General features: G+C 68.3%; 59 protein-coding genes and 3 pseudogenes (1 of these 62 running past the window's edge). 31 read left to right on the plus strand and 31 right to left on the minus strand.

Going from position 1 to position 54392, the window contains the following annotated elements; translation table 11 throughout:
• Positions 1-137: 137 nt before the first annotated feature.
• Entirely contained in the window at positions 138-1148 is a 1011-nt protein-coding gene (locus tag ACTMTF_RS33690) for an AraC family transcriptional regulator (RefSeq protein ID WP_441114299.1), read from the plus strand.
• Here ACTMTF_RS33690 and ACTMTF_RS33695 read toward each other — a convergent pair.
• The 6 genes from ACTMTF_RS33695 to ACTMTF_RS33720 form a co-directional block, all read right to left on the minus strand.
• Complete coding sequence (locus ACTMTF_RS33695; protein WP_441114300.1) at positions 1145-2668, minus strand: nitrilase-related carbon-nitrogen hydrolase; 1524 nt, start codon at positions 2666-2668, stop codon at positions 1145-1147. The two genes, ACTMTF_RS33690 and ACTMTF_RS33695, sit on opposite strands and share 4 nt — an antisense overlap.
• Positions 2669-2825: 157 nt before the next feature.
• Positions 2826-4421: an ABC transporter substrate-binding protein gene (locus ACTMTF_RS33700; protein WP_441114301.1), complete on the minus strand. Its 1596-nt coding sequence runs from the start codon at positions 4419-4421 to the stop codon at positions 2826-2828.
• A gap of 160 nt (positions 4422-4581) precedes the next feature.
• Entirely contained in the window at positions 4582-5598 is a 1017-nt protein-coding gene (locus ACTMTF_RS33705) for an ABC transporter permease (RefSeq protein ID WP_441114302.1), read from the minus strand.
• Positions 5595-6554: an ABC transporter permease gene (locus tag ACTMTF_RS33710; RefSeq protein WP_441114303.1), complete on the minus strand. Its 960-nt coding sequence runs from the start codon at positions 6552-6554 to the stop codon at positions 5595-5597. Before ACTMTF_RS33710 ends, ACTMTF_RS33705 begins: the two co-directional genes overlap by 4 nt.
• Positions 6551-7564, minus strand: coding sequence for an ABC transporter ATP-binding protein (locus tag ACTMTF_RS33715; RefSeq protein WP_441114304.1), 1014 nt, complete (start codon positions 7562-7564; stop codon positions 6551-6553). Before ACTMTF_RS33715 ends, ACTMTF_RS33710 begins: the two co-directional genes overlap by 4 nt.
• Before the next feature lie 4 nt (positions 7565-7568).
• Positions 7569-8597, minus strand: coding sequence for an ABC transporter ATP-binding protein (locus ACTMTF_RS33720; protein ID WP_441114305.1), 1029 nt, complete (start codon positions 8595-8597; stop codon positions 7569-7571).
• A gap of 21 nt (positions 8598-8618) precedes the next feature.
• On the opposite strand from ACTMTF_RS33720, the gene ACTMTF_RS33725 reads away from it, so the two are divergent.
• Positions 8619-8789 carry a hypothetical protein gene (locus ACTMTF_RS33725; RefSeq protein WP_397011069.1) on the plus strand — a complete coding sequence of 57 codons (171 nt, stop codon included), beginning with the start codon at positions 8619-8621 and terminating at the stop codon, positions 8787-8789.
• 159 nt (positions 8790-8948) lie between these two features.
• Here the strand turns inward: ACTMTF_RS33725 and ACTMTF_RS33730 are convergent, their stop codons facing one another.
• Together ACTMTF_RS33730 and ACTMTF_RS33735 are read right to left on the minus strand one after the other, a co-directional pair.
• On the minus strand, positions 8949-9953 hold the full coding sequence (locus ACTMTF_RS33730) for an amidohydrolase family protein (protein WP_441114306.1): 1005 nt from the start codon (positions 9951-9953) through the stop codon (positions 8949-8951).
• A 36-nt stretch (positions 9954-9989) separates the two neighbouring features.
• Positions 9990-11105 carry a zinc-binding dehydrogenase gene (locus ACTMTF_RS33735; RefSeq protein ID WP_397011073.1) on the minus strand — a complete coding sequence of 372 codons (1116 nt, stop codon included), beginning with the start codon at positions 11103-11105 and terminating at the stop codon, positions 9990-9992.
• Between the two features lie 366 nt (positions 11106-11471).
• Between ACTMTF_RS33735 and ACTMTF_RS33740 the strand changes: the two genes are divergently transcribed.
• Together ACTMTF_RS33740 and ACTMTF_RS33745 are read left to right on the plus strand one after the other, a co-directional pair.
• The gene (locus ACTMTF_RS33740) at positions 11472-12761 is read left to right on the plus strand and encodes a phenylacetate--CoA ligase family protein (protein WP_441114307.1); all 1290 of its coding nucleotides are present in this window, start codon (positions 11472-11474) and stop codon (positions 12759-12761) included.
• Positions 12762-12797: 36 nt separating this feature from the next.
• Positions 12798-13637, plus strand: coding sequence for an SDR family NAD(P)-dependent oxidoreductase (locus tag ACTMTF_RS33745; protein WP_441114308.1), 840 nt, complete (start codon positions 12798-12800; stop codon positions 13635-13637).
• A gap of 56 nt (positions 13638-13693) precedes the next feature.
• Here the strand turns inward: ACTMTF_RS33745 and ACTMTF_RS33750 are convergent, their stop codons facing one another.
• Positions 13694-14578, minus strand: coding sequence for an IclR family transcriptional regulator (locus ACTMTF_RS33750; protein ID WP_441114309.1), 885 nt, complete (start codon positions 14576-14578; stop codon positions 13694-13696).
• A 335-nt stretch (positions 14579-14913) separates the two neighbouring features.
• On the opposite strand from ACTMTF_RS33750, the gene ACTMTF_RS33755 reads away from it, so the two are divergent.
• The 6 genes from ACTMTF_RS33755 (at position 14914) to ACTMTF_RS33780 (ending at position 20105) form a co-directional block, all read left to right on the plus strand.
• The gene (locus ACTMTF_RS33755; protein ID WP_397011081.1) at positions 14914-15138 is read left to right on the plus strand and encodes a hypothetical protein; all 225 of its coding nucleotides are present in this window, start codon (positions 14914-14916) and stop codon (positions 15136-15138) included.
• 31 nt (positions 15139-15169) lie between these two features.
• Complete coding sequence (locus ACTMTF_RS33760; protein ID WP_397011083.1) at positions 15170-15709, plus strand: UGSC family (seleno)protein; 540 nt, start codon at positions 15170-15172, stop codon at positions 15707-15709.
• Positions 15706-16803: a hypothetical protein gene (locus tag ACTMTF_RS33765; RefSeq protein ID WP_441114310.1), complete on the plus strand. Its 1098-nt coding sequence runs from the start codon at positions 15706-15708 to the stop codon at positions 16801-16803. Before ACTMTF_RS33760 ends, ACTMTF_RS33765 begins: the two co-directional genes overlap by 4 nt.
• 5 nt (positions 16804-16808) lie before the next feature.
• Entirely contained in the window at positions 16809-17648 is an 840-nt protein-coding gene (locus ACTMTF_RS33770; RefSeq protein ID WP_441114311.1) for an SDR family NAD(P)-dependent oxidoreductase, read from the plus strand.
• 151 nt (positions 17649-17799) lie between these two features.
• Positions 17800-19119 (plus strand): MFS transporter, encoded by a 1320-nt coding sequence (locus ACTMTF_RS33775; protein WP_441114312.1) that lies wholly within the window; start codon positions 17800-17802, stop codon positions 19117-19119.
• Between the two features lie 110 nt (positions 19120-19229).
• Complete coding sequence (locus ACTMTF_RS33780) at positions 19230-20105, plus strand: amidohydrolase family protein (protein ID WP_441114313.1); 876 nt, start codon at positions 19230-19232, stop codon at positions 20103-20105.
• Between the two features lie 43 nt (positions 20106-20148).
• Here ACTMTF_RS33780 and ACTMTF_RS33785 read toward each other — a convergent pair whose 3' ends face one another.
• Entirely contained in the window at positions 20149-20850 is a 702-nt protein-coding gene (locus ACTMTF_RS33785; protein WP_441114314.1) for a TetR/AcrR family transcriptional regulator, read from the minus strand.
• A gap of 93 nt (positions 20851-20943) precedes the next feature.
• Between ACTMTF_RS33785 and ACTMTF_RS33790 the strand changes: the two genes are divergently transcribed.
• Entirely contained in the window at positions 20944-22011 is a 1068-nt protein-coding gene (locus tag ACTMTF_RS33790; RefSeq protein WP_441114315.1) for a Kelch repeat-containing protein, read from the plus strand.
• Between the two features lie 25 nt (positions 22012-22036).
• Here ACTMTF_RS33790 and ACTMTF_RS33795 read toward each other — a convergent pair whose 3' ends face one another.
• Positions 22037-23005, minus strand: coding sequence for a GlxA family transcriptional regulator (locus ACTMTF_RS33795; RefSeq protein WP_441114316.1), 969 nt, complete (start codon positions 23003-23005; stop codon positions 22037-22039).
• A gap of 121 nt (positions 23006-23126) precedes the next feature.
• Here ACTMTF_RS33795 and ACTMTF_RS33800 point away from each other — a divergent pair, with 121 nt between their 5' ends.
• From ACTMTF_RS33800 to ACTMTF_RS33810, 3 genes are all read left to right on the plus strand, one after another.
• Positions 23127-23765 (plus strand): HD domain-containing protein, encoded by a 639-nt coding sequence (locus ACTMTF_RS33800; RefSeq protein WP_441114317.1) that lies wholly within the window; start codon positions 23127-23129, stop codon positions 23763-23765.
• A gap of 27 nt (positions 23766-23792) precedes the next feature.
• Positions 23793-24779 (plus strand): AraC family transcriptional regulator, encoded by a 987-nt coding sequence (locus ACTMTF_RS33805; RefSeq protein WP_441114318.1) that lies wholly within the window; start codon positions 23793-23795, stop codon positions 24777-24779.
• A 66-nt stretch (positions 24780-24845) separates the two neighbouring features.
• On the plus strand, positions 24846-25874 hold the full coding sequence (locus ACTMTF_RS33810) for an aldo/keto reductase (RefSeq protein WP_441114319.1): 1029 nt from the start codon (positions 24846-24848) through the stop codon (positions 25872-25874).
• A gap of 79 nt (positions 25875-25953) precedes the next feature.
• Here ACTMTF_RS33810 and ACTMTF_RS33815 read toward each other — a convergent pair whose 3' ends face one another.
• From ACTMTF_RS33815 to ACTMTF_RS33825, 3 genes are all read right to left on the minus strand, one after another.
• Positions 25954-27180 carry a family 16 glycosylhydrolase gene (locus ACTMTF_RS33815; protein ID WP_397011103.1) on the minus strand — a complete coding sequence of 409 codons (1227 nt, stop codon included), beginning with the start codon at positions 27178-27180 and terminating at the stop codon, positions 25954-25956.
• 110 nt (positions 27181-27290) lie between these two features.
• Positions 27291-27887, minus strand: coding sequence for a pyridoxamine 5'-phosphate oxidase family protein (locus ACTMTF_RS33820; RefSeq protein WP_441114320.1), 597 nt, complete (start codon positions 27885-27887; stop codon positions 27291-27293).
• Between the two features lie 209 nt (positions 27888-28096).
• A complete protein-coding gene (locus ACTMTF_RS33825; protein WP_441114321.1) occupies positions 28097-28612 on the minus strand; it encodes a GNAT family N-acetyltransferase in 516 nt (171 codons plus the stop codon).
• 10 nt (positions 28613-28622) lie between these two features.
• Between ACTMTF_RS33825 and ACTMTF_RS33830 the strand changes: the two are divergent.
• Positions 28623-28925 (plus strand): annotated as a pseudogene (locus ACTMTF_RS33830) (hypothetical protein); the annotation flags it as partial.
• Positions 28926-28983: 58 nt separating this feature from the next.
• Positions 28984-29571, plus strand: coding sequence for a hypothetical protein (locus ACTMTF_RS33835; protein WP_441114463.1), 588 nt, complete (start codon positions 28984-28986; stop codon positions 29569-29571).
• Here ACTMTF_RS33835 and ACTMTF_RS33840 read toward each other — a convergent pair.
• Both ACTMTF_RS33840 and ACTMTF_RS33845 read right to left on the minus strand, forming a co-directional pair.
• The gene (locus ACTMTF_RS33840; protein ID WP_441114322.1) at positions 29517-29837 is read right to left on the minus strand and encodes a DUF5713 family protein; all 321 of its coding nucleotides are present in this window, start codon (positions 29835-29837) and stop codon (positions 29517-29519) included. The two genes, ACTMTF_RS33835 and ACTMTF_RS33840, sit on opposite strands and share 55 nt — an antisense overlap.
• A 69-nt stretch (positions 29838-29906) precedes the next feature.
• A complete protein-coding gene (locus ACTMTF_RS33845; RefSeq protein WP_441114323.1) occupies positions 29907-30761 on the minus strand; it encodes an SDR family oxidoreductase in 855 nt (284 codons plus the stop codon).
• A gap of 135 nt (positions 30762-30896) precedes the next feature.
• On the opposite strand from ACTMTF_RS33845, the gene ACTMTF_RS33850 reads away from it, so the two are divergent.
• Positions 30897-31745 carry a LysR family transcriptional regulator gene (locus tag ACTMTF_RS33850; RefSeq protein ID WP_441114324.1) on the plus strand — a complete coding sequence of 283 codons (849 nt, stop codon included), beginning with the start codon at positions 30897-30899 and terminating at the stop codon, positions 31743-31745.
• Between the two features lie 12 nt (positions 31746-31757).
• Here ACTMTF_RS33850 and ACTMTF_RS33855 read toward each other — a convergent pair whose 3' ends face one another.
• Complete coding sequence (locus ACTMTF_RS33855; protein WP_441114325.1) at positions 31758-32264, minus strand: class F sortase; 507 nt, start codon at positions 32262-32264, stop codon at positions 31758-31760.
• A gap of 334 nt (positions 32265-32598) precedes the next feature.
• Here ACTMTF_RS33855 and ACTMTF_RS33860 point away from each other — a divergent pair, with 334 nt between their 5' ends.
• The 3 genes and pseudogenes from ACTMTF_RS33860 to ACTMTF_RS33870 all read left to right on the plus strand — a co-directional run.
• Positions 32599-33657 carry a glycosyltransferase family 2 protein gene (locus tag ACTMTF_RS33860; RefSeq protein ID WP_441114326.1) on the plus strand — a complete coding sequence of 353 codons (1059 nt, stop codon included), beginning with the start codon at positions 32599-32601 and terminating at the stop codon, positions 33655-33657.
• A complete protein-coding gene (locus tag ACTMTF_RS33865; RefSeq protein ID WP_397011117.1) occupies positions 33658-33822 on the plus strand; it encodes a hypothetical protein in 165 nt (54 codons plus the stop codon).
• Between the two features lie 80 nt (positions 33823-33902).
• Positions 33903-34217, plus strand: a pseudogene (locus tag ACTMTF_RS33870) (FAD-dependent monooxygenase); the annotation flags it as partial.
• On the opposite strand, the gene ACTMTF_RS33875 reads toward ACTMTF_RS33870, so the two are convergent.
• Both ACTMTF_RS33875 and ACTMTF_RS33880 read right to left on the minus strand, forming a co-directional pair.
• The gene (locus ACTMTF_RS33875) at positions 34107-34724 is read right to left on the minus strand and encodes an SET domain-containing protein (protein WP_441114327.1); all 618 of its coding nucleotides are present in this window, start codon (positions 34722-34724) and stop codon (positions 34107-34109) included. The pseudogene ACTMTF_RS33870 and the gene ACTMTF_RS33875 overlap by 111 nt on opposite strands.
• A 34-nt stretch (positions 34725-34758) precedes the next feature.
• A complete protein-coding gene (locus ACTMTF_RS33880) occupies positions 34759-35469 on the minus strand; it encodes a hypothetical protein (RefSeq protein WP_441114328.1) in 711 nt (236 codons plus the stop codon).
• A gap of 123 nt (positions 35470-35592) precedes the next feature.
• Between ACTMTF_RS33880 and ACTMTF_RS33885 the strand changes: the two genes are divergently transcribed.
• Positions 35593-36111, plus strand: coding sequence for a hypothetical protein (locus ACTMTF_RS33885; RefSeq protein ID WP_441114329.1), 519 nt, complete (start codon positions 35593-35595; stop codon positions 36109-36111).
• A gap of 32 nt (positions 36112-36143) precedes the next feature.
• Here the strand turns inward: ACTMTF_RS33885 and ACTMTF_RS33890 are convergent, their stop codons facing one another.
• A complete protein-coding gene (locus ACTMTF_RS33890; RefSeq protein ID WP_441114330.1) occupies positions 36144-37295 on the minus strand; it encodes an epoxide hydrolase family protein in 1152 nt (383 codons plus the stop codon).
• Between the two features lie 64 nt (positions 37296-37359).
• Positions 37360-37839 (minus strand): MarR family winged helix-turn-helix transcriptional regulator, encoded by a 480-nt coding sequence (locus tag ACTMTF_RS33895; RefSeq protein ID WP_441114331.1) that lies wholly within the window; start codon positions 37837-37839, stop codon positions 37360-37362.
• Between the two features lie 83 nt (positions 37840-37922).
• Here ACTMTF_RS33895 and ACTMTF_RS33900 point away from each other — a divergent pair, with 83 nt between their 5' ends.
• Positions 37923-38798 (plus strand): alpha/beta fold hydrolase, encoded by an 876-nt coding sequence (locus tag ACTMTF_RS33900; RefSeq protein WP_441114332.1) that lies wholly within the window; start codon positions 37923-37925, stop codon positions 38796-38798.
• Between the two features lie 232 nt (positions 38799-39030).
• Here the strand turns inward: ACTMTF_RS33900 and ACTMTF_RS33905 are convergent, their stop codons facing one another.
• The gene (locus ACTMTF_RS33905) at positions 39031-39267 is read right to left on the minus strand and encodes a hypothetical protein (RefSeq protein ID WP_441114333.1); all 237 of its coding nucleotides are present in this window, start codon (positions 39265-39267) and stop codon (positions 39031-39033) included.
• A 62-nt stretch (positions 39268-39329) separates the two neighbouring features.
• A complete protein-coding gene (locus ACTMTF_RS33910; protein ID WP_441114334.1) occupies positions 39330-40463 on the minus strand; it encodes a serine hydrolase domain-containing protein in 1134 nt (377 codons plus the stop codon).
• Between the two features lie 106 nt (positions 40464-40569).
• On the opposite strand from ACTMTF_RS33910, the gene ACTMTF_RS33915 reads away from it, so the two are divergent.
• From ACTMTF_RS33915 to ACTMTF_RS33925, 3 genes are all read left to right on the plus strand, one after another.
• The gene (locus ACTMTF_RS33915; protein WP_441114335.1) at positions 40570-41157 is read left to right on the plus strand and encodes a PadR family transcriptional regulator; all 588 of its coding nucleotides are present in this window, start codon (positions 40570-40572) and stop codon (positions 41155-41157) included.
• A gap of 70 nt (positions 41158-41227) precedes the next feature.
• Positions 41228-41845: a hypothetical protein gene (locus ACTMTF_RS33920; protein WP_441114336.1), complete on the plus strand. Its 618-nt coding sequence runs from the start codon at positions 41228-41230 to the stop codon at positions 41843-41845.
• Positions 41846-41921: 76 nt separating this feature from the next.
• On the plus strand, positions 41922-42659 hold the full coding sequence (locus ACTMTF_RS33925; RefSeq protein WP_441114337.1) for a cadmium resistance transporter: 738 nt from the start codon (positions 41922-41924) through the stop codon (positions 42657-42659).
• A 293-nt stretch (positions 42660-42952) separates the two neighbouring features.
• On the opposite strand, the gene ACTMTF_RS33930 is transcribed toward ACTMTF_RS33925, so the two are convergent.
• The 8 genes and pseudogenes from ACTMTF_RS33930 to ACTMTF_RS33965 all read right to left on the minus strand — a co-directional run bounded on the left by ACTMTF_RS33930 (position 42953) and on the right by ACTMTF_RS33965 (position 49940).
• The gene (locus ACTMTF_RS33930) at positions 42953-43324 is read right to left on the minus strand and encodes a hypothetical protein (protein WP_441114338.1); all 372 of its coding nucleotides are present in this window, start codon (positions 43322-43324) and stop codon (positions 42953-42955) included.
• Between the two features lie 250 nt (positions 43325-43574).
• Positions 43575-43746: pseudogene (locus ACTMTF_RS33935) on the minus strand (transposase); the annotation flags it as partial.
• A 300-nt stretch (positions 43747-44046) separates the two neighbouring features.
• On the minus strand, positions 44047-44604 hold the full coding sequence (locus ACTMTF_RS33940; RefSeq protein ID WP_441114339.1) for a DUF6461 domain-containing protein: 558 nt from the start codon (positions 44602-44604) through the stop codon (positions 44047-44049).
• A 464-nt stretch (positions 44605-45068) separates the two neighbouring features.
• Entirely contained in the window at positions 45069-46226 is a 1158-nt protein-coding gene (locus ACTMTF_RS33945) for a DUF4041 domain-containing protein (RefSeq protein ID WP_441114340.1), read from the minus strand.
• Positions 46227-47041: 815 nt separating this feature from the next.
• The gene (locus ACTMTF_RS33950) at positions 47042-47638 is read right to left on the minus strand and encodes a hypothetical protein (RefSeq protein WP_441114341.1); all 597 of its coding nucleotides are present in this window, start codon (positions 47636-47638) and stop codon (positions 47042-47044) included.
• A gap of 409 nt (positions 47639-48047) precedes the next feature.
• Positions 48048-48635, minus strand: coding sequence for a hypothetical protein (locus ACTMTF_RS33955; protein ID WP_441114342.1), 588 nt, complete (start codon positions 48633-48635; stop codon positions 48048-48050).
• 229 nt (positions 48636-48864) lie between these two features.
• Positions 48865-49689, minus strand: coding sequence for an inositol monophosphatase family protein (locus ACTMTF_RS33960; protein WP_441114343.1), 825 nt, complete (start codon positions 49687-49689; stop codon positions 48865-48867).
• Positions 49686-49940 (minus strand): DUF5919 domain-containing protein, encoded by a 255-nt coding sequence (locus ACTMTF_RS33965; RefSeq protein ID WP_441114344.1) that lies wholly within the window; start codon positions 49938-49940, stop codon positions 49686-49688. The genes ACTMTF_RS33960 and ACTMTF_RS33965 overlap by 4 nt, the downstream gene beginning before the upstream one ends.
• Before the next feature lie 133 nt (positions 49941-50073).
• Between ACTMTF_RS33965 and ACTMTF_RS33970 the strand changes: the two genes are divergently transcribed.
• The 6 genes from ACTMTF_RS33970 to ACTMTF_RS33995 all read left to right on the plus strand — a co-directional run.
• Entirely contained in the window at positions 50074-50334 is a 261-nt protein-coding gene (locus tag ACTMTF_RS33970; protein ID WP_441114345.1) for a CopG family transcriptional regulator, read from the plus strand.
• A gap of 152 nt (positions 50335-50486) precedes the next feature.
• Complete coding sequence (locus ACTMTF_RS33975) at positions 50487-50744, plus strand: type II toxin-antitoxin system VapC family toxin (RefSeq protein WP_441114346.1); 258 nt, start codon at positions 50487-50489, stop codon at positions 50742-50744.
• A 550-nt stretch (positions 50745-51294) separates the two neighbouring features.
• Complete coding sequence (locus ACTMTF_RS33980) at positions 51295-51783, plus strand: hypothetical protein (RefSeq protein ID WP_441114347.1); 489 nt, start codon at positions 51295-51297, stop codon at positions 51781-51783.
• A gap of 156 nt (positions 51784-51939) precedes the next feature.
• Complete coding sequence (locus ACTMTF_RS33985) at positions 51940-52128, plus strand: hypothetical protein (protein ID WP_441114348.1); 189 nt, start codon at positions 51940-51942, stop codon at positions 52126-52128.
• A 238-nt stretch (positions 52129-52366) separates the two neighbouring features.
• Positions 52367-53419 (plus strand): Shedu anti-phage system protein SduA domain-containing protein, encoded by a 1053-nt coding sequence (locus ACTMTF_RS33990; protein WP_441114349.1) that lies wholly within the window; start codon positions 52367-52369, stop codon positions 53417-53419.
• A 462-nt stretch (positions 53420-53881) separates the two neighbouring features.
• A protein-coding gene (locus tag ACTMTF_RS33995) for a DUF6461 domain-containing protein (RefSeq protein ID WP_441114350.1) crosses the window boundary here: on the plus strand, positions 53882-54392 show its 5' portion. It continues 71 nt past the right edge of the window; only the first 511 of its 582 coding nucleotides appear in the window; its start codon is at positions 53882-53884; its stop codon lies beyond the right edge, outside the window.

Below are 54392 nucleotides of genomic sequence, written 5' to 3' on the forward strand. Positions count from 1 at the left end.
GATCGGCAAGGTCTACACCTACACCTGCTGGGCCGGCAAGTTCGACAACTGCGGCAAGAAGTACCGCATCTACTAGTCAGGCGTGCCGCGAGAGGACGGGCGTCTGCTAGCGTCGCCAGCACGGCAAGGAGTGCTTTATGTCCGAGTGCGGCGTTGCGATCCAGTTCGTCCGATCGGCCATCGTCTCCACGGAGACAGCGGGGACCGACGTCCGGCGCGAGATGCGCGACCTGCCGCTGTGGCCCGAGCTGACCAGTCCCGGCGTGACCCGGCTCGGCTGCGAGCAGACGGTCGCGGTGATGCGGGTCCTGGTGCGGCTCACCGGCGACGAGTTGCTCCGCCTCGGGCCCCGGCCGGTGCCCCAGGGCACCTTCCGCATGATCTCGCTGGGCCTGATCCACGCGCCTGACCTGCGGGCCGCGCTCGACCGGCTGGTCACGTTCGCGTCGATCACCACCGGCTACACACGCAGCCGCCTCGTGGTCGACGGCGACACCTGCCGGATCGAGATCGCCGCCGAGCCGGCCGACGAGGTGCGGCCACTCGCCGTCGAGCTCATGCTCACCTTCGTCCATCGCTTCTCGGCCTGGCTGGTGGGACAGCGGCTCCCGCTGACGGGGCTGGACATGCCCTTCGCCGAGCCCGACTACAGCGCCGAGTACACGTCGATCTTCGGCAGGCAGCCGTCCTTCGACGCGCCGGTGGCGTCGATCAGCTTCCCCGCCCGGCTGCTGAGCGCCCCGGTCGTGCGGGAGGAGCCGGAGCTGATCAGCTACATCAGCAGGTCGCCGAGCGACCTGATCAACCAGCGCGACTACGGCACGACGACCGCCGACCGGGTGCGCAAGGTGCTCGAACGCGGCGACCTGACCCACAGGGAGCGGGCCGACCAGGTGGCGGCCCGGCTGTCGATCAGCGTCCAGCACATGCGCCGCCTCCTGCGGCAGGAGGGCACCTCGTTCCAGCACGTGCGGGAGGAGGTGCTCCGCGACCTCGCCGTGGACGGCCTGCGGCACGGCAGGGAGTCCATCGACGAGATCTCGTACCGGCTCGGGTTCTCCGAGCCCAGCGCGTTCCGGCGGGCCTTCACGCGCTGGGTCGGCAGCCCGCCGGGCGAGTACCGACACTCCCTGACGAGCGGGGGCTAGCCGCTCCGGCGGGCGCCCCGCTCGCGCACCGCCAGGCCGATCGCGACGACGGTCCCGGCCATGCACAGCCAGGCGAACGTGTCACCGATCACGCGGTAGACGGTGGCGGCGCCGCGCGTGGGCACATCGGAGTACACGACGTGCTGGTCCGTGCCCCCGTGATCGTGTGCGGCGAGCGTCCGGCCCTGCTGGTCGAACGCGCCCGACACGCCGAACTCCCCCTGCCGGATCATCGCGTACCCGTTCTCGATCGAGCGCGACTGCGCCTTCTGGCTGTGCACCGGGCCGATCTCGGCCCAGTCGCGGGCGGGCACGATCATGATGTCGGCGTCCACCCGCATCAGCTCGGGGAAGTCGGCGTCGAAGCAGATCACCGTGGCCAGCCGTCCGTACGGTGTCCGCGCGACCGGCACCACGCCGTCGCCTCCTGGGTAGAACTCCAGGCCGGGGATCGGGTGCGTCTTGTTGTAGACCCACACCTGCTCGCCGGACGGGTCGAAGAGGTAGACGCGGTTGGCCGAGTACGGCGCCTGCGGCAGGTAGAGGTTCACGGCGGCCTGGAGGTAGATCCGGCTCTCCCTGGCGACGGCGGCGACCTGGCCGAGGAACGCCGGCTCGTCGGCGAGCAGCACGTTGGCCGCCTGCTCCGACCACATCACGATCTTCGCGCCCGCCTGCGCGGCCTCCCGGGTGCGGGTCAGCACATTGGCGTTGACCTTGCCGAAGGCCGCCCGCACCGCCGCCTGGTCCCGTTCCGCCATCTGCTGCGGGGTGACGTCCGCGCCGATCGCGCCGCGCAGCTCGCTGGTGACGGAGGTGTCCGGGCTGATGCCCGCGACCCGCACCCGGTCGCCGTCCGGCGCGAAGAACGCCAGCCGGGCCCCGCCCGCCAGCAGCAGCGCCAGGAGCACGGCGGCGAAGGAGCCGACCACCCTGCCCGCCCTGCGCGGGTTCGCCCAGAAGTGGTTCACGACCGTGGCGAACCAGCCGATGAGGAATCCCACGCCGTAGGGGCCGGTCACGGCCACCACCTGCAGCAACGCGAGACTGCCGTGCTGGGTCGCGGCCGGCACGCCGAACGCGGTGCCGAACGGGCTGATGAGCGTCATCGCGAACTCGCAGGCCGCGAGCGCCGCCGGGAACAGCAGCAGGCCCACCAGCGTGCGCGCCCCCGGCGTGACCAGCCGGTCCGCCACGTAGGGCAGCACGGTCAGGGTGCCCAGCCCGATGATCCCCACCACCGTGATCGGCGTCATCGGCACGGCGGTCTCGACCATCCAGAACACGCCCGCCAGCGCGGAGGCCACCCACACCAGCAGCAGTCCGCTGACCGCCGGGCCGGTCCTGACGAACCTCAGCAGGAAGACGGGCGACAGCCAGGCCGCCACTGCGATGTCGAAGCGGCCGTGCACGGCGAACAGCCAGAGCACCGTGCCCACGCCCAGCCACGCCCAGCGCCACCTGTCCCCGTCCGGCGCCGCCGGCGTCACGCTCGGTGGAGCGACCGTCTGTGTGTCCATCTCGACCTTCCCTGCCGTCGATGCTTCCAGTCGGACGCTAACGGCGGCGTGACCTGGGAGGCTGTGACCCGGACTCTCCTGTTCCATGACCGAGGCGCGCACGACGAACGGCGGCCACCGGGAGGACCCCGGTGGCCGCCGCTTCGGACTGGATGGCCTACGACTCGTTCAGCCACATGTCCGCGAGTCGCTTGCCCTGGTAGATCGGGCTCTCGTACAGACCCTGCACGCGGGCGTTGGTGATGCCGTAGTCGAACTTCTGGATCGGGTAGAGCACCTGGACGATCTCGGTCTCCATCCGCGTCTGCATCGTGCGGTAGATCTCGTTGCGCTTGTCCTCGTCCTGCTCGGCGCGCGACTCCGCGAGCAGCTTGTACAGCTCGGGGTCGTCGATCGAGGTGTAGTTCTCCAGCGAGTCCTTCTCGAAGTCACGCCACACCTGGTCGGGCAGGTGCACGCCGCGCAGCGCCTTGGCCATCGGGAAGTCGTGGCTACGGCGCCGGTCGATGCCCGTGGCCGGGTCGACCATCTCGAGCTCCATCTTGATGCCGACCTTGGCCAGGTCCTCCTGCATCCACTGCGCCTCGCGGACGTCCTCGTCGTCGACGCGCTGCACCATGAGCTTCGTCTCGAACCCGTTCGGCAGGCCCGCCTCCGCCAGCAGCTTCTTGGCGTTCTCGGGGTCGTACGGCCGGAGCTTCAGGACTTCGTCGCGGGTCAGCGCCGCGGCGCTGGTGTCAGGCCGCACCAGTGAGGTCAGGTTGAACTTGCCGCGGATGTTCTCGCCCATCCCGACCCAGTCGATGGCCTGCGCGACGGCCTGCCTCACCTTCAGGTCGTCGAACGGCTCGACCTTGGGGTTGATGAAGAAGCTGACCGGGGCGCCGGGCGTCTCGGCGACCTTGAGGCCCTGCTCGGCGAGCTGCTTGGCCACGTTCTGGTCGCTGGTGGTGCCGAAGTCCAGGCGGCCGCTGCGCAGCGCGGCGGTGACGGCCGCGACGTCCGACATGATCGGGCGCTTGATCACGTCCACGTACGGCTTGCCCTTGACGTAGTAGTCAGGGTTCTTCTTGAACACCCACTCCACGTCGGGAGTGTGCTTGTCGAGCATGAACGGGCCGGTCCCGATCGCCTGGGTGGCCAGGTCGAACTTGCCCTCGACGCCCTCCCTGGGAAGGATCATGTTGAAGTGGTAGGCGAGGTAGTCCAGCATCGGAGCGTACGGCTCCTTCAGCTTGAACACGACCGTGTGGTCGTCCGTCGCCTTGATGCTGGTGACCGGCTCGATCATCCACTGGTGCACCCGTGTCGCCTTCTTCAGGGCCTCGAAGGTGGCCACCACGTCGTCGGCGACGAACGCGCGCCCGTTCACCGGCGCGATGTTGTGCCAGCGCACGTCCTTGCGCAGCTTGAAGGTGTAGGTCTTGCCGTCCTCGGAGACCTCCCAGGACTCGGCGAGATCGGGCACCAGCTCCCACGTCTTCACGTCGGGCCCGGTCTTGATGTCCAGCAGCTTGCCGTAGACGGATCCCGAAAGGAGCGTGTTCAACGTCGGGTCACTGCTGATCAGCGGGTTCAGCCCGTTGGTGATCTCCGAGGGGAGGTGGAGCACGGCCGTGCCGCCCGGCTTGGGGGCGCCGACCGGAGCCGCCGCACCCTTGTCGGTGCTGCCCCCGGTGTCGCCACCGCCGCCACAACCGGTCAGGGCCAGCGCCGCGACGAGTGCTGCTGCCAGCAGCGGACGGCGCTTCACGCTGACTCCCGGACGGAAATCGCCACGGGGTGGATCGCCTTGGTCAAGGCGGTCAGTCCCTTCCCTGAGCTTCTCATGCTCCTGCCTCCAATAGATCAGCGCTTCAGCGCGGGGGGTCCGGGGGCACGGCCGGGAATCGGCCTACCGGGTATGTCAGTGACTAGTTCTTCTCAGTGGCGCGGGACAGGCTCGGGGCCAGGCGGGACAGCATGCGCCGGCCCCACCACAGCCCGGTGACCCGGTCGACGACCCGCCGCTGCAGGCGTGGGTCGAGATGGTCACGCAGCGCGTCGCCGAGCAGGTTGAAGCTGAAGACGGCGATGGACAGCGCGATGGAGGGGACGATGATCAGCCAGGGGGCGCGTTCGACATAGCGCACCCCTTCGGAGAGCATCAGGCCCCAGGACGGGGTGGGCGGCGGCGCGCCGATGCCGAGGAAGCTCAGCGCCGACTCCGCGATGATCACGCCGGCGAAGATCAGGCTGCCCAGGGTCAGCACCGAGGCCAGCAGGTTGGGCAGCACATGGAGAGCCAGGATGCGTGGCGCGTGCGCGCCGGTCGCCCTGGCGGCCTCGACGTAGGGCTCCTGGCGGACCCGCAGCGTCTCGGCGCGGGCGATCCGGTTGAACGAGGGTGTGATCACCACGGTCAGCGCGATGATCGTGTTGCGCACCGACGGCCCGAGGATCACCGCGATGAACAGCAGCAGCACGATGCCGGGGACGGCCTGCACGGCGTCCATCAGCCGCTGCACCACCACGTCCAGGGCGCGGCCGAAGTAGCCCGAGATCACGCCGATCGTGGTGCCCAGCACCAGGCTGACGCTCGTGGTCACGACACCGATGATCAACGACGTCTGGGCGCCGTAGATGGTCCGGCTCAGCACGTCGCGGCCGAGGTCGTCGGTGCCGAACAGGTACGTGCCGGACGGCGGCTCCAGGATGTCCCGGCGGAACTGCTCCACCGGATCGTACGGGGCCACCAGGGGCGCGAACACCGCCACGAACACGAAGAAGCAGATCAGCAGCAACGCGGCGGCGCCCAGCGGCTGGGAGCGCACGAACGTGCGCAGGGCCTTGAGCACCTGCCGCACGCCGACCCGGCGCGGCGGCCGGGGCGGCTTCGGCGCGGATCGCACGGCCGGCGCCTCATCCGTCAATGTCTGCTTCTGGGTCACGACAGCGCCTTCCCGGAGCGGATCCGCGGATCGACCAGCGCGTACAGCAGGTCGATCAGAATGATCGTGATGATGAACAGGCCGGCGTAGAAGATCGTGCAGGCCACCACCACCGGATAGTCCCGGTCGAGCACCGCCTGGTAGATGAGCTGTCCGGTGCCGGGGAGCGAGAACATCCGCTCGATGATCACCGTGCCGCCGAGCACGGTGGCCAGCTCCAGCCCGAGCAGCGTGAGCACCGCGATCGTCGAGTTGCGCAGCGCGTGCTTGGCGATCACGACCCGCTCACGGACGCCCTTGGCGCGCACGGTGCGGATGTAGTCAGACCCCAGCGACTCCAGCATCGACGACCGGGTCAGCCGGGCCACCGAGGCCATGCCCCCGGTGCCGAGCGCGATGACCGGGATCGCGATCTGCTGGGCCCAGCTGACGAAGTCCTCGCCCGGCCCGGTGTAGACGATCGGCGGCGACCACGCGAACCAGATCGCGAGCCCCGTCAGCACCAGCAGGGCGACCACGAAGTTCGGCACCGACAGGAAGGCCACCGCGAACAGCCGCAGGGCGCCGTCCACCATGGAGCCCCTGGTCGCCGCGGCGATGACGCCGACCACGAGCCCGAGCACCGCGCCGAGCAGCATCGCCATCAGGCCGAGCTGCACGGTCACCGGGATCCTGGCCAGGAACAGGTCGACCACGGACTCCCCGCTGTAGAACGACGTGCCCAGGTCTCCCTGCACGGCGTTGCCGAGCCAGGTCCACAACTGCACCCAGACCGGGTCGTCCAGCCCGAACTCCGCGCGCAGCGCGTCGGCTTCCGCCTTGCTCACCCCGGTGTCCTGCAACTGCAGGCTCACCGCGTCGCCGGGGACCAGCCGCATGATCACGAACACGAACACCGTGACCAGGAACATGACCACCGCGCCGAACCCCAGCCTGCGCAGGGTGTAGCCGATCATCGCTCGCTCACTTCCCGTTCGGCGTCGAACAGGTGGCAGGCCACCGTGCGGCCGGTCGAAATTCGGTGCATGGTGGGCGCGTCCTCTCGGCACCGCTGCATCGCTTGCGGACAACGGGGGTGGAACCGGCACCCCGGCGGGGGGTTGCTCGGGCTGGCGGGCTCGCCCCGCGGGATCGAGCGGCGACCACGGCCGTCGGCCAGCTCGGGCGCGAACTCGGGCACGGCGGAGACGAGCATCTTGGTGTACGGGTGCCGCGGGTCGGCGAACAGCTCGTCGCCGTCGCCCCGCTCCACGATCTCGCCGAGGTACATGACGCAGACCTCGTCGGCCATGTACCGCACGACGTTGAGATCGTGCGCGATGAACAGGTAGGACAGCCCGAGGTCGGCTTGCAGCTCCTTGAGCAGGTTCAGCACCTGGGCCTGCACCGACACGTCGAGCGCGGAGACGGCCTCGTCGCAGACGATCAGGTCCGGGTCGGTGGCGAGCGCCCGCGCGATGCCGAGGCGCTGTGCCTGCCCGCCGGAGAACTGGTGGGAGAACTTGTACAGGTCGCCCGAGCTGAGACCGACCCGCTCCAGCAGCTCGACCACCCGGTCGGCCTTGTCCTTGCCCTTGGCGATCCCGTGCACGGTGAGCGGCTCGCCGACCGCGCTCAGCACCCGCATCCGGGGGTTCAGCGAACCGAGCGGGTCCTGGAACACGATCTGCATCCGCCGCCGCAGCGCCCGCATCTCGCCCCGCGAGGCGCGCAGCAGGTCGACGCCGTCGAAGCTCACCTCGCCGGAGGTGGGGTCGAGCAGCCGCAGGGCCAGCCGGGCGACGGTGGACTTCCCGGAGCCGGACTCCCCCACCAGCCCCACGGTGCGTCCGCGCGGGATCTTCAGCGAGACGCCGTTGACCGCCTGCACCACGGTCCGCCGCGACCGGAACTGCTTGACCAGGTCACGCGCCTCGAACAGCGGGGTCGCCTGCTCGTCCGAGACCTCGGCAGACGCCACTGACACTTCGCTACCCGACACGGTGCACCTCTTCGACGGTCGCCGCGGACGAGTCCGAGGGCTCGGTGTCATGCGTCCAGCACCGGCTCGCCCGCGTCTCTCCCAGCTGGTACAGCCGGGGCGCGTCCACCGAGCACCGGTCGTGCACCGAGGGGCAGCGAGGGTGGAACCGGCATCCCGAGGGCACCGCCGCCGGTGTCGGCACATTGCCCGCGATGGCCGGCATCGGCTTGTCCCGCGGCGTCGCCGGCGTCGGAATCGAATCGATCAAAGCCTTGGTGTACGGGTTCCGCGGGTCGCGTAGCACGTCCTCCACCGGTCCGTGCTCCACCACCTGCCCCGCGTACATGACCACGACACGGTCGGCCATCTCGGCCACCACCGCCATGTCGTGGGTGATGAGCAGCAACGCCGTGCCGTGGTCGCGCTGCATGGTGCGCAGCAGCTCCAGGATCTGTGCCTCGACCGTCACGTCCAGCGCCGTCGTGGGCTCGTCGGCGATGAGCAGCGCCGGCTCACAGGTCAGCGCGATCGCCACCATCACCCGCTGCTGCTGGCCGCCGGAGAGCTCGTGCGGATAGGCCCGCACCCGCCGTTCCGGGTCCGGCAGCCCAACCTCCCGCAGCAACTCGACGGCACGAACCCGGGCGGCGCGACGCGACATCGGCCGATGCACGCGCAGCGCCTCGATCAGTTGGTCACCGATCGTGAACAGCGGGTCCAGCGAGCTCATCGGGTTCTGGAAGATCATCGCGATCTCGGCGCCGCGCAGCTTCCGCAGCTTCTCCCGATCGGCCCCGACGAGCTCGTCGCCGCGCAGCAGCACCGAGCCCGACGAGATCTTGCCCGAGCCGAGCAGTCCGAGCAGCGCGAGCGACGACACGCTCTTCCCGGAGCCGGACTCGCCCACCACCGCGACCGTCTCACCGGCCGAGACCGTGAACGACACACCGGCGACGGCGTTCACCGGGCCGGTAGGAGTGGGAAATTGGACGTATAGATCATTCACTTCGAGCAGCGGTGGGGACGGCACCGTCATCGCTCCTTCGTCATCGGGGAGTTGCTGGGGAAGGCGGTCCGCCTGTTCCAGGCCGGCATGGGTGCGAGGAACGAGTGCGCGTTCATCGCCGTGTTCGGCGGCGATCTGACGACCAGCCCGCCGAGCTCGTGCGCGTACCGGGCCGGTGGGCCCGGCGGCGCGCGGCGTATCGCCGCACCTCATCGGGTGTGATTCCTGTCACGCCACTATGCGCTGCGGGTATGGGGGCCGCCATATCCCTTTCGCCCTGCGAAAAGCTTTCGGAGGGCCGTCATCTGGTTGTTGCGGGGCTGTGATGGTGGATCCCCCTCGGTGCGGGTGCCCGCCGCGCCAAGGGGGATGTCGCAGGGGCTAGCCGGGCGGGTCGATGCCCAGGTAGCGGTAGGCGTTGTGCCAGGTGATGTCGGTCAGCACGGCCTCGGGCAGGTCGAGGGAGCGCAGCGTACGGCCTGCCGGTTCCTCGCGCTCCATGGCCGGGTAGTCGGAGCCGACCAGCAGGCGGTCGTGGCCGAGCAGGTCGATCAGGTACGTCAGGGCGCGCCGGTCGAAGACCATCGAGTCGTAGTAGAAGCGACGGGCGTAGTCCAGCGGTGACGGGCCTTCGGTGTGGGCGATGGCCTTGTCCGGGATCGGCGGCTCCTCGTTCCAGGTGCCGCCCCAGAAGTACTGCGCGCGCGGCACCATGAGCGGGAATCCGCCTGCCGCGTGGCTGAAGGAGATGCGCAGGTTGGGGCACTTCTCCGCGGTGCCGCCGGTGATCATCGAAGCCGCGGCGAGCGCGCCTTCGAGGCCCACGACGTACGTGCCCATCGCCGAGCGGGGCAGCCGGTCGGTCGGGGACGGCAGGGCGTGCACGAAGATCGGCATGTCCAGCCGCTCGGCCTCGACGAAGAACGGCAGGAAGCGCTCGTCGCCGATGGAGACGCCCGCGATGTTCGAGGCGATCTCCACGCCGATCAGGCCCGACTCACGCATCGCCGCCAGTTCGGCGGTCGCCGCTTCGGGGTCCTGCATGGGCACGATGCCGAAGCCGATGAGCCGCTTGGGGTCGGTGGCGCACAGCGTCGTGGTGAACTCGTTGACGTGCCGCGCCAGCGACAGGCCGTCGGCGGCCGGCAGGTCGTAGCGCAGCAGCGGCGGCATCGGGGTGATCACCTCGGTGGTCACCCCGGAGGCGTCCAGCGCCTCGATCCGGCGCTCGGCGTTGAAGAACACGTCCCGGGCGCGGAACCGCGAGGCGCCGAACAGGTGCAGGCGAGCGGTGTCGCCGTCGATCGGCTCCATGCGCGGGAAACACTCGGGGGCGTCTTCCGGATAGTCATGGGGAAGCAGGTGGGCGTGGGCGTCGACAAGCATTTCGAACCTCCCGGGTCGATGCTCAGGAGATGGGCCTCAGGAGTTGGGGTGGACGGAGACGTGCACGCCGGCCTCGCCCGGCACGTCGCCGCCGAGGACCTCGATCGCGCGAGCGGTGTCGTCCAGCCCGAAGGAGTGGGTGTGCAGCTTCTCCAGGGGGTAGCGGCGTGACTCGATGATGCCGATCGCCGCCTTGTAGGCGCGGCTGTCCACACCGAACGCGCCGACGACCGTCAGCCCGCGGTTGATGATCAGGTCGGTGCGCAGCGGGATCTCCCGCTGGCCCTTGAGCCCGGCCAGCACCACCCGGCCGCTGTGCCGGGTGGACAGCAGGGCGTCGGTGATCGGCCCGCCGGCCATCGGGGTGAGCTCCAGCGCGACGTCGGCCATCTCGCCGCCGGTGATCTCGCGGACCCGCTCGACGGTGTCCTCGGCCTGCTCGCCGTCGACCACGAGGGTGTGGTCGGCGCCGAACTCGCGGGCCAGGGCGAGCTTGTGCGCGTCCGCCTCCAGACCGGTGACGATGATCGTGCCGGCGCCCGCCGCCCGCGCCGCGATGACCGCGCCCAGGCCGCGCTGCCCGGCGCCGAGGACCAGCACGGTGTCGCCGAGCCCGATCTCGCCCAGGTGCACGCCCCAGCGGACGCCGGCGCCCAGCGGGTTGAACATCGAGGCGACCTCGGCCGGCAGCGTCCGGTCGATGGGGTGCAGGATCGTGTTGGGGGACAGGTACATCAGCTCGGCGAACCCGCCCCACAGCGACGGGGCCACGTCGGTGGCCGCCACGCCGTGCCCCGGCTGCCGGTTGGGGCACGCCTGATAGCGGCCGGCCAGGCACGTCTTACAGGCGTGGCACGGGATGATGACCTCCACGGCCACCCGGTCGCCGGGCTTGACGCCCCACCGGGCCGCGGCCCGCTCCCCGACCTCCTCGATGATGCCCATCGGCTCGTGGCCGGGCACGAACGGCTTGGGGTCCTCCCGGGCCATCGACCCGATGTGCCCCCTGTAGATCTCGACGTCACTGCCGCAGATGCCGTTGGCCTCGACACGCATCAGGCCGTCATCGGGGCCGATCTCCGGCCGGGGGAACTCGCGTATCTCGATCTTGTGAGGGGCGACCTGGACAGCCGCACGTACCGTGTCTGCCATGAAAAGGCGGGCCTCTCTCCTGGTGGTGGCCGTGCGCCGGGGCGGCGGCGGCACGCCATGTCTCGCTTGGCTGCCAGGATGTCGGCGAGGTCAGACGAATGCGACGAGGATTTCACTCAGCGGAAACCAATCACCGCGCCGTGTCCTGTACGTGACCGCCGGGAGCCCTTCCACCGGGCGGCGGCGCACGGCATTTGCTTTCCGCGACGCGAAAGTCAGCTGGTCTGTCAGCCGGGCCGCTGGGCATAGTGAAGCACCGCAGCTAACCGCCATGAGGCACGGCCTCGGGAGTCTCCTTATGCGCTGCGGCCGCCATCATGGCCGCTTCCGAGCATTGGCAACCCCATTCCCCCGGAAGGACAATACGTGATCACACCCGGCTTCGTCGCGGCTGAGGACCGTAACGCCGTCACCGCGATGCTCCGCACGCAGCTCGCCGGGCTGCCCGCGCGTTCTCCCTTCTACGCCGGCCTGTTCGCCGAGCACGGGACCGATCCGACGGCACTGGTGTCCTTGGACGACATGCGCAAACTGCCCTTCACGGACAAGCAGATGCTGCGCGACTCCCAGGCGGCCACGCCGCCGCTCGGTGGCCACGCGGGCGTGGACATGGTCGACGTGATCCGCGTCCACGCCTCCACCGGCACCACCGGCAAGCCCAGCTGGGTGGGAGTGACCCGGCGCGACTCCGACGCGTGGACCGAGATGGTCTCCCGGGCCTTCATGACCATGGGCGCGACCCGCGAGGACATCGTGCTGCACGGCGCGGGCCTGACGCTGTTCGTGGGCGGGCTGCCGATCCGCGACGCGCTGGAGCGCATCGGCTGCACGATGGTCCCGGTCGGCACCGGAGCGTCGGAGAAGGCCGTACAGGCGCTGGAGAGCCTCGGCGTCACCGCGCTGCACGCCACCCCCTCCTACATCCGCTACCTGGCCGAGTACGTGCGCAAGCTGGGGCGCGACCCCCGGGAGTTCGGCATCCGCAAGATCTTCGTCGGCGGGGAGCCCGGCGGCGGCGAGCCCGCCTTCCAGCGGCACATGCAGGAGGCCTGGGGCGCGCAGGTCACCGAGGGCCTCGGCAACGCGGACATGGCGCCGGTGCTGTTCGCCGAGCCTCCGGGCGCCGGCGGCATGCGCTTCACCGGTGGCCGGCACGTGCTGGTGGAGCTGATCGACCCGGAGACGGGCGAGCCGCTCGTGCCCGAGCCGGGCGTCTCCGGCGAGCTCGTCTACACCTCGGTGGACCGTGAGTGCTGCCCGCTCGTCCGCTTCCGCACCCGCGACCGGGTGCTCGTCACCGGGCTCGCCGACGACGGCGCACCGCTCATCCGCTGCGTGGGGCGTACTGACGACATGCTGATCCTGCGGGGCGTGAACGTGTTCCCCACGGCGATCCGCGATCTGGTGCAGACGCTGCACCCGCGTACCAACGGCGTGGTGCAGATCGTGCTGCCGAGCCCCGGCCCGAGCGTGGAGCCGCCGCTGCGGGTGGAGGTCGAGGTCGGCGAGGAGCCCGGCGACCAGGACGGGCTGCGTCACGAGATCGAGGACCTGATCCGGGCCAGGCTGACGGTCCGCGCCTCGGTCGCCATCGTCCCGCCCGGCTCTCTGGAGCGCAGCGAGATGAAGTCCCGCCTGACCCGAATCTCCAGCTGACCTCACTTGTACCGCTACACCAGGATGGAGCAGGTAATGTCCGACGACCCGATGATCGATCCCTTCGCCGAAGCAGGCCCGCAGTGGATGGCCGGGCGCACCGCGCTCGTCACCGGAGGCGGCCAGAGCACCTCGTTCCCCGGTGTCGGATACGCCTTCTGCCGGGTGCTGGCCAGGCACGGCGCCCGGATCGCCGTCCTCGACCGGGACGTGGAGGCCGCCGAGCGGACCGTCAAGATGATCGCCGACGAGGGCGGCGAGGCGATCGCGGTGATCGCCGACGTGACCTCGGACCGGTCCTGCGCGGACGCCGTCGCCGAGGTGGTCGACCGCTTCGGCACCCTCGACACGCTGGTCAACAGCGTCGCGGCCGGCGGCAGGAACGGGATCTTCGACGTCACCCCGGACGAGTACGACAAGCTCATGAACATCAATCTCAAGTCGGCGTGGCAGGTCACCCGGCACTCCGTCCCGGTGATGCCGCGCGGCAGCTCGATCCTGAACATCTCGTCGGTCGGCGTCTCCAGGCGCGGCCCCGCCCTGGTCTACTGCATCGCCAAGGCCGGGATGGAGAACATGACCGAGGGCGCGGCCACCACCCTCGGGCCGCAGGGCATCCGGGTCAACTGCATCCAGGTCGGCGCGATCTGGGGGGCGTTCGCCGCGCGGGGCAGCATGCCGGAGTCGATGCGCGAGACCCGCCGCCTGGGCACCTCGCTGAAGACCGAGGGCACGTCCTGGGACATCGCGCATGCCGGGCTGTTCCTGCTGAGCGACCGCGCCCGGTGGGTCTCCGGGCAGATCGTCGCCGTGGACGGCGGCCCGCCGCACCGCTACGACATGGAGCCGGTCACCTCGGTCCCCATGGGCGAGTAAGCGAACGCACGCGTGCGGCGCGGGCCCTCATCGGACCCGCGCCGTCGGCGTCCCGGTCAGGCCACCCCGCCGGCCACCCGTGGGGTCTGACGTGCCGTCGGGGCGGTGTACTTGACCTCGCGCGCCTGCCAGTGCGCCGGCGGGCGCTGCCCCGCGGGTTCGGCCACGGCCGACGGCGCGCCGAGGGCACGGGAGATGCTGCGGGCGGTCGCCGCCAGCGCCGGCACCAGGGAGTGCGGCGTGATCGACGCGCTCGGCACGGTGATGCCCACGGCGGCCACGACGCGATCCCGCGGGCCGCGGATCGGCACGGCGACGGCCATCACGTCGTAGGTGAGCTGGCTCTCCATGATGGCCACGCTCGACTTGCGCACCTCGGCCAGGAAGTGCCGCAGCGCGTCAGGGTCGGTCAGGGTGTTCACGGTGTACTGGCGCAGTTTCGAGGAGAGCACCTCCTCCTGGAACTCCTGGGAGGAGTTGGCCAGCAGCACCAGCCCGGTGCAGGTCGCGTGCATGGGCCAGCGCCCGCCGAGCCTGCTCGGCACCGGAACGGTGTCCCGGGCCCGGAGCGACTCGACGTAGATCACGTCATGCCCTTCGGGCACCGCCAGATGGATGTTGCCATGGGTGGCGTGCTGCAGGTCATGCAGGAACGGGAGCGCGATCTCGCGAAGCTGGCCGCCCTGGGGCGCGAGCGTGCCGAGCTCCAGGATGCGCAGGCCGATGCTGTACTTGCCGTCGCTGTGCCGGGACAGCGCGCCCCAGCAGCGGAGCTCGTTGAGTAGTCGGTGGGTCGTGCTGAGGGTGAGACCGGTTCTGCGGCTGATCTCACTGAGGGACAGCGCCAGGTTCTCGGTGTCGAAGACCCCGAGGATCGAGAGAACGCGCTGGGCCGATGTCAGGCGATGGGGTTCCAGAGACTTGTCTGCCAGGACAGTCACTATTCACCTGCCCGTCGTTTTTCGTGACCTGAGTTACATGGGCGTTAACCAGGCTACACAAACGGACAGTCTTTCAATAGTAGCCCAAACCGGCTGAAAAAGCCTTCCGCTCTGCGGAAGTCAGCCTTCCCTTCCGGGAAGCTACCAGGGCACGCACGCGAATTGTTAGTAGCCCTTCCGCCTCACGAAAGACCTGGTTCATTCGTCTGAACCACGTTTTACATTGCTCTGAGCAGGGTCGTAGTGGCCCCCCGGCCCGCCCAACGGCCGCTCTCGCGGGCCCGTCCCGCGCGAGTCCCCCGCGGACCGCCGGTCACGATGTGAGTGAGGCGAAGATGCGAGACGAAGCACGCCTGGAGCAGATGCGGTCCACGCTGGCCGTCGATGGCTACCACCTGAGCGTCGAGGAACGCGGCACCGGATTCGACGTGCGGATCGCCGCCGACCCCGAGAGCTGCGCCGACTGCCTGGTCCCCAAGACCGTGATGGTGAGCATGCTGGAGCCGATCCTCGGCGTGGCCGCCGACGGCATCCGGCTCTCCTATCCCAGCGACGTCTGACCCCGGCGACGGGGATGAGAAGAGGTGTGTGATGTTCGATCGAATCCTTGACCCGACCGGCCTGTCGGCAGGTCCCGTAAGTGTGGCGACGTCGGCGAGACGAGTGCCGACCCTGGCCGGCGCCCGGGTGGGTCTGCTGTGCAACACCAAGAAGAACGCCGCCCAGATGCTGACCGAGATCGGCAAGGTGCTGGAGGCCCGGTACGGCGCGGTGGTGACGATCCAGCGCACCAAGCCGAACGTCGCCTGGCCGGTGGACGAGCCGATGCTGAACGAGATCAAGGCGGTCAGCGACGTGGTGGTCGCCGGGGTCGGCGACTGCGGATCGTGCAGCGCCTCGGCGGCGGCCGACGGCATCGCGTTCGAGCGCGCGGGCCTGCCGACGGCGGTGATCTGCAGCGACGCCTTCGAGGTGACGGCGCGGGCGATGGCCGAGGTGCACGGCGACAAGGACTTCGAGTTCCTGCTGACGCCGCACCCGGTCGCGGTGCTGACCGAGGCGCAGGTCGCCCAGCGCGCCGAGGACCTGGCCGCCGTCGTGGCCGAGCGGCTGTGCGAGGCCGCTCGATGACCACGGTCGACGACACGGCGAGCCAGGCGCCCATGGAGGTCACCGACGCCCTGGACGCCGCGCACAAGTCCATCGAGTACATGTACGAGCGAGGCTGGACCGACGGCCTGCCCGTCGTGCCGTCGACGCGCGAGCTCGTCGACCGGTTCCTCGCCACCACCTCCCGGCCCGCCGACGAGGTCATCGGCCAGCTCGAGCATCTCAAGAGGCAGGTGTCGGTCGAGCTGGCCGCCGTCAACGCGGTCATGGCCGGCTGCAAGCCGGAGTACTTCCCGGTGGTGCTGGCCGCCTGGGACGCGCTGATGGCGGAGCGCTCCACGGTGGGCGGCGGCTGGCAGAGCACCAGCGGCCCCGCGCCGCTGATCGTGGTCAACGGTCCGGTACGCGGGCGCCTCGGCTTCAACAGCACCGGCGGGGTGTTCGGCCCCGGATTCCGGGCGAACGCCACCGTGGCCAGGGCGATCGGGCTGATCGTCCGCAACGCGCTCGGCGTGGTGCCGCACGTGCTGGAGCAGGCGACCCAGGGTATTCCCGGACGCTGGGCGATGTGCATCGCCGAGAACGAGGAAGAGAGCCCGTGGGAGCCGTTCTCGGTGGACGGCGGCGTGGCCGCCGGCTCCGACGCGGTGTCCACCACGCTGCTCAGGACCAGCGAGTTCGTCGACAACCGGAACACCGACGATCCCGAGCTGCTGCTGGGCGACTTCGCCGACACCATCTCGCGCACCGGCAGCTGGCTGTTCAAGCACGCGAGCGCGGGCGTGGTGTTCTGCCCCGAGCACGCGCAGCTGCTGGCCAAGGCCGGGATGAGCAAGGATGACGTGCGCACCTGGCTGCTGGAGCGGTGCGGGCGGCCGAAGGCCGACCTGGCGCGGGCCGGCAAGGCCGTCCGGGCGGGGAACATCGGGGCCGTGCGCGACGACACCGACACCGGGGACTTCGACCGGTTCTTCGCCGACGACTCACCCAAGAACCTGCCGATCATCGTGGCCGGCGCCCGTAACGCGGGCATCTCCATGGTCGTCCGGGTCTTCTCCAACTGGGCCGGCATCGCCGCCCGCATCGAGCCGCCGCTCGACCGCGCCGAAGGATAGCGACCATGCCCGATGACCCGCTGATCGACCCCTTCGCCGACGCCGGACCGCGGTGGATGGCCGGTCGGACCGCGCTCGTCACCGGAGCCGGCCAGAACGGCGAGCTGCCGGGGGTCGGCTACGCCATCAGCCGGGTCCTGGCCGCGCAGGGGGCGCGGGTCGCGGTGCTCGACCGCGACGCGGCGGCCGCCGAGCGCACCGTGAAGTCCATCGTCGCGGCCGGCGGCGAAGCCATCGCCGTGGTCGCCGACGTGACCTCCGACCGAGCCTGCGCCGAGGCCGTCGCCGAGGTGGTGGGGCACCTGGGCGTGCTCGACGCGCTGGTGAACAACGTCGCGTCGGGCGACCCCGCCGGCCTGTTCGAGGTGACTCCCGAACGGTTCGACGAGCTGATGGCGGTCAACCTCGGCTCGGCCTGGCAGGTCACCCGGCACGCCGTCCCCGTGCTGCCGCGCGGCAGCTCGATCGTGAACATCTCCTCGGTGGCCGTGGTGGCGCGCGGGCCGGGGATGGTCTACTCCGTCGCCAAGGCGGGGCTGGAGAACATGACCGACGGCGCGGCCACCACCCTCGGGCCGCAGGGCATTCGGGTCAACTGCGTGCGAGTGGGCATGATCTGGGGCGCGTTCGCCGCGGCGAACATGCCCGAAGAACGGCGCGAGCCGCGGCGTGAGAGCACCGCGCTGAAGACCGAGGGCACCGCCTGGGACATCGCCCACGCGACGTTGTTCCTGCTCAGCGACCGGGCCAGGTGGATCTCCGGACACACCCTGACCGTCGAGGGCGGGCCGCCCCGCCAGGTGGCGCCCATCGCGGGCCCGATCGCCCGCAACCGCGACATATGACGTAGGCCGGGCACCGCAGAAGACCCAAGACTAGGAGGCGTTGGCCAAACTACGTTCCGAAAGTAAATCCGTAACGTTCCTTACAAGATCAGCAAATGTGAGATCCCCCGGCTCAAGTACATTCACCCCCCCGCTCTGAGGAGCACTATCCATGGCCAACAACGGCACGACGAAAGCCTCATCGACCAAGGGCATCTTCGCCGCCAGTTTCATCGGCACCTCGATCGAGTGGTACGACTACTTCATCTTCGGCACCGCCGCCGCGATCGTGTTCCCCAGACTGTTCTTCCCGGACGCCTCCCCCGAGGTCGCCACCCTCTCGTCCCTGTCGGCGTTCGCCGCCGGGTTCCTGGTCCGCCCCATCGGCGCCGCGGTCATCGGCCACTTCGGGGACCGGATCGGCCGCAAGTCGATGCTGGTCATGACCCTGCTCCTGACCGGTGGAGCCACGTTCGCCATCGGGTTGCTGCCCACGTACGCCGCCATCGGCTTCGGCGCCCCGATGCTGCTGGTGGCGCTCCGCCTCGTCCAAGGCTTCGGCGTGGCCGGCGAGTGGGGCGGCGCGCTGCTCATCTCCACCGAGAGCGCCACCCCGGGCCGCCGGGCCTTCTTCGGCAGCTTCGCCCAGTTCGGTGTGCCGATCGGCGTGCTGACCTCGAACCTGGCGTTCCTCTTCGTCGCCGGCATGAGCGACGAGGACTTCTTCTCCTACGGCTGGCGCATCCCCTTCCTGCTGAGCGCGCTGCTGGTCATCGTCGGCTTCGTCATCCGCGTCCGGCTGTCGGAGTCGCGCGAGTTCCAGCAGGTGAAGGCCAAGAAGGCGATCAACAAGGTGCCCTTCAGGGAGTTGCTCCGCAACCACCCGCGCAACCTCATCCTGGCCAGCCTGGCCGCGATCGCACCGCCCGCGATCGGCTACGCGGTGACCGTGTACATGCTGTCCTACGGCACCCAGGTCGGCTACACCCGTAACGCGCTGCTCGCGATCATTCTGGCCTCCACGTCGGTGTGGATCCTCGCGATCGTCGTCTCCGCGCTGCTGTCCGACCGCTACAACCCCAAGCTGCTCTACGCCATCGGCGCGGTCACCGCGGTGATCTGGCCGTTCCCGATGTTCGCCCTGGTCAACACCGGCACCATCGGCGGGGCGGTGGTCGCCTTCCTGATCGCCGCGATCGTGCAGGGCATCATGGCCGGCGCGCAGGGCGGCCTGTTCACCGAGCTGTTCGAGACCAAGGTCCGCTACAGCGGCATCTCCATCGCCTACGCGATCGGCGCCACCGTCTCCGGTGCCATCACCCCGGCGTTCCCCGCCCTCTACCTGTCGACCGGCTCGTCCAACGCGGTCGCCGCCCTCATCACCGGGCTGGGCGTGGTGAGCCTCATCGCGGTGCTCGGCGTCAAGCGGGTCGTCCCGCCGACGCCGGAGCCCGAGGAGCCGGCCGTGGTGCCCGTGACGACCGAGCCCTAGTATCCCCATCACGCCCGCGCGGGCCGAGGTGCGCCCCGGCCCGTGCGGCACCGTACCCCTAACCGATCCACGGCGCAGGCCGTGGCGAGACACACAGGAGGCCCGAGCTCGTGGCAGATCCCGTCATGAACGTCGCAGACCTGGTCGCGATCGACGTGCACACCCACGCCGAGGTCTCCCGGGACGGGAAGGGGTCGCTGAGCCCCGAGCTGTTCGGCGCGTCCGCCAAGTACTTCAAGGAGCACCCGAAGCCGACCATCGCGGAGATGGCCGCCTACTACCGGGAGCGGCGGATGGCCGCGGTGGTGTTCACCGTGGACGCCGAGCAGGCCACCGGCCACGCCCCCATCCCGAACGACGAGATCGCCGAGGACTGCGCCGAGCACGCCGACGTGCTGATCCCGTTCGCCAGCATCGACCCGTGGAAGGGCAGGGCGGGCGCGCGCGAGGCGCGCAGGCTCGTCGAGCAGTACGGTGTGCGCGGCTTCAAGTTCCACCCGAGCATCCAGGGCATGGCGCCCAACGACCGCGCCGCCTACCCGCTGTACGAGGCCATCGAGGAGCTCGGGGTGCCGGCGCTGTTCCACACCGGCCAGACGGGCATCGGCGCGGGCGTCCCCGGCGGCGGCGGGATCCGGCTGAAGTACTCCAACCCCATGCTGCTCGACGACGTGGCGGTGGACTTCCCCGAGCTGCGGATCATCCTCGCCCACCCGTCGTTCCCCTGGCAGGACGAGGCGCTGTCGGTCGCCACCCACAAGCCGTACGTCTACATCGACCTGTCCGGATGGTCGCCCAAGTACTTCCCGCCGCAGCTCGTGCAGTACGCCAACACGCTGCTCAAGGACAAGGTGCTCTTCGGCTCCGACTTCCCGGTGATCACCCCGGACCGCTGGATGGCCGACTTCGACAAGCTGGAGATCAAGCCGGAGGTCCGCCCCAAGATCCTCAAGGACAACGCGGCCCGCCTCCTGGGACTCGTCTAGATCGGTCGGGTATGGGCCGCGGCTCCCGCTGACCAGGGCGGGCCTACCCTCGCCGGTCAGCGAGCCGGGCGAGGAGTTCGAGGAGGATGGCGCGCTCCCCCGCCGTGAGCGGGGCGTCGGGGGTCTGCGCCAGGAGTCCGCGCAGCGTCCCGGCCTGTGCGGGCAGGCCGTCGGCCTCCGTGCGGGGCCGGGCGACCAGTACGGCGTCGATCACGGCGTCGAGGACCCGCTCGGACAGCCCCTCGATGCCGGGCGCGTCCGCATCGGTGATCAGAAGGATCGTGGTGCCGACCGTGGCGGCGTGAATCGTCTGGACGGCCTCCTCGACGGGCATCCGCAGCAGCCCGGCCTCGGCGATCCGCGTGACGATGCCGTGCAGAATGCGCGCCCCTTCCGCGGCGGCGGGGTGCTGCTCCTGCCGCGCTCCGCCGTACATCAGCCGGTAGAAGGCGGGGTGGCGGAGCCCGAACTCCACGTGCCCGCGCCAGCCCCGGCGCAGGTCCTCCACCGGGTCGGCGGTCGGGCGGCGGCGGCGTTTCTCCGCGAGATAGCGCTCGAACCCGTCCGTGACGACCGCGTCCATCAGGCCGTTCTTGTCGCCGAAGTGGTGGTAGACGGTCGGCGCGGTGACGCCTGCGGCCGCGCAGATCTCCCGGATCGAGGTGCCCTCGATGCCGGACTCGGCGATCAGGTCCGCCGCGGAGTCGAGGATGCGCTGACGAGTCTGGGTTTCGTACGTTTCCATATAACGCCATTATAGCCATGGCTTGACACCGTTATAAAGGGGCTTGTAACGTCGTTATAGGTTGATCTTAACGCCATTACATTGGAGGTCGCGATGCGACGATGGACCGCCCTGGCACTCGGGGTCGCACTGATGGCTGCCCCCGCCGCCCCGGCCCACGCCCACCCCGGGCACCCGGAGCCGGCCGTCACGAAACCCGCCACCGTCTCGGACCCGGTCTACGGCAACGGCTGGAAGCCGCTCGCGCCGATCGCCGGTGGCGTACGGCAAGAGCACAGTGTCGTCGCGCTCAACGGCAAGGTGTACGTCATCGGCGGCATCCAGCGCGACGCCGCAGGAGCCGTGGTCACCACCACCAGCGTCGAGGTGTACGACACCCGGAAGGACTCCTGGTCGCCGAGCGCGCCCCTGCCCGTCGCCATGAACCACCCGAACGTCGCGGCGGTCGGTGGCAAGATCTACGTCCTCGGCGCCCTGTCCGGTGGCAGCTCATGGCAGGCGCTGCGTGACAGCTACGTCTACGATCCCGGGACGAACCGGTGGACCGAGCTCGCGCCGATGCCGGCCGGGACCGAGCGGGGCAGCTCCGCGATGGGCGTCCGCGGGACGAAGATCTACCTCGCCGGCGGCATGCGGACCCTGACCCCCGGGCCGGGCGGCCTTCAGGACACGGTGGCCACGGTCTCCTCCTACGACGTGGTGACCGGCCGCTGGGAGAGCCTGCCCAGCCTGCCCCAGGCGCGCGACCACGTCGGCGGCGCCATCGTCGGCGGGACGTTCTACGTGCTCGGCGGCCGGGACCGGGGGCAGGTGAACGTCCGGGACACCGTCTACGCCTTCGACCTGCGGGCCCGCCGCTGGACCGAGCGGGCGCCGATGCCGACCGCCCGTGGCGGCATCGCCGCCGCGGCCGTCGGCTCGACGATCTACACCTTCGGCGGCGAGGGCAACCCGGCCGAGGGCTCCAACGGCGTCTTCGCCCAGACCGAGGCCTACGACACGGAGCGAAACCGCTGGCAGCGGCTCGCGCCGATGCCGGTGCCGCGGCACGGCACGGCGGCGGTCGCGGTGGGCGGCACGATCTACATCCCCGGTGGCGGCGACGCGGCGGGCGCCGCCCCGATGGACGTCATCGACGCCTTCCGCCCCCGGCACCGCTGAGCGGCCTCGCCGCCGCGCCTGCGGCTCAGCCGGAGGCGCGGCCGGTGGACAGGAAACGCTGCTGGTAGGAGCGCGGCGGGATGCCCAGGTGCTGGACGAACGCCCGCCGCAGCGACTCCGAGCTGCCGAAGCCCGCCCGCTCGGCGGCGTGCGTCACCGAGTGGCCCGCGTCCAGCATCGACTTCGCCGCGTCGAAGCGGACGGCCTCGACGTACTTGGCCGGGGTCATGCCCAGCTCCTCCTTGAACAGGCGCGACAGGTGCCGGGGGCTGACGTTCGCCCTGGCGGCGAGCCGCCGCACCGAGTGGTCGCCCGCGGGATCGGCCGCCACCTCGTCGAACACCGCGCGCAGCAGGGGCGTGCGCGGGCGCGGGCCACGCAGCGACGGCGAGAACTGCGACTGCCCTCCCGGACGCTGCAGGAAGACCACCAGGGCCTGGGCGACGGTCCTGGCCAGCTCGCCGCCGTGATCCTCCTCGACGAGCGCGAGCGCCAGGTCGATGCCCGCGCTCACCCCGGCCGAGGTGTAGACCCCGCCGTCCCTGACGAAGATCGCATCCGGGTCGACGGACACCAGCGGATAGGCCCGCTGCAACGTCCGGGTGTGCTTCCAGTGGGTGGTGGCCCGGCGCCCGTCGAGCAGGCCGGCCTCGGCGAGGATGAAGGCCCCCGTACAGACCGAGGTGACGCGGGCGGCCCGTGCGGCGAGGCGCCGGGCGGCGGCCACGAGCCCGGCCCCGACGGGGGTGCCGGGGAAGAGGTCGCCGCCCATCACCAGGACGGTGTCGAGCCCGAGGTCGTCGCCGGCGCTCGCGTCCACCGGGATGCGCATGCCCGTCGAGGAGACGACCTGCTCGCCGTCGGGCGAGCAGAGCACCAGCTCGTAGCCCGCGCCCGACCGGTTGGCCTCGCTGAACACCTCGCTCGGGCCCGCGACGTCGAGCAGCTTGACGCCGTCGAACACCAGGATGCCCACGCGGTGGGCGCGAGGCATGTCCCCTCCCCTGCTCATGTCCGTATCTGTGGACAGTATGACCCACTACGCGGTGTGCCCCGCCGGCCCGTCCGGCAGTGTTGGTCCAGGTGAACGGCTGTATCACGGGAAGGACACCACCATGACAGAGACGATCGCGGGCGTACGGATCCCGGACTCGGCCCTGGCCGCCGAGGCCACCGAACTCGTCCGCCAGGCGGCGCCGCCGCTGCTGTTCCATCACTCCCGCCGGGTCTATCTCTTCGGCATGCTGCAGGGCCACCGGCTCGGCCTCGTCGCCGACCCGGAGTTGCTCTACGTCGGGGCGATGTTCCACGACCTGGGGCTCACCGAGACGTACCGGCGCGACGACCAGCGCTTCGAGCTCGACGGCGCGGACGAGGCGCGGCGCTTCCTCGCCGCGCACGAGGTGCCGGAGGCCGACATCCGCAAGGTCTGGGAGGGCATCGCCCTGCACACCACGCCCGAGGTGCCGTGGCGGCTGGAGCCGGAGGTGGCGCTGGTGACGGCGGGGGTCGAGACCGACGTGCTCGGCGTCGGCCACGACAAGCTGTCCGCCGGCGACATCGCCGCCGTGACGGCCGCCCATCCTCGGCCCGACTTCAAGCGGCAGATCCTCGCCGCCTTCACCGAGGGCTTCCGGCACCGCCCCGACAGCACCTTCGGCACGGTCAACAGTGACGTGCTGGAACACTTCGTCCCGGGGTTCCGGCACATCGACTTCGTCGAGGTCATCCAGAACTCCGCCTGGCCGGAGTAGAGGGCGGCGACAGTATTCTCGATGCGCATGGAAAGGATGCCGGACCCGCTGCTCGACGTGCTGGCGGCGCTCAACGTCCACGTCAGTCACCTGTCGGGGGTCGAGGCCACGGGTCACTGGGGACTGCGCTTCGACGCCCATGAACACATCAAGATCGGCGCGGTGCTCACCGGATCCTGCGTTCTGGGGGCGAACGGCGAACCCTCCTTGCGGCTCTCGGCCGGCGACTGCTTCCTGCTGTCCGACTTCCACTGGTTCCAGGTGGCCGACGAGCGGTCCACGCCGCTGGACGACGGTCAGCGGGTCTACCAGGCGTCCCGGACCCGGATCGTCCAGCTCGGCGAACCGGGCGCGGAGCCCACGCTCGTCCTCGGCGCCGGCGTCCACTTCCTCGACCCCACCGTCGCCTCGTTGCTGTCCGGGCTGCCGGTCCTGACAGCGATCCGAGCCGGTACGGCACCCGCCCGGGCGATCCAGCCGCTGCTCCGGCTCTGCCTGGAAGAGGCCGACCGGGTCCGGATCGGCGCACCGATGATGATCGAACGGCTCGCCGAGATGCTGTTCCTGCAAGCTGTCCGGGCCCTGGTCGAGGAGTCCGGCGGGACGACGCCGTACGGCTGGCTGGGCGCGCTGGGCGATCCCCAGATCGGCGGGTCGCTGGTGCTCATGCACCGGCAGTCGGCGCGGCGGTGGACGGTCGCCGAGCTCGGCCACGCGGTGGGCATGTCGAGAGCGACGTTCGCGGCCAGGTTCAGGCAACTGGTCGGGATGCCGCCGCTGGAGTATCTGCTGCGCTGGCGCATGCACACGGCTGGGCGGGCGCTGCTGGCCGGAGACCGTACGGTGGCGTCGGTCGCCGCCGAGTGGGGCTACGCCTCGGAGGCCGGGTTCAGCGCCGCCTTCAAGCGGGTCGTCGGGGTGTCGCCGGGACGATACCGGGCGAATCCGATGGCGGCGGCTCCCCCGCCGCAGGGCCCGCCCGCAGAGCATCTCGTAAGTTTCGCAGACGCCTGAGGATGGTCCCCTCCCACCGCCGAAGCCTAGCGTTGACGCAGGTAAACCGTAGGGGGAGGCATTTTCATGCAGTACGAGCGACTGGGCGCCACGGGAGTTTTCGTCTCCCGCATCGCGCTGGGGACCATGACCTTCGGCGGCGGCGGGACCCCGCCGTGGAACATCATCGGCGGGCTCGACGACAAGGCCGCCGACGAGATCGTCGGCGTGGCCCTGGACGCCGGGGTCAACCTCATCGACACCGCCGACATCTACGCGGGCGGTGAGTGCGAGGAGATCCTCGGCCGGGTGCTGGGCTCCCGCCGCCGGGACGTCTTCCTGGCCACCAAGCTCTTCGGGCGGATGGGCAAGGGCCCGAACGAGGTCGGGCTGTCCAGGTCGTGGGTCACCCAGGCGCTGGAAGACAGCCTCCGCCGCCTGGGCACCGACCACATCGACCTCTACCAGATCCACAGCTTCGACCCGCTGACCCCGCCCGAGGAGACCCTGAGCGCGCTCGACGACGCGGTCCGGCAGGGCAAGGTCCGCTACCTCGGCGCGTCGAACCTGGCCGCCTGGCAGATGATGAAGTACCTCGGGGCCTCCGACCTCCACCATCTGAGCAGGTTCGTCTCCCAGCAGGTGTACTACTCCCTCGCCGGGCGCGACATCGAGCGGGAGATCCTGCCGATGGCCGTGGACCGCGAACTCGCCACACTGGTCTACAGCCCGCTGGCCGGCGGCTTCCTGTCCGGGAAGTTCGACCGTACCGGCACCAGCGACGCCGACAGCCGGCGGGCGCAGGCCGACGTCCCGCCGGTCGACCCCGAGCGCGGGTACGACATCGTCGACGCCCTGCGCGTGGTGGCCGACCGGCACGGCGCCACCGTCGCCCAGGTGGCCATCGCCTGGACGCTCGCCCAGCCCGGCATCACCAGCGCGATCGTCGGCGCCCGCCGCCCCGGCCAGCTGTCCGACACCCTGACGGCCGTGGACCTCCACCTGACCGACGACGACCTGAAGGAACTGAACGCGGTCAGCGCCCTCCCCGCGCCCTACCCGGACTGGGCCCAGGGCCGCCCCGCCGACCGACTCCCCACGACCCTCCACCCCTGACCGAAGCAACGCCCGGCTCTGACCGCCTGGGGGAAGCGCCTCCCCGCGTTTCACGGGGAGGCGCTGGGCAGGTTCGCGGTCAGGAACGGGTCCACTTCTGGTTGGGGGTGCCGGCGCAGTCCCAGAGCTGGAGCTGCGCGCCGTTGGCGGTGTTGCGCTCCACGATGTCCACGCATCGGTTGGCGGCGAGGTTGACGAGGTCGCCCGCCGGGCTGAGCGTGAAGCGCTGGGCGCCGGTGCCGTTGCAGGTGTAGAGCTGGATCGGGGTGCCGTTGGCGGTGCCGGCCGCCGCCGCGTCCATGCACTTGCCCATCGCGCGGACCGTGCCGTCGCCGTTGACGGACCACTGCTGGGCGGCGGTGCCGTTGCAGTCGTACATCTGCAGCCGGGCGGCGTCCACGGGGTTGGCGGCGGGGATGTCGATGCAGCGGCCGTTCAGGTTGGACCGCAGCGCGGTGCCGGTCCCCGGGTTGTCGTTGGTCCAGGCGGAGACGCGGACGTAGTCGATCAGCATCGTCTGCGGGAACGAGGTGCTGCCGTCCGGGTTGCCCGGCCAGTTACCGCCGACCGCCACGTTCAGGATCATGAAGAACGGGTGGTCGAAGACCCACCGGTCGCCGCCGAGGTTGGCCGGCGTGATGCGGAAGTACTCCGAGCCGTCCAGGTACCAGACGATGAGGTTGGGCGACCAGTCGACAGCGTACGTGTGGAAGGTGTCACCGAGCGGCGCGCCGATCGTGCGGCTGCCGCCGATGCCTTCGCCGCCGGAGTAGCCGGGGCCGTGCACGGTGCCGTGGACGGTGTTCGGCACATGGCCGACGTTCTCCATGATGTCGATCTCGCCGGTGTTCGGCCAGTCGCCGCCGCCGAGCATCCAGAACGCCGGCCAGATGCCCTTCCCCCGGGGGATCTTGATGCTGGCCTCGAAGCGACCGTACGCCTGGGTGAACTTGTCGGCGGTCAGGATGCGGCCGGAGGTGTACCGGCAGGTGCCGTAATGGCACTGGAGGTTGGACGGGTTCTCCTGGCGTGCGGTGATGGCGAGGTGGCCCTGTCCGTCGTGCTGCACGTTGCGGGTCGAGTTGGTGTAGTACTGCAACTCGTTGTTGCCCCAGCCGCCGCCACCGATGTCGAACTTCCACTTGGTGTCGTCGATCGGCGCCCCCGCGCCCCGGTCGAATTCGTCGGACCAGGTGATGGGGCCGATGTCGGCTGCCGCCGGTTCGTCACTGGTGAAGGCGACCAGGCCGCCGGTCAGGGCGAGGAGCATGGCCGCGGCGGTGAGGAGTAGCCGGGGTTTGCGCATGTGGACCTCCGGTCTTGTGGCCCTGCCGGGGCACTGTGCTACCGGAGGCGCCTAAATTAAGAGGATGTAACACCCCGGTCACCACGCTTGTCAATAAGAAGGTTTACTTATTATTTATCCGCCTGCGGGGTCGGCGGCAGCGGCAGCGGGAGGCCAGCCAGGCCGTCGATGCTGACGGCCACGTGGTCCTTCTTCTCGAAGTAGGCGCTCAGGGACGCGTCGTCCTCACGGGCGAAGCGCCGGCTGTGCAGGTCCCGATCCTCCTCGTACGTCATCAACGGCACCGCGTAGCCGCAGGTGTCCCGGATGAGCTCGGCGTGGACGACGATGATCGCCCGCAGCCCGTGCAGACCGGCGTCGATGTCGGGGAAGTAGGCCATCAGCTCGTTCCACCGGGGGTCGTCCCGGAAGACCGGCTCGCCGCGCCCATGGACGCGCACGATGTTCGGCGGACCCTGGAAGGCGCACCACATGAGGGTGATCCGGCCGTTCTCCCGCAGATGGGCGACGGTCTCGGCGTTGCTGCCGGCGAAGTCGAGGTAGGCGACGGTGACCTCGTCGATGACCGCGAAGGACCCGGTCAGCCCTTTGGGCGACAGATTGACCGTACCGGTGGGTGAGAGCGGCGCGGTCGCGGTGAAGAACATGGGCTGCGCCTCGATGAACTCCCGCAACCGACCGTCGATACGTTCATAGCTTTTTCCCATACGCCGAATTATCTCCGGCTATCTCACATTGCGATATAATGTTTCACATTGTGGACGCAGCAGGTGTGCCAACCGAGACGTTGGCCGCTCCCCTACCGGGGGGTCGCGGGCGGCTCAGATCAGGTGAGTCATCAGCTGACGCCGCTCCTGGACAGCGGCGCTCAGGTGGAGATCGAGTGCGCGGCGACGCTCAGCCACGGCCCCCGGAGTCAGACCGGAGCCCGCTTCTCGAACAGCTCGTTCGGGCAGTCGTAGTACCTCATCGTGCGGCCCAGATGCCGCATACCGAGCCGTCGGCAGACCGCCTGCGAGGCGTGGTTGGCCGGATCCGTGACGGCGATGACCTTCGTCAGCCCGCGGCTGAACGCGTCGTCGATGACGACCCGGGCCGCTTCGGTGGCGTAGCCGCGCCCCTGGGCGTCCGTATGCAAGTGCCAGCCGATCTCGACGTCCTCCGGCCCGTCGGATGGTTCGCCTGCCGACAGGTGGATCGGCTTGAACAGGAGGTTTCCCACCAGCTTGCCGTCCACGGCTGTGGTGATGGCCCAAACTCCGTGGATCGGGTCGTCGAGTGCACGCCGCGCGATCGAGGCCAGCGCGTCCTCGCGGGTGGTCATGGTGGTACGCAACCCCGCAGGCCCGATGATCTCCCTGCCCGACTCAAGCTCCAGGAGAAAATCCGCGTCGTCGACGCGCCAGGGGCGCAGCAGAAGGCGATCGCTCATGATGGTGCGCATGCGACCGGATTGTGCCACCGTCACCGCCGTCGGGAGAAGCGACCCGGCCGAGCTTCGCGCACTCCTGGACGCCGTGGCTCACATCCTCCCCAGAAAGGACGCTCGCGTGCTTGCGAAAGGATCGGTGACCTCTGGTAAGGGATCCGCACGACCGAAGGTCCAGGACCGGCTGACGGTGGCGAGCGACCCCGGCACCCCCGCGGAAATCCTCGAAGCCATGGCGGCGGACCCCTCCCGCGCGGTCAGACGCGCCCTGGCGGCCCGGAGCGACGCGCCGTACGGAATGCTGCGCGCACTCGCCGGGGACCCGGATCTGAAGACCCGCCAGCTCCTGGTCGAGAATCCCGCCTGTCCCCCGGATGTCCTGGCCGCCCTGGTCGACGATCCTCACTGGTCGGTCCGATGGTCCCTGCCGGGACCATCCGGCCGCCGGTGTCGAGGTCCGCCGCGCCATCTGCCGGTCCACGGACGAGGTCCTGCGCCGGTTGCTCGCCGAGAGGCCCGGGCTGGATGAGGAGACGAACGCGACACTCGCCGCGGACGCCTCCCCAGAGGTCCGAGCGGGCCTGGCCGCGCACACCGATGATCCAGACCTTCTCGCCGAGTCGATACGCGACCCCGATCCCAAGGTCCGGGTCGGTGCGGCTCGAAATCCCCACCTCACCCCGGATCACCTCCGCCTGCTCGTCGACGACAGGATCGCGGCCGTGCGCATGGTCACCATGGAGTCAGATCGACTCCCGCACGACGCCTTGCCCCGTCTGGCCCACGATCGCTCGATACAGGTCCGGTTGTGGCTCGCCGCCCTGCCCACCACGCCGGAAGCCGTTTTACGGATCCTCGCCGAGGATCCTCATCCCGATGTCGCGGGCCAGGCCCGTGCAGCGGTGCGTCACCAGTCGCGGGGCGCGATCAACTCTTCCACGTCCACGTCCGCGAACCCGTAGGCCGACGCCACGAACCAGAAGTCCTCGGCGATCTCCTCCCGCGCCGTGGTCTCGATATCGGCGTCGAGCTCGTTGAACTCCTCCGTCGCCGCGTGAGTGAGGACGTACAGCGCCGCGAGGTCCGACGGCTGCTCGGCCTCGATCCGCTCGCACAGGCGCAGCAGGATCTCTTTGCCCTTGTCGACGACATGGTCAGGGAAGAAGCTGTCCCGGGCCATGCCCTTGAGGAAGGCGTGGCCGGCTACTCGCTGGTTGGTGGGCGGCAATCTGAGCTCCTTGTCGGGGTGAATCCGGTGTGCCGATCCTGCACCACGCCACCGACAACAAGCCGGGCCCTACGCGATCGCCGGCCTGAGGACCTCCCGCAGCGACTCCGGTGACCGCCCGATCAGGCGGGCGAGATCCGGTGCGACCTGCGCGAACTCGCCTCGGCGGCTCGCGGCGAACATGCCGACGAGCATGTCGGCCACCGCCTCCGGGGCCCCGTGGGCGACCAAGCCGGCCCGGTAGTCGTCGTCCGGCACGACGACCCGGCGGATGGACCGGCCCGTGAGCTCCGAGGCGAGCGCCGCCAGGCCGGTCATGTCGATCGCCTCGGCGCCGGTGAGCGCGGGGGTCACGCCGTCGAGGACGTCCTCGGTCAGGGCGATCGCCGCCGCCTCGGCCAGGTCGCCGTGGGAGGTCCACGAAACCGGGCCGTCCTGCGGCACGGCCAGTTCGCCCGTGTGGAGGGCGGTGCTGAGCAGCATGAGCACCGTTGCCGCGTAGAAGCCGTTGCGGAGGCTGGTGAAGCGGACCCCTGATCGCTCCAGCTCCGCCTCGGTGGCGGCATGATCGGGCATCGGCGCGAAGAGCGAGGCGAGGTTCGAGCCCATGTGGCTGGTGTAGACGATGCGCTCGGCCCCGGCCTTCCCGGCCATGTCGATCGCCGTCCGGTGCAGGCGCAGCGCCTCCTCACCGAGCGCGTCCACCGACACGATGAGCACCCGCGACGCCGCCTCGAACGCGTGCTCAAGGCCGACCGCGTCGGCGAAGTCCCCCCGCCGCACCCGAACTCCCCGCTCTGCCAGCTCTCGCGCCCGCTCAGGATCCCGTACGCACACACCGATGTGTTCCGGCGTGACCCGGTCGAGCAGCCGCTCGACGACCGCCCGGCCGAGCTTCCCGTTCGCACCACTGACAATGATCATGAAAGTCTTCCTTCATTCGGCATCCGCCCAGGTGCTGGGCGCGCAGTCAGACCATGCCCCGCGATGCCACCGAACGGGAAGGATCACCAAGGTCCGGCTTGTTACCCTCAGGGACATACCGATCGGAGGTGGGCCGTGGAGTCGCGACCGCTGCGTTACTTCGTCGCCGTCGCGGAGGAGCTCAACTTCACCCGCGCGGCCGAGCGGCTGGGCATCTCGCCCCCGCCCCTGTCCCGCACCATCCGCCGGCTCGAAGCGGACCTGGGCGTCACTCTGTTCGAGCGCACCACCCACAGCGTCACGCTGACCCCGGCCGGGACCGTACTGCTCGAACAGGCCCGCATCGCCCTGGAGGCCCTGCAGGCCGCCGGTCGGCGAGCGCAACGCGTCGCCGCGACCGAACCGAAACTGGTCCTGGCGGTCAAGGCCGACAGCGACGCCGGGTTGCTGGATGCCATCCTGGCCAGGCTGGCGACCGACCCGGCGGCGCTCCCGGTCACGATCCGCCTGTGCGGGTGGAATGAGCAACCGCGCCTCCTGCGCCAGGGTGAGGCCGACGCCGCCCTGGTCCACGTGCCGTTCGACCACACCGGCCTCGACTTCGAGACCGTGGCCGTCGAGCCGAGCGTCGCCGCCGTCCCGGCCGGACACCCGCTCGCCGCACGCGGCGGCGCCCGCCATGCCCGCTTCGCGGAGCTCGGCCTGCCCATCTCCGAGCTGATACGTCCCGACGAGGTCCGCCGGTACCTCGATGGGATCGTCGCTCAGTACGACGTCCGCGACCTGCCCCAGTTGCTCAAACTCGTCGAACTGGGCGAGATCATCACCCTGCTGCCCGAGTCCGTCGTCGCCCGCTACCCCCGGCCGGGCGTCGCCTACCTCCGCCTCCCGGACGCCCCGCCCGTCACCCTCGCGATCGCCTGGCCGCAACAGTCCCGATCACCGGCCACGGCGGCACTCGTCCGCGCCGCCACGTCGATGTGACAGCGGCTCGTCTCAGCGGGCGAGATGGCCGTACGCGATGATGTTGTGCTCGTAGTGCCCGCTCTGCCTGTCGAACGCCCCACCGCAGGTGACCAGGCGGATCGCCGGATAGCCCGGGTCGCCGTACACCTTGTCCGTCGGGAAGCGATCCTTGTCGACGCTCTCCACCGCGTCGATCAGGAAGACCGCCACGCTGCCGTCTCGCCGGCTCACCCGCACCTTGTCGCCGGCGCGTAGCTGTCCCAGCCGGTAGAACACGGCCGGCCCCGTGGTCGTGTCGACGTGGCCGACTATCACCGCCGCCCCCTTCGCCCCCGGCGTGGGCCCCAACCGGTACCACCCGGCGATGCCCGCTCGGGCCAGTGGGGGGACCTCGATGGTCTGGTCCGGGTTCTTGCCCAGCGTCATGAGAGAGGTCCGGACGTCGATCCTGGGGATCTCCAGCCGGACCGGCCGCGAGGCGGGCAGCGCCCGGACAGGCTTGATCTTGACCGGCGGACGGCTCGCGCTCGTGCTCATCGGAGGCTGCGGTGGCCCCTGCACCGGCAGGCCTCCTCCCGGGCGTGAGGCGTATCCGATCACACCGCCGCCGAGGAGCACAACAACACCCGAAAAGACCAAAAATCGGCCAGATCTTGTCAATCTCGTGACATAGCTCATGTTAGCCCCAACTAGCGCGATTAGGGCATTTTAGTGTTGTATTGCCACTGACACCACAGTGGGCACTCCTGTCCCGATAGGGCAGGATTTTCGCTTCTTCTCAGGACAATCCGTGCACAACCCAGCTCCGATCGCCGCCCACTGGACCGTTCCAAGACGACGCGACAAGGATGGCCGGCGCAGCCTACCCCTCGTGGACCCCTCACAGATGCGGGTCACGGTGCTGATCCCCGCGCACAACGAGGCCGCGCAGATCGGGGAGACCATCGCATCGCTGGCGCAGCAGATCCGCCCTCCCGACCGGATCGTCGTCATCGCCGACAACTGCACCGACGGGACGGCCGGGCTGGCGCTCCTGATGGGCGCCGAGGTGGTCGAGACCAGGGGCAACCGGCACAAGAAGGCAGGGGCGCTCAATCAGGTCCTTGACGACCTGCTGCCCAGGCTGGAGGTCACGGACGCGATCCTCGTCATGGACGCGGACTCCGCTCTCGATCTGGGCTTCATCCACCACGGCGTGCTACGGCTGGCCGACGGCCGCCTCGCCGCCGTCGGCGGGACCTTCTCCGGCAAACGCGGGGGCGGCCTGGTCGGGATGTTCCAGCGCAACGAGTACGCCCGCTACGCCAGGGATGTCCGCCGACTGCAGGGCAAGGCGCTGGTCCTGACCGGCACGGCGACCCTGTTCCGCGCGATCACTCTGCAGGAAGTCGTGGCCGCCCGGCGATGCGGACGCCTGCCCGGCGGGAACCATGTCTACGACGTGCGCGTACTGACCGAGGACAACGAGCTGACCCTCGCGATTCTCCACCTCGACCTGCGCATTCTCTGCCCGGCGGAGTGCACGCTGACCACCGAGGTGATGCCCACCTGGGGCGAGTTGTTCCGGCAGCGGCTGCGCTGGAAGCGCGGCGCCCTGGAGAACCTCGCCGACTACGGCTGGACCCGGGTCACCTACCCCTACTGGGGGCGGCAGGCCCTGTCTTTCGTCGGCATCGTGGTGATCGTCGCCTACCTCGGCTCGCTCACGTACACGGTGCTGACCATGGGTGGCATCGCCCTGCACCCGTTGTGGGTGGGGATCACGGCCATCTTCGTCCTCGAACGCGTGGTGACGGTACGCAGCCGCGGGCGGGTGCAGATGGCCATCGCCGCGGTGATCGTCATCGAGATGGTCTTCGACGTCTTTCTTCAGGCCGCCCAGGCGAAAGCGTTCTGGGAAGCGGCATTTCGCAAGGAAAGGAAATGGTAGATGTACAACAACCCCCCGATCGGCTCCATCGCCGCAGGCTTCGGAGGCGCCGCCGCCAGCGCGCCTTTCATGGGCATGAACGCACTATGGGTGGGCCTGGCGGTGTTCACCCTCATCTCAGCCGTGGTCGCGGTCAAGCGGGTGCTGCCCAAGCGCGAAGGGTGACATCGTCCAGCCGACCTTGATGTCGGTGAGGCCGGTGCCCGTCGGAAGATCGCCGATGGCGCCGGCCTCGGCACGCGTTCGGCAGGATCGCACTGCTCGGCGACGCCGCGCACGCCATGCCGCCTGACCTGGGCCAGGGCGCCAGCCAGGCCTTCGAGGACGCGGCCGCGCTGACCCGCCACCTGACCGGCGCCGAGGGGGCGGACGTCGCCCAGCGACTCCTGCGCTACGACGCCGACCGCAGGCCCAGCGCCAACCGCATCATGCGGGCGGCGTCCCGGCAGTCACGGCTGACCTCCAGGACCGGCATCGCCGCCTGGGCGCGGGACCTGTTGCTGCGCGCTGTGCCGTCCCGCCTGGCCACCCGGCAACTCGCCGCCCTCTGGCACGCCTGAAGGTCCCGCCGGCCGCTTGATGCGCTGGAGCAGAGGCAGGCTCCAGTGGTCGCCGTACGCCGCCTGGAGGTGAGGCAGTCGCCAGTCCTCACCGGTCACGGTGCGGCGGCAGAGGGGGCTGCCGCAACGGCAGGCCATCGACCAGGCTCCGACACCGGTGTGGGTGGCGTAGTCGATGGTCAGCTCCTGGCCCGGGCTGATGTCGTACCGGGCCACCACGGTCGTCGCGTCGTGGTGCCAGAGGTCGGGGTCGCAGGAGTGGTTGCCGTACCGCACTGGATGGGCCGGGTCGAGAAGGAGGTGCAGTCCTTCCTCGACGGTCAGGCTGCTGTACGGCTGCGGGAGCCCGGCCAGGGTCTCATCGGTGATGACCTGTCCGCCCAGCCGCATGACGACCTCGTCCTGGTGGATCCGTTCGACGGCGAACAGGCCGGTGCCGTGGATCGGAGAGAACCGGGGCTGGGCGCTCGGTGTGAGCCAGCAGTCCGTCGCGTAGGTCTCGCTCATGGTGCGACTTTCCTCCATTCCACGCTGCCTTCTTTCACCAGCTCAGGACCTGCGGTCGGCCGGTCGGGGCCGGCGGCCGTCCGCGCAGGACTTGTGTGCCCAGCGGGACCAGGGCCACGCAGAGCAGGACCGTGACCAGCACATCGGGAACCGAGGCGGCCTTCAGGACGCCCATCCAGGTGCCTCCCGCCAGCAGCAGCATCACGGCGCGGGCGGTGCCGAGGACGCCCGAACGCCAGGCGGCGATGGCCAGCAGGAGCGAGCCCGCGTACTGGCCGACCGAAGCCCAGACCGGCACCCGCCACGGCCCGTAGGTGATGTCGACGTACTCCTTCATGATGGCGTTCGTCGCCTGGTCCAGCCCGAGGACCTCGGTGAGCTGGAAGGCGGTCTGATCGGCGCCGGCGAAGTACAGGCGGGCGAAGAGCCCGGCCACCAGCAGCGCGGCACCCCAGCAGGCGAGGCCGCCGCCGACCCGCTGGGCCAGGGCGATGAAGGCGGGGAAGAGCAGCACCACCCCCAGCGCGAACACCGCGTACGCGAGGGTGAGCAGGGCGGGTTGTGAGGCGTAGGCGAGGAGCTGGCCGTAAGCGGCGAACGGCTGCGCCTCGGCCCACGCCTGCTGCTGAGAGGTGAGGGTGGTCGTGGAGCTCAGGTGACGCAGCAGGTATCCGGCGCACAGGACGACCGGCCCCAGGACGAGCGTCACGCCGCCGATCCACCGTCCGGGAAATGATGTTTCCATGGGGGCGAGCCTGCCGCGGATGAGGCAGGCGATTCATCCGCCGATCGTCAACTCATACCCTTGTCGAAAGTCAGATGACGGTGGGTACGATCTTGTCGCCGACGGCGCCTATGCTTCCGGCCCATGAGCATGGATGAGACCTCCGTAGTGCATGTCGAACAATTGGAGGTGGATTACGGCCAGACCTATCTCGTGGACGACGAGTGCAGCTCTGCCGGCGAGTTCAATGGCGTGCCGAGCGACCCTGCCGGGATCGTCCGAGTGGAAAAAGGCAAGGCCCTCCTGTTCGTAGGTCTTCAGTACGGGACGGTGGGGTTCACGGTGGCTGTGGCCGATCGGGATCCAGGCGCTGACCTCGAAGGCTACGAAGACATCGTCGAGATCGGCTTCGACTCGCCGTCGGGCCGGGTCTCGCTGGAGGAATGGGGAGGAGCGAGGGCGCATACTCTTCCTCCGCTCTCCGCCGGCCCCGGAACATATCGTTTGCGGTACCACGCCAGAGGAATGGATGAGGAGAGCTACGAAACGGTGACCGAGCATTATCTTCTGCAGATCTGGCCTGCGCCCCCAGATCATCCCGCCGTACTCAAATCCACGAGTTCATCCCTCCAGCGCTGGCTGGACTTTGAACGCTCTCATTGAGCCGGCTCGCGAAAGAGCCGGAGCGATCCGGATCAGGAGCGCACGGCCGGCAGGCCGGCGAGAAACTGGGCGATGTCCTCACCCAGCAGGTCCGGAGCCTCCATGGCGGCGAAATGGCCGCCGCGGGGCATGTCGGTCCAGCGCACGAGGTTCGCGACCTGATCCAGCCGCTCTCGCGGCTGGATCGGCAACTCGTGCGGGAACGCGGAGAAACCGACCGGAACCTCGATGCGACGTCGGGGGGAGAGCACCAGCGGGTCCGCCGCGCTCTCCTTGTACATCCGCATCGACGAGGTGATGGTCTCACTGAACCAGTACACGCTGAGATTGGTCAGGATCTCGTCGAGCCCCACGGGGACCGCGCCGCCCGTCGCGCTACGGTCCGTCCAAGCATGGAACTTCTCGACCATCCACGCGGCCATGCCCACCGGCGAATCGGCGAGCGCGTAGCCGAGGGTCTGCGGACGTGTCGCGTGCACGTGCAGATAGCCGCCTTCCTCGCGCGACCAGGCCTGCCGGCGGGCGTCATAGCGGGCCCCGGGCCCGTCCGGGGCCTCGTCAGCGCCGTCCTCGAACAGGAACGACGCGAAGTTGAGGTGGACCCCGACGACCGCGCCGGGCTCACGAAGTCCCATGCGCATGGCGATGCCGGCACCGATGTCCCCGCCCTGGACGGCGTACCGCGAATAGCCGAGCCCGCTCATCAGGGTGTGGAACAACCGAGCGGCCACCTCGGGCGACGTGCCCGGGGCGGTCGGACGGGAGGAGTACCCGAACCCCGGCAGCGAGGGGATCACCAGGTCGAGCACGAGCCCCCGCGACGCCGCGGCGGCCGTGAGAGACGGGACGACGGAGAGCAGCTCGACGAACGAGCCCGGCCATCCGTGGAGCAGCAGCAGCGGCACCCGCGCGGCCACGGCGCCTTCCGATGCGCCCACGATGTGGAGGAAATGAAGCTGCTGACCCTCGACGTCCGCCATGAACTGCGGAACCTCGTTGAGCTCGTCCGCCTTGCGGCGCCAGTCGAAACGAGCCCACGCGTCGACGACGTGCCGGAGGTAGGACTGGTCGACGCCCCAACCCCAGACCGGGTCGTTGATCTCATCCGGCCAGCGGACCCGGCCCAGCCGGGCACGCAGGTCGTCGACCGCCGCGTCATCCACGGGGATACGCCAGGGCTTCATGGAAATGGCCACCTTCTCCTCAGTATTTGCCGGCCTCGGTCGTACCCCTCGCCATCACCAAGCTCTATACGGACTCGCCGAGATCTCGGATGATCCAGCCGGGGTTGTCGAAGCGCACCGGCTGCGCCCCCACCAGCGTGGCCAGGTGCGTCTCGACGGTCTTGAGCTCGGCGGCGCCGATCTGCCGCTCCCACTGATCGCGCAGCTCGTCGAAGATCGCTTCACCTTGCCGCATGACGTCGTAGCCGAGTGCGGTGACCTGAAGGCGTTTGCGGCGGGCGTCGAGGGGGTCGGTGTCGCGTGCGACGTATCCGCGCTCCTGCAGCACCGCGATGGTCCGCGCCGCTGACTGCTTGGAGATCGACAGACGGCGACCCAGCTCTGAGGCGCTGTCGGCTCCTGCCGCGATGGCCCGCATGGCGAAATCATGAACGGGACGTACGTCCTCGTAGCCGCGCCGGGCCAACTCGGCAGTCGCCGCGTCGACGAGTGTGCGGAAGCCTCCGAGGAGCAGCAGCGCCAGATCGGCACCAGAGCGGGACATGGGCAACACGCTACAGCAGCTGGACAAACGACAGCCTAGGTGTCTATCGTTCGACACCTTGGCTGTCGAATTCGAGGAGAGACATGACCGCCACCGTGCCGGAAGTCACCCACCACCGCGCCAAGGTCAACGGAACCACCCTGCACTACGTCGCCGCGGGGACCGGCGGATCGCCGATCCTGCTGGTCCACGGGTTCCCCGAGACCTGGTGGACCTTCCACAAGCTCATCCCGCTGCTCGCGGCCGACCACCGCGTCTTCGCCGTAGACCTGCGCGGCTTCGGCGACTCCGCCAACGAGCCGGGCGCGTACGACAGCACGACCTCGGCCGAAGACCTGCACCAGCTGATCGCACGACTCGACGTCGGCCCCGTCCACCTCACCGGGCAGGACATCAGCGGCGCGACGGTCTTCCGCCTGGCCACCACCCATCCGGACGATGTGCTCAGCTTCACCGCGATCGAGATGGGCCTGCCCGGGTTCGGCCTCGAAACGCTGGCCGACGTCACCCGCGGCGGCGCCTGGCACATCGGCGTCCTCGCCGCGCCCGGCATCCCCGAGATGCTGCTCGCCGGCCGCGAACGCGAGTTCCTCGGCCGATTCGCCTTCCCCGCCATGAGCGCCACCCCGGGCGCGATCACCGACGCCGACATCGACGAGTTCGTCCGCACCTACGCACGCCCCTATGGCTGGCGCGGCGCGATCGGCCTCTACCAGTCGATGCTGAAGGAAGGCCATGAGATCAGGACCCTCGCGGAGACGCCTGGGCTGAGGGTGCCCGTGCTCGCGGTCGGCGCGGGCGGCGGCCCGTTCACCGCCGGCACCATGTCCCAGGCCGCCACGTCGACCGAGGTCAGGTCCGTGTCACTCGACGGCGTCGGCCACTACGCCGCGATGGAGGCCCCCGAAGAACTGGCCAAGGCCATCCGCGACTTCACCGCGGCCGTCGACCCCGCCTGACGCACGAGCTGCGCAACGCCGATCGAACCAGCGGGGAAGCCCTCCTCCGGTCGGCACATAAGCACGATTCATCTGAAATCAGTGGCGACCAGGCGATTCAGCGCCAGTCCGGCGGCTTCCGCCTCAACGACCAGACGTTCGGCGGCCCAGGAGAACGGCACCCCTGAACCTCGTAGACCAGGCGCCGAAGAACGGGGCCTCGTCCTGCGGCTCACGTTCCCTTTCTGGCAGTTCATTGCCACGGATGATCTTTATAGCGGAGGGCGTCTATCAAAGTCCGGCTGTAGCCGCTCGCCTCGATGACCTCTTCAATGGTCGCGATGCGGGCGTGGTGAGGGAGGAGTTGCTGGACAAGGTCGGCGATCTCCTTGCGGACGTCGCGAAGCTCCAGCGTCATCCGGCGTTCGATCTCGCCGAGCCTGCGGAGCTCCGCATGGCGTCCGTCCGCTTGCGCGGGGTTGTCGTCCATCAGGTCAATCTAGGCGAACCGTATGATCGGGCGCTGGACTCGCGCAGGCCCGCCTTTCGCCCTCAGGTTCGCCAGACGCCCAGGCAACGCGCCATGAATCGGAAGGGGATGGCCTGCCCCTTGGTCTGGTCGACGGTGCCGACCAGGTGCAGGTCGAGCTCCGGACAGTGGAAGAGCCACGTCCCGGTGGCGCCGGAGTGGCCGACGAGCGTGACAGGGCGGCGGCCCGGTGACATGAGCCGACCGACCTTGAAGAACATCGTGCCCAGCCCGTACCGGAGGATGGGGATGTTGCGCAGCCGGTTGCGCCGCTCGGTGAGCAACTTCAGTGAGCGAGGGTCGCCGAAGAGCCGACCGTCAAGGAGCGCTCGCTGAAAGGTGAGGAGATCGCCGGTGGTGCTGAACAGGTCGTTGCAGGACTCGATCATCGAGGTCAGCTCCACGCGCCGCTGTTTCGCGTAGAGCGGTGAGGGCGGCGGGGTCGCCGGATCTGGCGGGCGATGCCCCGGAAGCCAGGTGTGCGTCAGGCCGAGCGGGCCGAGGACCCGTTCGGTCAGCAGATCGGCGAACGACCGGTCGGTCACCGTCTCCACGATGCGGATGAGCAACTGGAAGCCGGTGTCGGAGTAGCGGGCCTTCTGCCGGGCGGCGGCGAGGTCCTGCGGCTCGAAATGAGGGCGCTGCTGCTCGCGCGTAGTCCGTATCGTGTCCTCGAAGGTCCAGGCCCGGTCCTGACCGGCGGCGAGGTGCTCATACAAGCTGGGGCCGTCACGACGCTTCTCGAAGTGGTCGGGCAATCCAGACGTGTGACTCGCGAGGTGGCGCACCGTGATCGCGGACGTCCGGTCGACTCCCCCCAGGACATGGAGTCCGGCGCTCACCTCCGCCGGCAGGTAGCTGCTGATCGGCGCGGCCAGGTCGAGCTCGCCGCGCTCGTACGCCTGCAGCACCAGGGTGATGATGAAACGTTTGGTGACGCTCGCGATGAAGAACGGCGTATCGGGGCGCAGCGGATGATCGGCGGGGCCGGCGGCGGCGGACCAGCGCTGCTTTCCGTCTCCGCTGGTGACGGCGAGGTTGGCGTGATGTACGCCGCGTTGCGCGACCAGTCTCGCCAGCAGGCCCGTCAGCCGCGCGTCAACGTCGTCGGGCACGTGATTGTCATGTGCGGAGGTCGTGGTGAGCGGCGATGTCACGTGGCTGTCCCTTGTCTCCGTCCCCTCAACAGGCCCCGTCGACCTCTGATGGGTCAACATATCTACTAGACATATCCATGAGAGTCAACGGCCTTAGACTTGGGCGATGGCCCATGTGATCCTCGGTCTGCTCCTGATCACCCCGCGCACCTTCTACGACCTCATCAAAGTGTTCGAGGCCGGCGTCGCGCTCTTCTACAGCGCCAGCCCCGGCAGCATCAAACGCGCGCTGGACACCCTGCTCACGCGGGGGTTCATCGAGGTCGCCAGCGTCGAGGCCGGCGGTCGGGGGCGAAAGGTGTACCGCCTGACCGATGCCGGTCGTCAGGATTTCCGCGCGTGGATGACAGGGGAATTGGCTGGGCCGGATCTGGAGACCGCCGCGCTGTCCAGGCTCTACTTCCTCGGTCTGCTGGAACCGGCCGAACGCGTACCGGTGCTCCGCCGCATCACGGCGCGCATCGAGTCCGGCCTCGCGACGCTCACGGCCCTCGACACGCACCTCGATACCGTGGACGTCCCTGAAGAGCACCGCGACCTCGCCACTCATCAGCGCGCGACGCTCGATTACGGCCTCGCCGCACACCGCTTCATGCTCGACTGGTTCCGCGATCACATCGACCGGCACGAGACACCGAATCCAGCGGGGAACGCGGGTCACGGCTCCGGCGGACAAGTCCGTGCGCGACCGTGATCGACCCCTCGTCACCTCGGCCGATGCAGATTTCATGACCCGGCAGCCAGTGGCCTGACCTTGGAGGTCCATGATGGTTACGCTGATCGTCATGGGCATGGGTGAGGCATCTCTACGACTGCATGACGTAACGTCCGCCTTGGACACGACTCTCACCGCTCTGAGGGCTGCGGGGGCCGACCCGATGTACCGCATGGGTGGCACGGGTGCGGCCCTGCTGCAAGGCGTTCACCTTCCTGTCGGAGATGTCGACCTCTTGGTGGCTCGGCGGGAGGACGTGGACACGGTCGCTGCCGCTCTCTCGTCCTTTCCCTGTCTGTATGCGGCGTCTTGGCTCCCCGAGAGTTCGCAGTATTTCGCCAGGTACGAGGTGAACGGGGTGCACGTAGAGATCAGCACGGTTGAGCAGGAGACCGACTTCGATGAGATGGAGTGCATCGGCCGGGGCCCGTGGCAGCACTACGTCCTGATCCCGTGTGGCGCGCATCGCGTTCCGGTGGTGCGCCTGGAACTGCGGTTGGCCACAGAACTCCTGCGCGATCGATCAGACCGCTACGAACCTCTCCTCGACCACATGGCGGCGCAGGGGTGCGACGCCGATCTTCTGCACAGGGCCATGACTGCTCGCGGTCTTTCGGCGGAACGCCGGCGCATGGTCTACGACCGCCTCGCCCGTTCTCCCGCATGATCAGAGGCCCTGGCAGGCGCCACAGGACTGTGCGCGCACCGCCTTCCCATAGAGAGGCGGGATAGGTTCTGTGCCTGTGGACGGGATTCTCGGCATTCTCGGTACGGCCGCCGCCATGTTCGTCGGCACGAACATCGACGACCTCATCGTGCTGACCGTGCTGTTCCTGTCCTCCCGGGCCGGTGGGCCACCCAAGGCCTGGCAGATCTGGGCGGGCCAGTACACCGGCATCGCCGTACTCGTCGTCGTATCGGTGATCGCCGCACTCGGCCTGACCCTGATCCCCGACGACTACGTCGGGCTGCTCGGCCTGCTCCCCATCGCCCTGGGCGTCCGGGGCCTCATCGCCGCGACCCGAGCCCACGGCTCCGCTGACGACGCCTCCCCAGCGGTGGCCACCGGCCTGATCTCGGTCGCCGGAATCACGATCGCCAACGGCGCCGACAACATCTCGGTCTACACCCCGGTGTTCCGCACCATCGGCACCGCCTCCGCACTCCTCACCATCGGCGTCTTCGCCGTCGGCGTCGCCCTGTGGTGCCTGGCCGGATCCTGGCTCGGCTCCCACAAGAAGATCATCGAAATCGTCGAACGCCACGGCCAGTGGCTCGTCCCGGCCGTCTTCATCATCATCGGCGCCCTCATCGTCGCCGAATCCGGACTCCTCGGCGCGGCCTCATCCGAGGCTGCGATCTCGACCTCGGCGCCACCCTTGTCCGTCGCGGTGCTTCACCTCGACCAGCAGGACCACGACGCACTCGCCCGCCTCGTCCAGCCCGAGATCTTCGCCGGGACCCAGGTTCTCAGGCATTGACGCGCTTTCGGACCTGACGAGCTTGCCACGCCCAGCTTCTGCCCGGTTCTCATCCGGGCATCCCGCGATGATGTCGTCCACAGAAAGTCCGCTGAGTCGCTCCTCCAGCCACTGCAGGCGCGCCTTCTTGGTGCCGCTCTCCCGCCGGACTGCTCTATGAGTGCCCAGAAGGCACCCTCGTCCATGGGCAGCTCATGGCACGAGCGACTGACTCCGCCCAGAGAGCCGGCGCACCACCGCGTCAACCGGTCGGCCCCGGAGTGGACCTGTCCCCCTTGTCCTCGATGTCATGCTCACCGCTCCGGCCCCATCACAGTCCTCGGCTCCTCGTGGTTCTTGCCAGGGGAGAAGCACAGGCCGGCTCGGAGATCCGCCAGCTCCCGGCGAAGCGCATCGCGTTCGGTGAGCAGCTCTTCCAGATCGTCCAGGGTGAAGAGCGTCTTGGACGGACCGTTCATGGTCCAGCCTCTCAGTCCGGGTTCCCAGAAGATCTCGACCTCGTCGCCTTCCCAAGGATCCCCACCGGGTGTCACGTCCTGGGCGGTGGTCACGATGAGCTCCTCCACCCGCAGCGACCAGTTGTCACCGTCGTGAACGTCAATCACGACAGGGGTGTCATCGGGAAGGCCGGTGAGGTAGTCGAGAAGCTGCCGTGCAGTGAGCATGATCGTAGGGTTTCTGGGATGTGCGCACTGCGCAAGCCCTCGCCCCGACTGGCCATCCCGATGATCCTTTGCCTGCCAGGAAGCCAACTCATGACCGTTTGGGACCTCGGCGCGTGGCATGAGTACGGTGAATCCCTCGGGCGACATAGCGCTTGAGACACCGGATGATCTCTGCCTTCGACAAGCCGTCCGCGATGCGGCGCTGAACGTAGTTGCGGGTGGGTGCGGTTCTCCTCATTACGATGCGCTACAGCCCGGCGTTGGCCTGCCGGTCACCGCCGTGAATGAGCCGGTGCCGGCTGGTCCGGCCCGAAGAAGCCGGTGGGCCGCTCCGCAGAGCATGGCGAACGCGGCCTCGCGCACCGATCGACGTTTTCTCCGGCAGTGACCAGCAGTTGCCCGGCCACATCATGGCCCACGCCGTCTGCCGCCGACCCGTCCAAGGGGGAAAACGGACCAGGGCCACGAGGACAAGGCGGAGCCCTCACCGGACAAACGGTCTCGGCCCCGTGGCCCAGGCCCGCTCGGCTTGCCCCGCGGTGAGGCAGGCGGGGTGATCAGACTTCCACCTCAGCCGCCTACGGACCTCAGAGCCGCGCGGCGATCATCCCGAAGCCGGTGCAGTGGGTTCCCTGGTCAGCGACAGTCTTGGGATGCTCGCGAGTGACCGTGATTGACCCCTCATCGCCGAGGTCAATGGCACGGTGATCAAAGCTCTGACCCTACCAGGAAGGATAGAGATGGTCAGTTGAGCCGACGAGTGTGGGCCTGGCGTACTGGCTGCGGGAAAGGCGTACACCGGTGGCACGTGAAGCCAAGGCGAGAGCGCTGGAGATGGGATCACCGGCATATCCGTCGTCATCCCGGTACAGCCCAAGTTCGCGCACGTCGGCGAGAAGTCGGTCAGGCTGATCACCCTCACACAACCGGTAGCTGTACAGGCTGAACGTGGTGACCATCTGCTCGTTGGCCTCATAGGTGAAATCCGCACCCTTGAGGTCAGCAAAAACCGTGGCCACTGCTGTGCCTAAGGACAACGGCTCCGCCACGTTGGCGACGTACTTGGTCGCCCATCCGCTCTCGGCCAGGGCGGTCCCGCCCTCAGCCGAATAGGCTGCGACAGCGTACTCTCCGGAGGCGCCCGGAGTAACCTTGATCCGCCGCAGCGCATCGGCAGGGGACAACCCTCGTACGAAGTTGACGCACAGAGTCGTGGTGCCGACGCCATCCGTCCATGCATCGCGAAGCCAAACGTAATCCGCGGCCGATGTACTGTCCATCGCATTCCCCCGCACTACTCGATAGCTGCGGGAATCCTTGCAGCAGGCTCCGACAGCCACGGCGGCACTTCAGTTTCTACCTGGACCTCCGCGCAGAGGAAACGGCTTGTCCCCGGGCGATGGTGGCGGGATGACCAGCTTCCACCTCAGGCGCCTACGGTCCCAGTAGCAGGCGGCAACTGCGGATCACGAAGAGTTCCAGATCTCCGGTCGGAAAGTAGAGGCGCCCAACCGGATCGCGGCCTACCAGCTCCTCGAATCCCAGAGCTCCGGTCGTGCTGCCGCAATCCATCATTGAGCACAACAACGCGCCGACCGAGATCATCCACCTGGCTGCGCGTTGAGGTGGCACTGAGTACAGCGCTCGTCGACCTGTGACGCTACAAACAAACGATGGGTCGTGGTGGCCCTGGTGACCGGCATGAACTGGAGGACGCGTACCCCATCCGCTGACCCGGATGGAGCTACGTTGGCGAAACGGTTTCCGTCGCCCCGACGGACTGCCGCCACTCCAGGGCTTCGGCTGTGTCACGGTACTCCAGGAGGTGTTGCCCAGCGATCTTCTGTAGCAGATCGCGCACCTCGGCCGGAGTGGCGTGGAAGAACTCTCGTCGCAGGTTCACCTTGTTGAGCCGACGATCACTCAGTTCTGCGTGCAGTCGTCCCTCGAGTCCCACCGCATCCTCGCTGAAGATCAATGCATGAGTGTCGAACCTGAACGGCACTGATGCGTCACCCAGCTCGCGAACGCGGTCTTCCGGCTCCAGGCGCCGTGTCATACCGATCTTCACGACGTTCTCGCCGAAAGCGCCGAGATTGGAGATGACGTACACGTATCCCGCCCTGATATTCGCTTCACGAGTCTCGACGTCGGCGACCGCCGCCCCGATCTCTTCCAGCTTGGCCTTGAGCTCATCCATGCTCGCCGCGGACGCGGTGCCGTTCTTCAGCAGTTTGGCCAGCGCCGACCGGTAGTGCGCCTCCTCCTTGCGGAGGCGCGCCTTCTCACGTTCGAACTCGCGGCGTGCGGCCTCCTCCTCACGCTGCTGCTCGCGCTGCGCGCGGATGAGCTCCTTCTCCTCCTCCTGCTTGGCCAGGTAATCGGCAGCCAGCTCCAGTTCGTGGATACGCGTGCGGTGATAGTCGGGGTGGACATGGATGTGCATGGTCCGCCCCAGCTTGACGATCGTCTCCACGACCTTCTCCAGGCGATCGATTGACGACTGGAGCTTGTACGGGCGCATCGTTCGTACGCAGTTGTCCGCCTCGGCGTTATACGCGCGCAGCATCAGCTTGGAGAAGTCTCGCACCATTTTGCGTCCCTCAGCCGCCGACCCGTTCACCTGCCAACTGGTGGCGCCGACGACAGCCTGTCCCTCTCTTGTCATCTCCTTGATCCGAGCCTTCACCCGAACGAGTTGGTCCTTGTAAGCCACGGCGTCGCTCAGTGGATGCCGGTACTCGTAGACACCCACCTCTTGGAGTAGAACGGTCTCCTCGGTCTGCACGATTCGGTGCTCAATCTCACGTAGGCGTCGGGTGACATCATCGATGGCGGTTTGCAGTCCCGCGTGCTCAACATGCAGAGCCTCGGTCATCGCCGCGATGCGCATGGCGTCCATCCCACCCAATCGCTCCACCCATTGGCGTAGCTGGGAGTTTTCCTCTTCGAGTCGCTTCTTGCCTCCGAAGAGGCCCCCCTTACGTTCTGGTGGCTGTGGTGCGGCCACTGCTGGTGCAACGGACCTATCTTCCGGAACCCAGAATTCCCAGCCCGGGGGAGCCGGCGGCCACGACGGATCAGGTTGCCATCCCTGCGGCGGCTTCCACCCGCGAGGCGGGGCCGGCCAACCAGGGGGAGAGTTGAACCGGTTCTCGGTCATGAGCGCTCCTCACCTGCACACAACAAGGCGTCCACAGGTGAGATAGCTGTGAGCGCCAAAAGAGTTACATCAAGCAAGCAGCCGGAAGTATACGGGCCAGTCCAGCCGCATACGCTTACGCCCTTGTTTGGCGAGTCTTGATGCCAACTCTCGGCGGGTGCTCCCCGCGATCCGGCAAGACTGGCCCAGGTCTGGACGTTCGATACGAAGCTCATGGAGCTGTCATTCGGACGAGAACGTCAGCGCCCCCGCGGCGTCACCGTTGAGGACCCGTCTGATCTGGCACGCGGCCGAGGGCAGCCCCTGCAAAGACCGAAGCGCAGTCACCAAATCAACCGGTCCACCTCGGCTTTTCGTTATTTGCTTCTTTCCGGTCTTCATCCGGGCGTCCCGCCGCAGTGGCGCATGATCCGCGGGAACCTTCGAGCGAACTCTTCTTCACGGCTGACGAGCCAACGGCGGAAGTGCAGGAAGCCGCCTTCTGAACCCAGGAAGACGTTGCGGGCGGCGAATCACAGGTCCCAGGTGATCTGGGTCGCAGACCAGGTCGGTGGTCACGAGATGCGATTCGCCTTTTCCGCCGTCCTGCGGAGCTTCGCGCCGTCCCACCTGTAGGTCTGGCTCACGATCAGGTCTGGACAACATCTGGGGGCTCGGTCGCTGACCGCTTTGCCGTACAGGTGCACATGCCCGCCCCCGATCGTGACTTTCAGGGACCTGAAGTAGCGGTTCTCCCCAAGTTTTCCGAGCAAGTGCGGGGCCGAGGACGAGGAGGCTTCGTCGTAGACAAAGGCGATCAAGGGATTGCTCGACGTCGAGCTCGGGCACGACGCAACGACGACGGTCTCACGCCTTTCGTCACGGGTAAGGTCGCCGACGGCCGCGACGCGGGCGCGCACGACGTACCTGGCGGCATGCGGACCCGGTTCGGGGCAGTTCAGATCCGCCTCCACTACGGACGCCCAGTCGACCTGGTCCACCCGGTCGGCGGCATGGCTGGCATTCCCCGCGATGGTGGTGGCGCCCTGTGCCGCTGCGCTGTCCACGGTGGCCGCGTTGGCGACACCTCCGCTCAAGACGACCGTCAGGCAGGCGGCCAGGGTGGCGACGCCGGCCCTGGCTTCGTATCGGCGGGCTCTGCGGTGGCTCATGCGCTCGGTAAGTGAAGTCATAGTCAGTCAGACGCGGGTGACCTCGGAAATGTTGTGGGCTGTGGGCTCATGCCGCAAGGCAACTCGCAGCCCGTGATGACGACGAGGACGCCGGAGGGACCGGAGCTCTGGTCCCCCGCCGGATGATCAAAAGCTAACGGCACGGAGAGATCGACGACCCGATGCAAGAGGAAAGCCCAGGCACCGAATCCATCGGTCAACCTGGGCTTTCGTTATGAGAGCGGGCGACGGGAACCGAACCCGCACTGTCAGCTTGAGAGCTGCATCGATCACGGTCCGACAAGGCGCTGAGCTGGGCAGAAAACCGGTCATGAGTGACCGTGATTGACCCCTCGTCACCCCTCTTAGTGGCCCGACGATCAGCCCGTGAGCTCGATGGGCCAACCACTTACCACGAACTGTCGTACAGGTAGCTGTACCAATACCCTTCGAGATGGGTGTAGCGGTCGCCGCCATCGGCATTCTCGTTTGGTTCGCCAGAGGTCAGCCAGACGAAGCCCTTGTCGTCTTGCCGGAACAGGTCCCGGACTACCAGCCGTGCACTGCCGGGGATCTCTTCCCCTGTCAAGAGATCGTCGTACCGCCTTCCGTCGCATACGTAGTACAGGCCAACCCATTGGCAAGGCTCTTTGCGACCAGGATTCTCATCCACCGCTGTGGCGTAGGCTCTCAGGCTCGGTTCGGAGATTGTGTAGCGGATCCAGAACGGCGCATTGGTGATGAGGGCGAGCCCGACGGCAATGGCGATATACCACGGCGCGAGCGCGCTGTTGAGTGAGCCGACTGGCGCCTTTCCCTTGTGGTCGGCCCATGTGATCCGAATCGTCCAGTAGAGGAATAGGAGGAAGCCGATGGGGATCCCAAACTTGAACGTCTCGAACCCGTACCAGGAGGGATAGCTAGCCCATATCAAGAGGAAGGTTGCTGCGGCCGAGAAGACGATCAGAAACGGTAATCCAGGCGGCTTGTTGATCACGGCGTCACATTAGCGGTATCCGAAGACGCCGGATAACCAGAGCACTGGCCTCGTGCGGCGGTGCGGCGCTGGGTCGGCGAGTTCGGTTAGTACGGCGCGGGAGGTGCTACGGCGACACCCCCGCGTGGCGTGCCGCGCGAGACCGGCCCCCAGGCCATACGCGCAGCGCGGCAGCGCTGGCGCGGGGGGAACGGCAGCGCGGCGCGCCGCCGCTTGATACCTACAAGAACTATTCGGCACTGCGGAGGCTATGCTTCGCGATCTTCTGGGCCTCGGCGATGAGCTCGACCAGATCGGCCACGAGCTCCGGGCCGGCAGCGATGGTCGCGAGGGAACTCATGCTGTGCGGGCTGCCGTCGATGTCCACGACTGCGGCCCCGGCCTCGCGGGCGATGAGGACGCCTGCTGCGGTGTCCCATGGGTTGTTGCTGAGCATGATGCACGCGTCCGTCTTGCCGTGAGCCACCCAGGCCAGATCGACGGCGGCTGAGCCGTACATCCGAACCCGTTGAACACGGGCGGCAAGCTCATGAGTGAGCGCGAGACGGGGCCGGTTACGCTCCTGGGCGTCGTTGCCCACGGCGTAGTCACCGATGGACACGATGGCGGCGTCAAGGTCGCGGGTGTCGCCGGCCTGGATCTCCACACCGTCGGCCTGGACGCCGGCTCCTTCGGCTGCGGTGTAACGCGTCCCGAGGAACGGCAGGTCGATCACGCCGACCCTGGGCATGTCCTTGTCCACGAGGCCCAAGGAGACGCCGCAGAGCGGGATGCCGTGCAGGAAGCTGGCGGTGCCGTCCACGGGGTCGAACGCCCACATCAGGCCGTTGCCGGTACGGCTGACGCCTTCCTCCTCGCCCAGGAACCCGATCTCCGGTGTCTCGCGGGACAGGAACTCTCGCACGGCGTGCTCGACGGCGTAGTCCACTTCGGTGGCCATGTCCCGGTCACCCTTGGCGGTGATGACGCCGGGTGCAGTGGTGCGGATGATCTCGCTGGCGATGGTGACAGCGTGGTCGGCGATCGGGAGAAGCGTCCAGGTGTCGAGGGTCATACGGGCCTGCTCCGCTCCCACATGGAGGTGAACACCAGGTCGAAGACGGGAAACAGCCCATCTGCGGCGGTGTTGTCTGCGATCACCAGCGTAGGCGAATCCACTCCGCGTGCCTGCGACAAGTACGGCTGAACCACGCAAAGTCCGCGATCCACGATCAGGATGTTGAACCGGATCGTCCTGTCGTAGACATGCAGCTCAAGGCACTGGGCTGACTCCCTGTCCAAGCAGGCGCGCAACCTGATCAACATGCTGATGTTGAGGAGGCCCGCCGCGCTGATCTCCTTCGCCCGCTCCCGTCAGTGCGCAACCCGCTGACAGCGGCGTTCCTGACGAGCAAGGCGGCCGCAAGGCCGCGGGAGGATGAGAGGTAGGATAAAGAGCATGAGTGAGCCTACCGGCAAATATTCGATCACCATGCCTCGCGACATCGCAGAGGCCGCCCGGTCCCGGAGCGGCCCTTCCGGTCTGTCCGCCTACGTCGCCGCCGCCGTCGCCCGCCAGATCGAGCGCGACAACCTCAACGAACTTATCCAAGTCGCCGAGGCCGAGCACGGCCCCATCACCGACGACGAGGTCCAGGACCTGCGAAACCAACTCCACCAGACCCGGAAGGGACAGCCCGCTGGCGGGGCGGCCGCGTGATTCGTTCTCCCGCTGCCCCCGGTGGAACCCTCGTTCTCGACAGCGAGGGACTGGCAAAGGCCGTCCTACGCGACCGTACAGTCACCACATGGCTCGCTCTCGCCCGTGCCGACGACCTTCGGGTCATCACCTCTGCGGCCACGCTCGTCGAGGTGGTTCACCCCCACGTCAACCGGTCGGCCCTGGAGTGGACATTGTCCCGCCTTGTCGTCGAGCCCGTCACCGAACCGATCGCCCGCTACGCCGCCACGCTCCTGTCCGACGCCGGGTTGCACGGGCACAAGTACGCCATCGACGCCATGCTCTGCGCCACCGCCCTCTCTGCCCCAGGTCCCGTCACGGTCCTCACCTCCGACCCCGACGATCTCACCGCTCTCTGCGGCGTGCGTGTCACCGTCATCAAGGTCTAAGTTGCCTGTTGGTTGCGACCGAGTGATCACCCAAGGCTCGGGAGAGATGGCAACATCAAAGCCCGGGTGCCGAGTCCACCGGCCTACCTGGGCTTTCGTTATGAGAGTGGGTGACGGGAATCGAACCTACGCTGTCAGCTTGGGAGCTGCATCGATCACGGCCTGACGAGGCTCTCAGCTGGGTAGAGGGCCGGTCATGAGTGACCGTGATTGACCCCTCGTCGCCCCTCTCAATGGCCCGGCGATCAGCCCGTGAGCTGGTATTTCTCGCGCGACGCGCATCTCGCCCGTTTGAAATCATCCCGTCTGCCTCGACCCACCTGAAGCGGAAAGCGTGCCAAGCCTCAGGTAAGGGATGATCGGTGCTGTGGGCTTCGGGACATACGCCAGACGCGTTCGCGACCGTGATCTTCCTTTCGGTAGGCGCTTGTGCGCGCTGAGGTGCGCAGTCGGCTGCTACCACCCGATCGGCTTCAACGCGACTTGGTCATACCTGACCACGGCAGGAAACCTTCGACGCGATGAGTCGGCTCTGATCCGGGCGCTGGACATGCTGGAGCTCAGCCGGAACGTCTGGCTTGCGGAGATCGACGCCTTCGCCGACCGGCGATGCCTCGAAAAGCGAAAGCATCGCCGTAGTCCGCTGGCGTCGGAAGTGCGATACCTGCATGGATGGAGATGGCCCGGGCCAGAAGGTCATCGGGTGATGGTCCGAGAGATCAGCGTCCTGTGGGCGCAGCATGTACCCGTCGCATTCCCTGATGTACCGAGCTCAGAGAGGGACGACCTCGTCGAGTTGAATGCCGCTCTTGCTGACTGCGTATCGGCCTACCTTCGTAACAACGGCTCGGCCGACTTAGGACATAAGGCCATCCTCCTCAGGTGCCTGCGCAAACTCCGCAGGCATCTGGGGCGCCACCTGGGCTACCCCTCCAGCTTCCACGACGCCTATCACTACCATCGCCGCCTGCTCAAGGTGACGGAACTGCTAGTCAACGATGCGTTCCCGTTCACCGCTGAGACGCAGGACCAGGGCTAGCTTCAGGACCGCGCTCACGCCTGCGACACTGACCAAATGGCAGGATAATGCGGGGCGGCCACCCCGCGACCTGGTCCTTCCCGCTGTGCCCGGGACGATGGCGGGCGGGATGATCAGGCTTCCACCTCGGCCACCTACGGACCTCGCGGGCGCGCGGTGATCATCCCGGTGCTGGAGTGCCTCTGCCGAAGGCAAGTCTGCGCCGAGGCGAGGGTGTCGCCGGCGCCGGATGAATCCATCCGCCATATGGCGGCCGACTACCTTGCCCGGGAGGAGTTCGAGAACCGCCCCGACCTGGGCCTGTTCCTCGCGAACTTCTGGGACATGGGTTTCCGTAATCGGTAGGACAACCTCTAGCGTGCCTGAATGGCCTAGGCAACCTGCCTGGAACCTTCGCAAGGAACTGTCACACCTGCCGGTCACACTTCAGCCCATGGACGTCAGATCAGACTTCTCATTGGAGCAACAGCTTGAGTACGTTCACAGACAGGCGGCAAGCGACGAGGTAAAGCGAGCGGTCACCTCCGTACTCCAGCACATGCGAACTGGACGCGGCGGCCACCGCAGGGGCGGGAGGGCGCTCGTGCAACTCTTGACAGAGGCGCGCGGACACGCAGCCTCGGTCGGCGAGTGGGAGGTTGTGCGACTGCTGCAGGACTCTCTGGATTACGCCGAGGAACGTATCCTGCAACCGGATTTCAACGAGAGATACCGACTTTTTCAAGACGGCATACGCAATCAAAGGTTGCGGAAGTTTGTGGCGAACATGCTTGAGATCAAATTCAAGTACGTTGCCGAGGCGGGGCGCGAGTTCCTCGACCAACACCCCGGTGCAGATGTGGATGATCTGCTGGCCTATATCAACTCGCTCAGCCATGACGCTCGGCATCTCGGAGCACCAGAAGGTCGGCCCGGGCGATACTCGCTCTTCCGCAGCCGGGGGGAGACGATGGTGTGGCTGGAGCGTGTGCTCCAGGAGCGGGTTGATATCGAAGACCCGGAGGAAGCCGCCCAGCGGATTGCTGCGTCACCAGAGGCATGGGCTCTCCTAGCCGCTGATTCAGATGGTCAGATGATCCTCCGGGCGTCCCAGCTTCAGCAGCGCTCGGCCCGCCTGGCAAGCCTGCGCAAAATGGTGGAGGACAGGACCGCCACGGAGCTGGACCTACAACGGGCGCTGGAAGGGCAGCACTGGATCTTCGGTGGGCGTTTCGTCGGGGAAGCCGCTCAGCGCAGGTTGGTGTCGGGTGACGAGGTAGACATTCCTCTGATCCGCGGCGATGGAAGTCTTCACATCGTCGAGTTGAAGCGGGCCATGAGCATGAAGGGTTCTCTGGTGAAGCGACATCGCGGAGCCTGGGTACCTACTGCTGAGGTGCATGATGCCGTCGGCCAAGCCGTCAACTACCTTGTAGGGCTAGATGAGAACCGTCAGCAGATCTTCGAAGACTTCGGCATCGAGACACGCCGAGCAAGCGCTGTCGTTCTGATCGGCCATCCAGCCGTCCAGCCGAGCGTGCCGGAACAGGCGATCAACGAAGCGCTTCGGACGTTCAACACGCACGTGAACCGGGTTGAGGTCATCACGTACAAGGAACTCATCGACAACGCCAGACGCTCCCTCGGGGACCTCTGAGAACATGGTGGCTGCGTTGTGGCTCAACGCCGGAGTCCCAGTGCCTCAGGTCACTGAGTGGGCGGGGCACACGTGAACGTCCTACTACGGGTCTATGCCAAGTGCATTCACGGCCGGCAGGGCGAGGCGATGCGCCGGATCTGGGAAGCGATCAGGGCCTGAGAACTTGGGCACGTATTCGAGCCGAGAGAAGAGGGTGGCACGCGGGGGCTCGGGGCGGGTCGTCCCCCAGGCAGCACAAGAACCCGGCGAAGCCGACCCGATAGGTCGGCGAGCAGGACTCGCCAAGAGCGGGCGAACGGGAATCGAACCCGCGCTATCAGCCTGGGAATCGTATGGATCACGGCTCGTAGGGTGGCTGACCTGCGGCTGAGGCTGGTCATGAGTGGCCGCGGTTGACCCCTCGTTACCCCCTCTGATGGCACGCTAGCGGCACGACGATCAACTGATGAGGTGTTGCGGATGGCGTTTACCTACACCGATGTTGCCTGGCTGGCCGAAGGCGACGGGCTGGGCGATCTGTGGTGTCTGACCTTCGTGCGTGGAGTCAGCGAGGTGCAGGCGCTTCGCCGACTGGGTGCCGACCCGGAGAGCATCCGGCCACTCACCTATGGCGAGTTGATAGACGATGGCCTCTTTCCTGAGACGGTGCTCGTGGGGCGAGTGGGCGACTGGACGGTGCTCATCGAGGAGAGCGGGTGGACGTGCACGGAAGCCGACAAGGCACAGGCCCTCTCGGCCGGGACCGTGGCCGTGGCGGTGCTGCGGCACGACTACGCATCTGACGACTTCGTCTACGCGGTGGACGGGGAGTTGGTCACACACTTCAATCCCAAGATTCCCAAATGGCGGCACGGCAGTGATCCCGATCGGCTCAACGACCTGATGAGACAGGTGGGCCTTGATCCCGACGACGTGCCCGGAACCGGCCCTGAGGCGCCGTCATCCGCATCCGGAGCACTTCTCCTCGCAG

This window comes from Nonomuraea sp. ZG12 (genome assembly GCF_052068115.1).
GTDB lineage: Bacteria > Actinomycetota > Actinomycetes > Streptosporangiales > Streptosporangiaceae > Nonomuraea.

Coding starts and splice junctions, on each gene's coding strand:
- ACTMTF_RS33760 (WP_397011083.1), top strand. CDS start 15,170: ATGTTCGATCGAATCCTTGACCCGACCGGCCTGTCGGCAGGTCCCGTA.
- ACTMTF_RS33945 (WP_441114340.1), bottom strand. CDS start 46,226: ATGGACGCCATGCGCATCGCGGCGATGACCGAGGCTCTGCATGTTGAG.
- ACTMTF_RS33965 (WP_441114344.1), bottom strand. CDS start 49,940: ATGTTGATCAGGTTGCGCGCCTGCTTGGACAGGGAGTCAGCCCAGTGC.
- ACTMTF_RS33810 (WP_441114319.1), top strand. CDS start 24,846: ATGCAGTACGAGCGACTGGGCGCCACGGGAGTTTTCGTCTCCCGCATC.
- ACTMTF_RS33785 (WP_441114314.1), bottom strand. CDS start 20,850: ATGGAAACGTACGAAACCCAGACTCGTCAGCGCATCCTCGACTCCGCG.
- ACTMTF_RS33875 (WP_441114327.1), bottom strand. CDS start 34,724: ATGAGCGAGACCTACGCGACGGACTGCTGGCTCACACCGAGCGCCCAG.
- ACTMTF_RS33735 (WP_397011073.1), bottom strand. CDS start 11,105: ATGGCAGACACGGTACGTGCGGCTGTCCAGGTCGCCCCTCACAAGATC.
- ACTMTF_RS33865 (WP_397011117.1), top strand. CDS start 33,658: ATGTACAACAACCCCCCGATCGGCTCCATCGCCGCAGGCTTCGGAGGC.
- ACTMTF_RS33800 (WP_441114317.1), top strand. CDS start 23,127: ATGACAGAGACGATCGCGGGCGTACGGATCCCGGACTCGGCCCTGGCC.
- ACTMTF_RS33920 (WP_441114336.1), top strand. CDS start 41,228: ATGATGGTTACGCTGATCGTCATGGGCATGGGTGAGGCATCTCTACGA.
- ACTMTF_RS33730 (WP_441114306.1), bottom strand. CDS start 9,953: ATGCTTGTCGACGCCCACGCCCACCTGCTTCCCCATGACTATCCGGAA.
- ACTMTF_RS33845 (WP_441114323.1), bottom strand. CDS start 30,761: ATGATCATTGTCAGTGGTGCGAACGGGAAGCTCGGCCGGGCGGTCGTC.
- ACTMTF_RS33720 (WP_441114305.1), bottom strand. CDS start 8,597: ATGACGGTGCCGTCCCCACCGCTGCTCGAAGTGAATGATCTATACGTC.
- ACTMTF_RS33980 (WP_441114347.1), top strand. CDS start 51,295: ATGCTGGAGCTCAGCCGGAACGTCTGGCTTGCGGAGATCGACGCCTTC.
- ACTMTF_RS33815 (WP_397011103.1), bottom strand. CDS start 27,180: ATGCGCAAACCCCGGCTACTCCTCACCGCCGCGGCCATGCTCCTCGCC.
- ACTMTF_RS33940 (WP_441114339.1), bottom strand. CDS start 44,604: ATGGACAGTACATCGGCCGCGGATTACGTTTGGCTTCGCGATGCATGG.
- ACTMTF_RS33775 (WP_441114312.1), top strand. CDS start 17,800: ATGGCCAACAACGGCACGACGAAAGCCTCATCGACCAAGGGCATCTTC.
- ACTMTF_RS33855 (WP_441114325.1), bottom strand. CDS start 32,264: ATGAGCACGAGCGCGAGCCGTCCGCCGGTCAAGATCAAGCCTGTCCGG.
- ACTMTF_RS33825 (WP_441114321.1), bottom strand. CDS start 28,612: ATGAGCGATCGCCTTCTGCTGCGCCCCTGGCGCGTCGACGACGCGGAT.
- ACTMTF_RS33745 (WP_441114308.1), top strand. CDS start 12,798: ATGTCCGACGACCCGATGATCGATCCCTTCGCCGAAGCAGGCCCGCAG.
- ACTMTF_RS33960 (WP_441114343.1), bottom strand. CDS start 49,689: ATGACCCTCGACACCTGGACGCTTCTCCCGATCGCCGACCACGCTGTC.
- ACTMTF_RS33895 (WP_441114331.1), bottom strand. CDS start 37,839: ATGTCCCGCTCTGGTGCCGATCTGGCGCTGCTGCTCCTCGGAGGCTTC.
- ACTMTF_RS33950 (WP_441114341.1), bottom strand. CDS start 47,638: ATGAGCCACCGCAGAGCCCGCCGATACGAAGCCAGGGCCGGCGTCGCC.
- ACTMTF_RS33885 (WP_441114329.1), top strand. CDS start 35,593: ATGAGCATGGATGAGACCTCCGTAGTGCATGTCGAACAATTGGAGGTG.
- ACTMTF_RS33710 (WP_441114303.1), bottom strand. CDS start 6,554: ATGATCGGCTACACCCTGCGCAGGCTGGGGTTCGGCGCGGTGGTCATG.
- ACTMTF_RS33755 (WP_397011081.1), top strand. CDS start 14,914: ATGCGAGACGAAGCACGCCTGGAGCAGATGCGGTCCACGCTGGCCGTC.
- ACTMTF_RS33765 (WP_441114310.1), top strand. CDS start 15,706: ATGACCACGGTCGACGACACGGCGAGCCAGGCGCCCATGGAGGTCACC.
- ACTMTF_RS33905 (WP_441114333.1), bottom strand. CDS start 39,267: ATGGACGACAACCCCGCGCAAGCGGACGGACGCCATGCGGAGCTCCGC.
- ACTMTF_RS33805 (WP_441114318.1), top strand. CDS start 23,793: ATGGAAAGGATGCCGGACCCGCTGCTCGACGTGCTGGCGGCGCTCAAC.
- ACTMTF_RS33770 (WP_441114311.1), top strand. CDS start 16,809: ATGCCCGATGACCCGCTGATCGACCCCTTCGCCGACGCCGGACCGCGG.
- ACTMTF_RS33795 (WP_441114316.1), bottom strand. CDS start 23,005: ATGCCTCGCGCCCACCGCGTGGGCATCCTGGTGTTCGACGGCGTCAAG.
- ACTMTF_RS33900 (WP_441114332.1), top strand. CDS start 37,923: ATGACCGCCACCGTGCCGGAAGTCACCCACCACCGCGCCAAGGTCAAC.
- ACTMTF_RS33695 (WP_441114300.1), bottom strand. CDS start 2,668: ATGGACACACAGACGGTCGCTCCACCGAGCGTGACGCCGGCGGCGCCG.
- ACTMTF_RS33915 (WP_441114335.1), top strand. CDS start 40,570: ATGGCCCATGTGATCCTCGGTCTGCTCCTGATCACCCCGCGCACCTTC.
- ACTMTF_RS33835 (WP_441114463.1), top strand. CDS start 28,984: ATGTCCTGGCCGCCCTGGTCGACGATCCTCACTGGTCGGTCCGATGGT.
- ACTMTF_RS33970 (WP_441114345.1), top strand. CDS start 50,074: ATGAGTGAGCCTACCGGCAAATATTCGATCACCATGCCTCGCGACATC.
- ACTMTF_RS33820 (WP_441114320.1), bottom strand. CDS start 27,887: ATGGGAAAAAGCTATGAACGTATCGACGGTCGGTTGCGGGAGTTCATC.
- ACTMTF_RS33890 (WP_441114330.1), bottom strand. CDS start 37,295: ATGAAGCCCTGGCGTATCCCCGTGGATGACGCGGCGGTCGACGACCTG.
- ACTMTF_RS33880 (WP_441114328.1), bottom strand. CDS start 35,469: ATGGAAACATCATTTCCCGGACGGTGGATCGGCGGCGTGACGCTCGTC.
- ACTMTF_RS33930 (WP_441114338.1), bottom strand. CDS start 43,324: ATGCTCACTGCACGGCAGCTTCTCGACTACCTCACCGGCCTTCCCGAT.
- ACTMTF_RS33790 (WP_441114315.1), top strand. CDS start 20,944: ATGCGACGATGGACCGCCCTGGCACTCGGGGTCGCACTGATGGCTGCC.
- ACTMTF_RS33690 (WP_441114299.1), top strand. CDS start 138: ATGTCCGAGTGCGGCGTTGCGATCCAGTTCGTCCGATCGGCCATCGTC.